The following is a 54,292-nucleotide window of genomic DNA, read 5'->3' as shown; positions in this document are numbered from 1 at the left end:
TAGATCTGGGGTTTTTCTGGTTTAATAAACTTTTTGGCGCCATGTAATCATGCTAACAAAGGAAACTAGTGGTAAAAGTTGTCCTGTTAAATGGTTGCATTTGCGACTTCACTTCTAACTGCGCCTGGCCTCGGTTTTAAAACGCGCGAATAGGCGCAGAAATCGGAATGTAAGGACCTTAAAGCAAAATGACCAAAGCCCGGTCATTTCACTTTAAGGCCGCTTACACTCCGGTTTCTAACCGCGCCTATTCGCGCTCTGCCTTTTTTTCTGCTACAATCGTTAAAGACATTTGGTGCATGAGGCACCGTAGACGTTGTGAGGAGGCGCCAGTTTGGCCATAGCCAAGGGTTCGAAAGTGAAACTTGATCCGGCACGGATTCCCGCGCATATTGCGATTATCATGGATGGTAACGGTCGGTGGGCAAAGCGGCGATTGTTGCCGCGGGTTGCCGGACACAAACAAGGCATGCAAAATGTTAAAACGATTACCAAGGCAGCAAGTCGTCTCGGGGTTAAAGTTTTGACTTTGTATGCTTTTTCAACTGAAAATTGGAAGCGCCCCGGTTCTGAGGTGAATTACCTCATGCGCTTACCGGTTGACTTTTTTAACGATTTTATGCCTGATTTAATCAAAGAAAATGTTAAAGTTGAAGTTATGGGTGAGTTAACCGACTTACCTGAGCCGACACGCAAGGCGAGTGAAAAAGCTATGGCGGATACGGCCAACAACACCGGCATGATTCTTAACTTTGCGCTGAATTATGGTGGTCGTGACGAACTGGTTCACGCTGCCCGGAAACTGGCAAGCGCGGTGCGTGATGGTCAATTAGATCCTGAAGATATTGATGATCAGCATTTTTCTGCTGCACTGATGACGGGGTTCCTTGGTGATTTAGCCGATCCGGATTTATTGATTCGTACAAGTGGTGAGTTACGGATTTCCAACTTTTTGCTCTGGCAGATCGCTTATAGTGAGCTGGTGTTTGTCGATGATTATTGGCCGGATTTCTCGCCTGCTGCATTGGAGGCGGCGATCGCAACTTACCAGGCTAGAGACCGGCGTTTTGGCGGTTTAAAAAAATAATCAACTAAATAAATGGTGATGGAGGATTTGTTATCATGAAACAACGGGTCATAACGGCTGTCGTTGCTTTGGCAATTTTTATTCCAATTCTAATTGCCGGTGGCGGTTGGATCGATACAGCCGGAGCAGTCTTAGCGCTAATTGCGTTATCAGAAGTGTATATCATGCGGAAGCGCATCATTCTTTCGCCAGATTTTCTGATTGCATCGCTTGGTATCTTGGCGGTGGTTTTGCCGAATAGCTTTTTCCGTTGGCTGCCTGCCTTTTTAGGGCGGATTGATCTGATTTACATTGCGGTTGCTTTGTTGCTTTGTATAACCGTGACAACCAAGAATCGCACGACGTTTGATGATATTGGTGTATCGGTGTTGTCATTCTTTTATATCGGTACAGGGTTTCATTATTTGATCAGTGTGCGCAACGATGCGGGGCTGGATACGTTGATGTTTGCGCTGCTGATTGTCTGGTTGACAGATACTGGTGCCTATATGATCGGTCGCAAACTTGGCCGCCATAAATTGTGGCCGGCGATCAGCCCAAACAAAACCATCGAAGGCAGTGTCGGTGGGGTTGTACTTGCATTAATAACGGCTGCGATTTACTTAATGTTCTTCCCGCAATATTATACTTTTTGGCCAATGATGGGGATTGCCTTGTGCCTGTCGGTTATCGGCCAAATCGGTGACCTAATCGAATCCGCTTTGAAGCGATTTTACGGGGTTAAGGATTCCGGTAAAATTCTTCCAGGGCACGGCGGTATTTTAGATCGGTTTGACAGTTTACTACTGGTATTGCCAATGCTGCATTTGTTTGGCATTGTCTGACCATTAAGGAGCACATATGACCACAATCATTGCCTTTATTGTTATCTTCTGCATTCTTGTGGTGGTTCACGAGTTTGGCCATTTTTATTTTGCCAAGCGCAGCGGAATATTAGTACGTGAGTTTTCGATTGGCATGGGGCCTAAGCTATGGGCCTCACATAAGAATAATACGACCTATACCTTGCGCTTGTTGCCACTGGGCGGATATGTACGTATGGCTGGCTGGCAGGATGAGGAAGATGAAATCAAGCCTGGGACCATGCTGAGTATTATCCTGAATGATGCCGGTACAGTGACGCGGATTAATGCCAGTGATAAAACAACGCTGGCAGGTGGCATGCCGGTACAAGTAAGCCGCGTAGACCTCGTTAAAGACTTGGTGATTGAAGGCTACCCTAATGGCGACGAAGAGAAACTGGAGCGTTGGTCGGTTGACCATGATGCCACGATTATTGAAGAAGATGGCACCGAAGTTCAAATTGCGCCAGAAGATGTCCAATTTCAAAATGCCCCGGTTTGGCGGCGTCTAATTGTTAACTTTGCCGGTCCGATGAATAATTTTATTCTTGCCATTTTGACCTTTATTATTTACGGGTTGATGTTTGGCGTGCAGGTCTTAAATACCAATCAAATCGGAACGGTACTGCCCGGTTATCCTGCTGCTCAAGCCGGGCTTAAGTCAAATGCCACAATTCAGGCGATTGATGGTGAAAAGATTCATTCTTTTACTGATCTTTCCAGCAAAGTCAGCAAACAGGCCGGTAAGTCGGTGACGTTTACAGTTAAAGAGCATGGCAAAACGCAAAATGTGGTCATCAAGCCTAACAAGGATGGCAAGATCGGTGTGGAAGCACTCATCGAAAAATCACCGGCACGGGCGTTTACGTATGGTTTCACCCAAACCTGGGATTTAGCTGTGCGCACTTGGGATGTCCTCAAATCCATGGTGACTGGCGGCTTTTCGCTTAATAAGTTAGCTGGGCCGGTCGGAATTTATACCATGACCAGTCAAAGTGCTAAAGGTGGATTGCAGGGATTGCTATTCTTTATGGGATACTTAAGTCTCGGCTTGGGAATCAGCAATTTGTTGCCAATCCCGGTTCTGGATGGTGGTAAAATTTTACTGAATCTCATTGAACTGATTCGGCGCAAACCGTTGAAGCCTGAAACAGAAGGTGTTGTCACCATGGTTGGCCTCGGGTTGATGGTACTCCTGATGCTCGCCGTGACGATTAATGATATTATGCGTTACTTTTAAATAATCTAGCTTTGGAGGCTGACATGAAACAATCACGGATGTTTATTCCTACAGAAAAAGAAGTACCCAGTTCAGCAGAGGCAAAGTCACATAAAATGATGTTGCGCTCTGGCTTTGTGCGTCAGGTGCAAGCCGGTGTTTATGCCTATTTACCACTAGCAGAACGCGTCTTGAGTCGAATCGAAGCGATCATTGACGATGAAATGACGAAGATCGATGCGGTTAAGATGAAGATGCCGGCGTTATTGCCAGCCGAGCTCTGGGAAGAATCCGGACGGTATGAAACTTACGGACCCAATTTATTTAAGTTGAAAAATCGTCAGGATCGTAAAATGATCTTGGGCCCTACTCATGAAGAAACCTTTACGGATCTGGTTCGCAATGAATTGAAATCTTACAAGCGGATGCCGTTAGTGTTGTATCAAATTCAGGATAAATTCCGTGATGAAGATCGGCCGCGCTATGGCGTTTTACGTGGGCGTGAGTTCATTATGCAGGATGCTTATTCATTTACCAGTAATGATCAGGATCTCGATACCATTTATCGGCAAATGGAACATGCTTACACCAATATTTTTGATCGTCTAGGCCTGCGTTATCGGACGATTATCGGTGATGGCGGCGCGATGGGCGGAAAAGACTCGAAAGAATTTTCCGCCATTGCGTCAATTGGTGAAGATACCATTGTCTATTCCGACAGTTCCGACTATGCCGCTAACTTAGAGATGGCCACGAGCATGGCGCTGCCGAAGCAAGGCGTTGAAGCCCAGGCGGAATTAACCCGGGTGGATACTAAAGATGCAAAAACGATCGCTGAAGTTGCTGCTTTGTTGAAGATTCCGGAACAAAAGTTAATTAAAGCCGTTTTATTTATGGCGGATGGTGCTCCGGTGCTGGCACTGGTGCGTGGTGATTATGAAATCAATGATACCAAGCTTAAGAACATCTTAGGCGCTGACTTCCTCGAAATGGCGACTCCTGAACAGGTTGAATCGGTCATGCACGCAGAAGTCGGTAATATCGGCCCGGTAAACGTCGATAAAGATGTACGGATTATTGCCGATAATAGTCTGAGCGGCTTGACGAATTTGGTGGCAGGTGCCAATAAAGCGCACACACATTTACTGAACGTGAACTTTGAGCGCGATGTGAATCCGGAAACTTTTGCCGATATTCGTTTTGTTAAGGAAGGCGAAGTGTCACCGGATGGCCAGGGTGTGCTTAAGTTTACGCGCGGGATCGAAATTGGCCATATTTTCAAACTCGGTACCCGGTATTCTGAAACTATGGGCGCTGATTTCCTTGATGAAAATGGCCGTAGTCAGCCGATTATCATGGGATCATATGGTATTGGTGTATCACGACTGCTTTCGGCAATTGCTGAACAGCAGGCAGACGATCACGGCTTGATTTGGCCGACCACGATCGCTCCTTTTGACATTCATCTGATTCCGGTTAATCTGAAGCGTGAGGAACAAAAGACGCTGACCGCTTCGATTGGAACGATGCTTGAAGATGCCGGCTATAGTGTGCTGGTGGATGACCGTAACGAACGGCCGGGTGTGAAATTTGCCGATTCCGATTTAATCGGGATTCCGTTGCGCGTGACGGTTGGTAAAAAAGCGGTTGATGAGATTGTTGAGCTTAAGTTACGTAAGACTGGCGAAACAATTGAAGTCAAGAAAGAAGAGTTGATCAGTTCGATCAAGATCCTCATGGCCCAGTTGCATAAACAAGAACAGGCAAAAGCATAATTGATAACTAAGGCGCTGGGGCAAAATTGCTAATCCCATCCTCTTTTTGGCGGCGAGTTTGTGGCCTGAAGAGTTGGCAGCATTTTGTCCCAGTTTCTGCCATCTAAGAGGGGTGCACGATTTGGCTTTATCCCAACATGAGATGTTTGAAAAATTAATGGATCAGCTCGATTTACCAGCAGATGTGCGACATGATCCATCACTGGCAGATGGGTCGGTTCAAGCAGTGACAATCCATGAGCAGTCACAACGCTATGACTTTACCTTGGCGTTTCCGACGATTTTGCCATTCCAGATTTTTAATACCATCGCCACGCAACTGCCAATTGCTTTCAAACAAATTGCGGCGACACGGTTGACCATTGCGGTTGCTCAGCCGACGATTACTGACGAACTATTGGCGCAATATTGGCCATATGTGGTGCAAAATTCAGAAATCGGTACTGGGATCGTTCGTGAACTGTGCGAAAAACAGGTACCGACGTTGGTGAATAATCGCGCGGTGATAACAGCTGAAAATGAACAGATTCGGCAATACCTGATTAATCAAGGATTAGGTAAGCTTGAAGCAACCTATCAGCAAGTCGGCTTTTCCGGATTACGGATGCAGGCCCAAGTAGACGAAGAGCAAGCGGCGCAGTCTTTGGCGGCATTTGAAGCGCAAAAAGCAGCGCAAACGGCGAAGATGGCCCAGGCAGCTGCTGAAGTGGTGAAGCGGCAAGCGGCTAAACAAAAACAGGAGCCCACGAATGGTCCGGTTCAAATGGGGCGGCAGTTAAAAATGAGTGATCCGCCGCAGCAAATGGTCACGATTACCCAAGAAGAACGTTCAGTAACCGTTGAAGGCTATGTGTTTGATGTCGAAGTACGGGAATTACGCTCGAAACGGCAATTACTGATTTTCAAAATCACCGATTACAGCTCCAGTTTTATTGCCAAGAAATTCAGCAATGGTGCTGACGATGAGGCGATGTTTGCGCGCATTAAAAAAGGCCAGTGGTTGCGGGTACGCGGCAGTGTGCAAGAGGACAACTATTCGCGCGAACTCACGATCAATGCACAAGATATTCAAACCGTTTCCCATCCTGATCCAACCGATGACGTTGAAGGCGAAAAACGGGTTGAGCTGCATCTGCATACAAACATGAGCCAGATGGATGCGACCAACTCAATTACCGATTTCGTGAACCGCGCTAAAGCATGGGGACACAAGGCGATCGCTGTAACCGATCATGCTGGGCTGCAAGCTTATCCAGAAGCCCACACCGCAGCTGCTAAAGCCGGTTTGAAAATGTTATACGGCGTTGAAATCAACCTAGTCGATGATGGAACGCCGGTTGCTTATCGAGCTGACGAGCCGCGCGTGTTGGCAGACGCGGAATATGTTGTTTTCGACGTGGAAACAACCGGTCTTTCAGCAGTTTACGATAAGGTCATCGAGTTAGCTGCCGTTAAAATGAAAGACGGTCAGGTGATTGATCAGTTTGAAGAAATGATCGATCCCGGTTTTCCGCTGTCAGAATTAACCATTAACCTCACGCATATCACCGACGACATGGTTCACGGTTCCAAGTCTGAAGAAGAAGTGTTTCGGCTTTTCCAGCAGTTCTGTGACGGTGCGATCATGGTCGGACATAATGTCACGTTTGACGTGGGCTTCTTGGATAATGGTTATGAGCGGCACGGGCTGGCTGATATTGACAATCCGGTCATTGATACGCTTGAGTTATCGCGCATGCTCCATCCCGAACGCAAAAATCACAAACTGGATACCTTGGCTAAGCAATACAAAGTTAGCCTAGAACACCATCACCGCGCCAACGCGGATGCTGAGGCGACCGGTTATTTGCTATACGCCTTGGAAAAAGAAGCTGCCAAGATGTACAACATGACCAAACTCAACCAATTAAATGATCGCGTGGGTGCCGGTGAGGCTTATAAGGCTGCCCGCCCGAGTCATGCGATTGTATTTGCCAAAACCCAAGCCGGCTTGAAGAATCTTTTCAAGTTGGTGTCCTTGTCAAATGTCAAATACTTCTATCGGGTGCCGCGAGTACCACGCAGTCAGTTGCAGAAGTTGCGTGAAGGTTTGCTCGTCGGTTCGGCTTGCTCAAGCGGCGAAGTTTTCACCGCCATGATGCAAAAAGGGGAGGCTGAAGCACGTGCCAAGGCAGCATTTTATGATTATCTCGAAATTCAACCGCCAGCCGTTTACCAGCCATTACTAGAAGCCGATCTTATTAAAGGCGAGTCGCATTTAAAAGATATTTTGCAAAAAATTGTCAAAATCGGCGACGAACTAGAGAAGCCGGTTGTCGTTACCGGTGACGTTCATTATCTGGATCAACACGATGCGATTTATCGAAAGATTCTCATTCACAGTCAAGGTGGGGCCAATCCGCTTAATCGTCATAGTCTGCCTGATGTTCATTTTCGCTCAACCCGGGAAATGCTGGATGATTTTAGTTGGTTAGGCGAAGAAAAGGCGCAGCAACTGGTCGTAACCAACTCGAATTTAATTGCCGACTGGATTGATGATAATATCACACCGGTTAAAGATAAGCTTTACACGCCGGAAGTGCCTGGGGTGGAAGAAAAGCTCAAACATGATGTGATGGCGACTGCCTATGAGCTTTACGGCAATCCGTTGCCAGAAATCGTCGCGCAACGCTTGGATAAAGAACTTAAAAGTATTATCGGGAATGGATTCTCAGTCATTTATAACATTGCGCAACGGCTGGTATTAAAGTCGAACAAAGACGGGTACTTGGTTGGTTCCCGAGGGTCGGTTGGTTCGAGTTTAGCTGCGACGATGGCCGAGATTACCGAGGTGAACCCATTGCCGCCACATTATCGGTGTCCGAAATGCCAGTACAGTGAATTCTTTACGCATGGCGAAGTCGGATCGGGCTTTGACCTTCCGGATAAGACCTGCCCGAAATGTGGAACCGAGCTGCATAAAGACGGCCATGACATTCCATTTGAGACGTTCTTAGGCTTCCACGGCGATAAGGTGCCGGATATTGACTTGAACTTTTCCGGTGACTATCAGCCTGTGGCGCATAACTATATCAAAGTGATGTTCGGCGAAGATCATAGTTTCCGTGCCGGGACAATTGGAACGGTGGCCGATAAAACCGCTTATGGTTATGTGAAAGCTTACGAGCGCGACACCGGTCAACAGTTGCGCGGTGCTGAAATTGATCGACTGGCACAAGGCGATACTGGCGTTAAACGTACCACTGGTCAGCATCCGGCGGGGATCTTGATTGTCCCGGCAGATATGGATATTTATGATTTCACACCGATTCAATACCCGGCGGATGACCAAAATGCTGCTTGGATGACCACCCACTTTGATTTCCATTCAATTCACGATAATATTTTGAAAATGGATGTACTGGGCCATGATGACCCAACGATGATTCGTATGTTGCAGGACTTGTCAGGGGTTGAGCCGAAATCAATTCCAACTGACGATCCCGGAGTCATGGCGCTTTTTTCCGGAACCGAGAGTTTAGGTGTGACGCCTGAACAAATCAATTCCAAAATGGGCACGCTTGGCATTCCCGAATTTGGGACCCGGTTTGTCCGCGGCATGCTTGAAGAAACCAAGCCAACGACCTTCAGCGAATTATTACAGATTTCCGGATTGTCTCACGGGACGGATGTGTGGTTAGGCAATGCGGAAGAGTTAATCAAGCAAGGCATTGTCACCTTGAAGGAAGTCATCGGTTGTCGTGATAACATCATGATGGACTTGATTCACTGGGGGATGGACGATTCCATGGCGTTTAATATCATGGAACACGTTCGTAAAGGCCGGGGTATCCCGGATGACTGGCAAAAAGCGATGCGCGAAAATGAAAATGTGCCGGATTGGTATATTGATTCCTGCCTGAAGATTAAATACATGTTCCCTAAAGCCCACGCAACGGCGTATATTCTGATGGCATTGCGGATCGCCTGGTTCAAGGTCCATTATCCGCTGGTGTATTACACTGCTTACTTTTCCGTGCGGGCCGAAGATTTTGATTTAGCTGCCATGAGTCACGGCAAAGAAGCCGTTAAAGCCGCAATGAAGGAGATTACGGACAAGGGCATGGATGCTTCCGCTAAAGAAAAGCAATTGTTAACTGTTTTGGAAATTGCTAACGAATGCCTGGAGCGTGGCTTTAAGATCAAAATGATTGATGTCACCAAGTCCGATTCCCATGATTTCCTGATTCAGGATGATCACACCATTCTAGCGCCATTCCGTGCGGTTCCCGGATTGGGCGATAACGTTGCCAAGCAGATTGTCGCTGCCCGTGAAGAAAAGCCATTCTTATCAAAAGAAGACCTAGCAAATCGCGGAAAGGTTTCTAAAACTTTGATTGATTACATGACGACCAACCATGTTTTAGATGATCTTCCAGATGAAAATCAATTATCACTTTTTGATGGCTTATTTTAATTCGGCCACATAAATGTTTTTGCTTGATGCTTATCGTGCAGAGATATTAAAATGGCCGGTAAGCCTATTACCACACTGACCTGCTTGTTTGCAAGTGGTGCCTATCTATGGTATTGTAACAATAGTAAAGTAAGGTTCTGGCGGTGAGTGAGCAGCGATGCTCACTCTTTTTATTGGCGAACGTCATTTCTGGCGTCCGTTTAGCGTGCCGTCAGAATCAATAGTCTTGAATGAACAATAAAGGAGGCGGTGGCTTGAGTACGCAATCGGTTGTTGAAACCGTGACCGCTTTGGTTAAACCGATTTTGGACGACCATCATTTTTACCTCACGGATGTCGAATTTGTGAAGGAAGGCGGCGGCTGGTATCTGCGGGTGTATATTGACAAGCCAGGCGGCATTACATTAGATGAATGTGTGCTGGTTAGCGAAGCGTTGTCCGAGCAATTGGACGCTATCAATCCGGATCCCATTCCGCAACAATATTTCCTTGAGGTCTCCAGTCCTGGAGCTGAACGGCCGTTAAAACGCGAGACCGATTATGAACAGGCAATCGGCGACTACATTCATGTCTCGTTATTTAAGAAGCTGGATGGTAAGAAAGTTTTCGAAGGTACTTTGAAAGATTTGAAGCCTGACCAGCTGACATTAACGGTCAAAGATAAAAGCCGCAAGTTCGATCAGGTCATTGACCGAAAATTGATCGCTTCTGCACGATTGGCGATCGAGTTTTAGTGGAGGTAAGAAAAGCATGTCAAAGGAAATGATCCAAGCACTTGATGCCCTTGAGCAAGAAAAGGGGGTTAAGAAAGAGGTTGTGATTGAAGCCTTGGAAGCCGCACTGGTTTCTGCTTATAAGCGTAATTACAATCAGGCCCAAAATGTCGATGTGGAATTTGATCCTAAACAAGGCGACATTCATGTTTATGCGGTCAAAGAAGTGACGGATGAAGTTTTTGATTCGCGTCTGGAAGTCAGTCTCAAAGACGCTTTAGCTATCAATAAAGCTTATGAAATCGGCGATCAAATCAAGTTTGAAGTGACGCCCAAAGACTTCGGCCGTATTGCTGCCCAGACCGCAAAACAAGTCATTATGCAACGAGTGCGTGAAGCTGAGCGCAGTATCGTTTATGATGAATACTCACAGTACGAAGATGAGATTCTTCAAGGTGTCGTTGAGCGTCGGGACAATCGGTTCATCTACGTCAACTTAGGCAAGATCGAAGCGGTATTAGGCCGTCAAGATCAGATGCCAAATGAAAAGTATGAAGCTCACGATCGCATTAAGGTTTATGTCACCAAAGTCGAAAATACCAGCAAAGGCCCGCAAGTGTTTGTGAGTCGGACCCATCCTGGTTTAGTAAAGCGCCTGTTTGAACAGGAAGTTCCGGAAATTTTCGATGGCACGGTGGAAATTGTCAACATTGCGCGTGAAGCCGGTGATCGGACGAAGATCGCGGTGCGGGCAACCAACGATGCGGTTGATGCTGTCGGTACAACAGTGGGTCCGCGGGGTGCACGGGTACAGGCAGTGGTCAATGAGCTTTCTGGCGAGAATATGGATGTGGTACAGTGGGAAGAAGATCCGGCTGATTACATCGCTAATGCCTTAAATCCGGCACAAGTGATCGCGGTTCAGTTTAATGATGAAGACAATGATCGTTCGGCGACAGTCATTGTTCCGGATTATCAACTGTCACTGGCAATTGGTAAAAAAGGCCAAAATGCGCGCCTTGCAGCGAAGTTGACCGGTTACAAGATCGACATCAAGCCGGAATCAGAAGTCGAATTCGTTGACGATGATGAATTATCCGAAGCAGAGGTTGAGGCAGCCGCAGCAGCAGATGACCAAGATAACGCCAGTCAAGCGCCCAGTGATGATGCTGGAGTTGATCAGGCAAACGATGAAGCCGATGAAACCCCTGTGACGCCAAGCACCCACGACCAGCCACAGGCATAAGGAGGCGAGCCATGAAAAAGCGTAAGATACCAATGCGCAAGGACTTGCTGAGCAACACGATGATGCCAAAAAAAGAACTTGTCCGAATCGTTAAGAACAAGGAAGATGTGGTCGCAATCGATCCCACCGGTAAAGCTGCAGGACGAGGCGCGTATGTAGCGCTTGATCCTGATGCGGTTAAACGGGCAAAAGGTAAAAAATTGATTGACGCCGCGTTTGGCATTACGATTGATCCGGCCTTTTATGATGACCTTTTTGCTTATGTAGATCATCAAAAGGCACGTCAAGAATTATTCGGCAAGTAACCATGCAAAAACAAGCCGTATTGAATTTATTGGGATTGGCCCGCCGCGCTAGTCGTCTCACCACTGGGGATCAGTTGGTGTTAAGTGCGATTCGCTCAGGCGAGGCAAAGCTGGTCTTTGTTGCCAGTGATGCAAGTGCCAATACCCGCAAGAAGTTTTCCGATAAAAGCAGCTACTATCAAGTTCCTTTGGTCACAATGTTTTCCAAAATGGACCTATCGCAAGCCATCGGCAGTGATCGCGCGATGATTGCCGTAACCGATGCAGGCTTCGCTAAGAAGATGCAAGAGCTGCTCACCTAAATTGCAGGGAGCGTGAAGAAATGGGCAAAAAACGCGTTTATGAATTTGCCAAAGAAATGCACGTTGATAATAAAGACGTGCTCGATATTGCCAAGAATTTGGGTATCGAAGTAAAAAACCATATGTCCTCGATCGATCAGGATCAGGAAGCTAAGATCAAAGGGGTGCTGGGCAAGTCTGCCGCAGCTAAGGCACCTGCAACATCAGCAGCGGCAAAACCAGCCAAATCAAAGGCGGCAACTGCAAAAGATCATGCTCAGAGCCAGTCCGAAAAGCCGGTCAAGCATGAAAACAAGCCTGCTAAGTCTAACAAAACTGCTGATGGAAAAATCATTTTAAGTAAGTCAACAATTTTACGTCCACGGGGCACTCAGACCGCGCATAAGGCTGGCAACCACAGCAATCAGCAGACTGCCAACGCTAATGCCGGTAACCGTAACAATAACCGCGGCAATAATAACAATCGTTCCGCCAATAACAATAGTAATCGCTCAAACGATCGTAATCGCCGGGATCGTAACCGGCGTTTTGACAATCAGCGTGTGACTGGCCCGATGCCGCGTGCTGGGCGTCCGACCGCTGCCAATGGTAATCCGCGTCCGGTAGCCGGAAATGGTGGCAAGTTTGTTAAACCGGAATCCGAGCGCCAGCAACCTAAGCGTCAACAGGCGGCTAAACCAGCTGCAGCGAGTAAACGTTCGGAATCTACTGAACAGCGCCCGCAAGCGACTCGTGCCCAACAACGTCCGCAAACCGAACAGAAACCAGCGCGGACTGAACAGCGCCAGCAGCGGCCACGAACCGAGCAGCCTGCTGCACAAACCAATCAACGCTTTACAAAACCGGCTGTGGCCAACACGACAGCTAAACCAGCCAGTGCCGGTAGCCAAGACAACCGTAATAGCCGGCGTGGCGGCGGGAACAACAATTTTGGCCGTGGCAACAGCTTTGGGAATCGTAACGGGTTTAACCGCAACAGCAACCGACGCAACAAGAAGAACAAACGTCGCCAGCAGAGCCAACCGAAAAAAGAGATGCCACAGCGTAAAGAGCGGCCATTACCGGAAGTTCTGAACTATGAAGTAGGGATGAACGCTCAGGAGCTGGGTAAGATTCTTCATCGCGAACCAGCAGAGTTAATTAAGAAACTCTTTATGTTAGGCGTCATGGTTAACCAAAACCAGAGTCTGGATAAAGATACGATCGAGCTTCTGGCAACGGATTATGGCATTGATGCTAAAGAAAAGGTTCACGAAGATATTTCCGATCTGGACAAAGTGTTCGAGGAAGAAAATAAGAATCAGGACAACTTGCAGCCACGGCCGCCAGTTGTCACCATCATGGGTCACGTTGACCATGGTAAAACCACTTTACTGGACAAGTTGCGGCATACGCATGTGACTGAAGGTGAAGCCGGTGGAATTACACAGCATATCGGGGCGTATCAGGTTAAATTGCGCGATCGTTTGATTACGTTCCTCGATACCCCTGGGCACGCCGCCTTTACCAACATGCGGGCGCGTGGTGCCGATATTACTGATATCGTTGTACTGGTAGTTGCTGCTGATGACGGCGTAATGCCACAAACCATTGAAGCGATTCACCATGCGCAGGCAGCTAAGGCTCCGATCATTGTTGCTGTCAACAAGATTGATAAGCCGGGTGCTAATCCGGAACACGTGATGGAACAGTTGACTGAATATGGTCTCATCCCTGAAGACTGGGGTGGCGACACTATTTTCGTTAAAATCTCGGCTAAGTTTGGCAAGAATATCGATGAATTATTGGAAATGATCTTGCTGGAAGCAGATGTGCTTGAATTGAAGGCCAACCCGGATCAACGTGCAGTCGGTACTGTTATTGAAGCACGTTTGGATAAGGGCAAAGGTCCGGTCGCAACGGTTCTGGTTCAACAAGGGACGCTGCATACGGGGGATCCGATTGTTGTCGGGAATACGTTTGGTCGGGTTCGGGCTATGACCAACGATCATGGCCGCCGCGTTAAGGATGCCTTACCATCCATGCCAGTCGAGATTACCGGGTTAAATGATGTGCCGCAATCTGCAGATAAGTTTGTCGTCTTTGCGGATGAACGGACAGCACGGGCAGCCGGTGAAGAGCGGGCAAAACGTGCTCAGGAAGAAGAACGTAAGAACACGACGCACGTTACGTTGGACAACCTCTTTGAAACGATGAAAGAAGGTCAACTTAAAGAAGTTGACGTCATCATCAAGGCCGATGTTCAAGGCTCTGTCGAAGCACTGGCAGGCAGCCTTAAGAAGATCGAAGTCAAAGGGGTTCGCGTGAATATTATTCATCAGGCAGTAGGGGCGATTAACGAAAGTGATGTTACCCTAGCTGCAGCAAGTAACGCGATCATTATCGGCTTTAATGTTCGTCCGACTGCAATGGCTAAAGCGCAAGCAGAACAAGACGATGTCGACATTCGTTTGCACAGTGTCATCTATAAGGCAATCGAAGAAGTTGAAGCTGCGATGAAGGGTATGTTGGAACCGACTTATGAAGAGAAGGTCATTGGAACCGTCACCGTGCGTGAAACGATTCCGGTCTCAAAAGTCGGGACGGTTGTCGGCGGCTATGTCGATTCCGGTTATATTACCCGTGATGCAGGTGTTCGCCTGATTCGTGATGGCATTGTTAAGTATGAAGGCAAGCTTGGTTCGTTACGCCGGTTTAAGGATGATGTCAAGCAGGTTCGTCAAGGGTTTGAGCTTGGTTTAACCATTGAGAACTACAATGACATTAAAGTTGGTGACGAAATCGAAGCCTTCACGATGGAAGAAGTGCCAGTTAAGTAGTTTTAGTGCGTTTGCCGGTTCATCAGCGGGCTGGCTCACGCTCAAAGGAGGTTAGTGCAGATGAAACATCGTATCGGTCGAGTTGAGACTCAGATCCAACGGGAAGTTGACGATATTTTGCTGAAAGATGTCAATGATCCGCGGGTTAAAGGCGTGACGATTACCGGAGTCAAACTGACCGGTGATCTGCAGCATGCCACCATTTTCTATAGCATTCTCGATGATGCGCCTGATAAAGTCGAAGCAGCGCAAACTGGTTTGGATAAAGCCAGTGGGTTGATTCGGCGTGAGGTTGGGCAGCGTATTCGGTTGTTTAAAGTACCGGAAATTGAGTTTGCTCAGGACAAATCCGTCCAATATGGTGCGCGGATTGATCAGTTGATTAATGAAGTACGCCGTAAGAATCTCGAATAGTAGTGTTAAAGAATCCCCGTCTCAAGTGATGGGGGTTCTTTTTTTTGACGAATTTAATCCGAAAATTTACCGCATTCTTTTTAAGAGGCTACTTTTTGCCAGCTTCCTTTCTTCTCAACACCTTTAGCTTTCCTGTTTAGAACGGTATAATGATAACCATTGAGAAAGGAAGGATTACGATCGCGTTTCTAGGTGACTTATACGGGCCATTTTTTTCCGCGCACAATTGGCAGTCAGCATTTTCGATTGGCGGGCTGATGACGATTTTCAGTTTAATTCTTCTGGAATGTATGTTGTCGGTTGATAATGCGGTGGTTCTAGCCGCGCAGACCGAGCAGCTTAAAGTAGAATCGGAACGTAAGAAAGCCTTAATGTACGGGATGGGTGGCGCGTACTTGTTTCGGTTCATCGCCATTGGACTCGGAACATACTTACTGCAGTTTTGGCCGATTAAAGCAGTCGGAGCTTTGTATCTTGTTTGGATGAGTGGCAGTTATTTTTATGCAGTGCGTCACCCTAAAAGCAATACGGCCACTCACAAGCACAAAACGCATGGTTTATGGGGAACCATTTTGCAAATTGAAAGTCTGGACATTGTGTTTTCAGTTGATTCGATTTTAGCTGCTTTAGCTGTATCGCCTAACCCGGTGATTGTCTTGATCGGAGGTTGCTTGGGTATTCTGGCGATGCGGATCGTTGCACAGGTGATTACCACTTTCATTGACCGAGTTCCGGAGCTGGAAACGGCGGCTTATGTGTTGGTTGGGTTAATTGCCATCAAACTTGGATTGAGCCTTCCCATGATCCATGTTGAAACTCCTGACTGGCTGTTTTCGGTTCTGGTAGTGGTGATCTTTATCTGGGCGGGGTGGCGGCATGCCGTTCACGCCAGGCATCATCACAGTATGTATACCAAACCGAAGTCGTGAAACTGATGGTTTGCGGCTAAGCGATCGTCACGCACGGGTGTCTCTTAATTTTAAAATTTGAAAGGAGCCGGGTTCATGAACGGCATTCTTCCGTTATATAAACCAGTCGGCATGACCAGCGCGGATGCTGTCTATCATGCGCGCAAGATTCTGCACATCAAAAAAATCGGGCATTCCGGCACGCTTGATCCAAGTGTTGATGGGGTGTTGCCACTGGCGATTGGTGCGGCAACCAAAGCAGTCCCACAATTGATGGCCAGTGGAAAGGTCTATACCGGCGAAATTACACTCGGCTTTGCGACAACAACCGAAGATCTTGACGGCGATGTGGTAACGCGCACACCTTTAGCTAACCCGTTTACGCAAGCAGAACTTGACCAAGCATTGAGGCAATGGACAGGCGAAATCACCCAGATACCGCCAATGTTTTCGGCAGTCAAAGTTAATGGCAAACGGTTGTACGAATATGCCCGAGCAGGGGTAACCGTTGACCGGCCAAAACGACAAGTAACGGTTAAGCAATTCAAACGAACCAGTGAGCCAGTATTCGATTCGGAAAAAGGAACGCAGCGATTTAAATTTGAGGCTGCGGTTTCAAAAGGGACCTACATTCGTACTTTAGCCGTTGATGTTGGCCGCACGCTGGGAGTCGCTGCCGTGATGAGTCAGTTGACGCGGATTAAAAGTGGCGGCTTTACCCTCGCACAGGCAGTGAGTCTTGCGGATCTGGAACAACACGCAAAAATCGGGACACTGTCTGCTGTTATTCAACCGATTGACATCGCATTTGCGGCGTTACCGCAAGTAGATTTGACGCCGGAGCAATACGAAGATGTGACGCATGGTCGGTTTTTAACGCTTAAATTGCAAGCCCCACGGATTCGGCTGCATTATGCAGGGGTTTTAAAAGCGATTTATCGCTTGGATCATCAACAGTATCGACCCGATATTATGTTTTTAACGAATGAAAAGAATGAGTGATATTTGAATGAAAGTCATTGATATTCAACCGCCACTGCAGGCATCAGCGGCACCACCGCAGCCCATTGTCCTAACATTGGGCTTCTTTGACGGGGTCCATCGTGGCCATCAAGCGGTGATTCAAGCGGGTAAACAAGTTGCCCTTGAAAAAAAACTGCCACTTGCTGTGATGACATTTGACATGCATCCGGCGATCGTGTACCGTGGCGTTGCCAAAACGGCGATTCGGTATTTATCGACACGCGAAGAAAAAATTGCCTTAATGCAGCAATTTGGCGTGGATCTATTGTATTTTGTCCACTTTACACCAGCATTTGCTGCTTTATCGCCGCAAGCATTTGTTGATGATTATTTGGTCGGGCTAAAAGCGGCTGCGGTTGTGGCCGGTTTTGACTATACGTATGGCAAACGCGCTGTGGCCAATATGGCATTATTGCCGGAATATGCGCGCGGTCGCTTTGAAGTCGTCAGTGTCCCTAAGCTGGCTGAGGACGGCAAGAAGATCAGTTCGACCCGTATTCGAGATGCCTTAGACCGTGGTGACATTGACACAGCCAACGAGTTACTGGGCTATGTCTATCTGACAACTGGCAAAGTGGTTCATGGTGAAGCACGCGGCCGTTTACTTGGCTTCCCGACGATCAATTTAGCCACTTTGGGGCAACAACGGCTTCCGGGTATTGGCATCTATGCCGTGACCGTCAAAGTTGATGATACTTGGTACTTAGGAATGGCTTCAATTGGCCGCAATGTCACATTTGGAGATGATCGGGCGGTAACGCTTGAAATTAACCTGCTTGATTTTAACCAGATGATCTATGGTAAAACGGTTCAAGTCCGTTGGTACCACTACTTACGCGGTGAGGTCAAGTTTGCCGGTGCCGATGCTTTGATTGCGCAGTTAAAGACAGATGAACAAACCGTTCGCCAATATTTTCGGGTGAGGAAGGATTAACATGGCAGGCGCATATATCCACATACCGTTTTGCGAGCATATTTGTTACTATTGCGATTTTAATAAGGTGTTTATTGAAGGTCAGCCGGTCGATGATTATGTCGCCATGTTGCTCAAAGAAATGCGCATGGTGATGGCAGAGCATCCAGAAGAAAAAATTGAAACGGTTTATGTTGGCGGTGGCACCCCAACAACGCTGACACCGCAACAGCTTGCCGTTTTGTGCCAAGGTATTCGCGATATTCTTCATTTTGATCACGGTGAATTTACCTTTGAAGCCAATCCCAATGACTTACTGACCACCGACAAGTTACAGGTCTTATACGACTTTGGGGTTAACCGGCTGTCGATTGGCGTGCAGTCGTTTAATGATGATGTCTTGAAGCGCATTGGTCGGATTCACCGAGCGAAGGATGTTTATACGGCGATCGGCAATGCTAGAAAAGTCGGGTTTGACAACTTGTCGATTGATTTGATTTTCCGCCTGCCAGATCAAAGCCGCGATGACTTTTTGAACAGCCTTCAAAAAGCTTTGGCATTGGACTTGCCACATTACTCGACCTATTCATTGATCCTGGAGCGCAAGACGATTTTTTATAATCTGATGCGTCAAGGGAAGCTGCGGTTGCCGACGCAAGACGTTGAAGCTGATATGTACCAAGATGCCATTGATTTAATGGAAGCTCACGGACGGCATCAATATGAAATTAGTAATTTTGCCAAAACAGGGTACCAATGTCGCCACAATCTACTTTATTGGCAAAATGATAAATATTTTGGCTTCGGGGCAGGCGCATTTGGCTATCTTGGTCGTGACCGGTATCATAATTATGGGCCGATCAAACAGTATCTGGCACCGTTGCATGCCGACCATTTACCGGTTCTGGCCCATCATTTAGTACCGGTTTCTGAGCAAATTGAGGAAGAAATGTTCCTTGGCTTACGCACCATGGCAGGCGTCAATGAAGATCGTTTTTATAGCCGCTATCATATGACGGTCGATGCAGTTTATGGCGAGACGGTTCCGGAGCTGGAAAGCCAAGGGTTAATCGAGCGCCAAAATGGTTATATTCGACTGACGAATCGCGGTAAGTTTTTGGGAAATGAGGTTTTCCAACAATTCCTACTTGATGAGCCACTGGTCTAATGATGAATCATGCTTCGGATATGACCAAAAATCTAACCGTAGTTGGCTGTTTGATGCAACATTTTAGCAATCCTACCTTGACTTTGCTAACGGCGCTTGGTATATTATTCAGTGTATTAGCACTCGTGTAAAACGAGTGCTAAAGGTGAGGTGAGAAAATGTTGACGAAACGGCAATTGCTCGTCTTAAAAGAAATCATCCGCCTGTTTACTGAAAGTGGGCAGCCGGTCGGTTCCAAGACGTTAATGCAGGAACTGCCGGTTCATGTCAGTTCCGCCACGATCCGCAATGATATGGCATCGCTGGAAGACGCCGGTTTGATCACCAAGACTCATAGCAGTTCCGGTCGAGTACCCTCGACTCAAGGCTATCGCTACTATCTTGATCATCTGGTCGAGCCAGTGCGTGTTTCCCACCGTGAACTAGCCACGATCAAGCAAGCATTCGGTCAACGCTACAATAAGATGGATGAAATTGTGGCGCAAAGTGCGCAGATTTTATCCAATCTGACCAGTTACACGGCGATCAGCTTAGGGCCAGAAGTGAATAACATTAAATTGACCGGATTTCGCCTTGTACCGTTGGGCAATCACCAGGTTATGGCGATTTTAGTGACGAACAACGGCAATGTTGAAAATCAGGTTTTCACCGTTCCTGAAAGCATCTCATCTGACGAGCTGGAAAAGGCGATTCGCATTGTCAATGATCAGCTGGTCGGTTTGCCGCTTATTCAAGTTGCTCAGCGGCTAAAGACTGATGTTCCGTCGATGCTGATGCAGTATCTGACCAGTCCTGAAGGCTTCCTGGATATCTTCGGTAATGTCTTAAAGTCCGCCGCTTCAGAGCGTTTCTATGTGGGTGGCCGCTTAAATTTAATGGACTATCTCGGCGACTCGGATATTCACGAGTTGAAAAAGATTATGTCCTTGATTGATGCTGATCATGGTGATCTTACTGAACTGCTTGGCGGACCGGTTCGCCAAACGCCGGTTACGGTTCGTCTAGGCCCGGAGTTAAAGCCAATTGATCTGGCCAATCTCAGCTTGATTACCGCCAGTTATGATGTCGGTGACCACGGCACGGGAATGATTGCCCTATTAGGGCCAACCCAGATGCCGTATTCCAAGATGATCGGACTGTTGGATGTTTTCCGAGAGGAGCTGGCTAAACGGTTGACGGACTATTACGCCAACTTTGATCAATGATAGATGATAACAAGCATCTGTTAACGTGAACCAATTGCGCGAATAGATGTGGTTAAAAGGGAGGATACCATGGCAGAACAAAAAGCAAAGCAGACTGCTGCAGATACCGCCAAAGACGCCAAGCACGCTGCTGACACGCCAGAGACTTCGCTAAAAGAAGAAATTCTGCAGGAAAGCATTGCTGATCTTAATGAGCAATTGAAAACCAGCAAGCATGATGGTGAACAACTGAAGCAAGAGCGTGATGCATTCGAAGACAAGTATTTGCGCGCAGCTGCAGAGATTCAAAACATGAATGCGCGGTTCGAAAAAGAGCAGCAAAAAATGTTGAAATATGACGGCCAGAAGTTAGCCAAGGCGATTTTGCCGGTAGTTGACAATCTAGAGCGTGCGCTTGCAACCGAAGCCAAAGATGACAGTGCGGCCTCACTCAAAAAAGGTGTGCAGATGGTTTACGATCATCTGGAACGCGCCTTGAAGGAAAATGGCATCACTGCGATTGATGGTGCTGGCGACAAGTTTGATCCGAATACCCAACAGGCAGTACAAACCGTGGCGGCGGACGACAAACATCCCGCTGACACGGTCGCGCAGGTGTTACAAAAAGGGTATTATCTCAAGGATCGGGTTCTGCGCCCTGCTATGGTCGTTGTCGCTAAATAATTAATCTGAAATAAAGAAGGTATAAAAATATGAGTAAAGTTATTGGTATTGACTTAGGAACCACCAACTCTGCAGTTGCGGTTTTGGAAGGCAATCAGCCAAAAATCATCACCAACCCGGAAGGCAATCGCACCACGCCATCTGTTGTCGCATTTAAAGATGGTGAAATCCAAGTTGGTGAAGTGGCAAAACGCCAGGCGATCACTAATCCGGATACCATCGTGTCAATTAAGCGTCACATGGGCGAAGCTAACTATAAAGTTAAGGTTGGCGATAAAGAATACACCCCGCAAGAAATTTCAGCGATGATTCTACAGTACATCAAGAAATTTTCTGAAGACTATCTGGGCGAACCGGTTAAAGATGCGGTTATCACAGTTCCGGCTTACTTTAACGACAGTCAGCGTCAGGCAACCAAGGATGCCGGTAAGATCGCTGGTTTGAATGTTCAACGGATTATCAACGAACCAACCGCGTCAGCCTTGGCTTATGGTCTGGATAAAGGCGACAAAGACGAAAAGATTTTGGTTTACGACCTTGGCGGCGGGACATTTGATGTTTCCATCCTGCAGTTAGGTGATGGTGTCTTCGAAGTGCTGTCAACCAATGGCGATACTCATTTAGGCGGGGATGATTTTGATAACAAGATCATCGACTGGCTTGTTTCCGAATTCAAAAAGGATAACAACATTGACCTGTCTAAAGACAAAATGGCAATGCAACGCCTGAAGGATGCAGCCGAAAAAGCTAAGAAGGATCTTTCCGGTGTGACCCAGACGCAAATCAGCTTGCCATTTATTTCTGCCGGCCCCAACGGCCCATTGCACTTGGAACGCACTTTAACCCGTGCACAATTTGACGAAATGACCGCCGACTTGGTTGCTAAGACCAAGGTGCCAGTTGAAAATGCGCTGAAAGATGCTAAATTGACGAATGCAGATATTGACAAAGTAATCTTAAATGGTGGTTCAACACGGATCCCTGCTGTTCAACAAGCAGTTAAGGAATGGACTGGCAAAGATCCGGACCACAGCATCAACCCAGACGAAGCGGTTGCGCTAGGTGCTGCCGTTCAGGGTGGTGTCATTTCCGGTGACGTGAAGGATGTTGTTTTGCTGGATGTTACGCCGCTGTCATTAGGGATTGAAACCATGGGCGGTGTCTTCACCAAGCTGATCGACCGCAACACCACCATTCCAACTTCTAAGAGTCAGGTATTCTCAACTGCTGCGGACAATCAACCAGCTGTCGATATTCACGTGCTTCAAGGTGAACGTCCAATGGCGGCAGATGACAAGACACTTGGCCGCTTTGAATTGACCGACATTCCGCCAGCACCACGTGGCGTTCCGCAAATCGAAGTCAAGTTTGACATTGATAAGAACGGGATCGTTCAGGTATCGGCAAAGGACCTTGGTACTGGCAAGTCACAAAACATCACGATCAAGAGTTCCAGCGGCTTGTCTGACGAAGAAATCGAGCGCATGAAGAAGGAAGCTGAAGAAAATGCTGAAGCCGACGAGAAGCGCAAAGAAGAAGTCGATTTGAAGAACGATGTCGACCAATTACTCTTCCAGACAGATAAGACCCTGAAAGATGTTGACGGCAAGGTTCCGGAAGAGGATGTCAAGAAAGTCAAGGATGCGCAAGAAGCACTGAAGAAAGCGCAACAGGAAAACAATCTTGATGACATGAAGCAAAAGCGGGACGACTTGAACAAGCTGGTTCAGGATATGACCGTTAAGTTGTATGAAAATGCCCAAAAGAATCAACAAGCCCAGGGTGGCGCAACGAGTGGCGCAGCCCAAGGTACGGCTGATGACAAGAAGTCGGATGATGACACCATTAATGGTGACTACAAGGATGTTTCCGACGACGATAAGAAATAAGGCATCAGTTCATTAGCAAAAAGCCGAAGCCGCGGCGCGGTTTTGGCTTTTTGTTTGAATTATGCTATGCTAAGTTGGCATTTTCAGTCACGATCTGAATCGAGGAGGAACTATGGCGGATCAGAAAGATTATTATGAGACGCTCGGTGTGAGCCGGGATGCCGATGATGATACAATTCGTAAAGCGTTTCGCAAGCTTTCCAAAAAATATCATCCCGATCTTAATCACGCACCCGGTGCCGAGCAAAAGTTTAAGGAAGTCAACGAAGCCTATCAGGTCCTGTCTGATCCCCAAAAGCGTGCCGCATATGACCAATATGGGTCTGCTGATGGTCCGCAGGGATTCGGCAATGGTGGTCAAGCCGGCGGGTTTAGTGACTTCGGTGGCGGTCAAGGCGGTTTCGGCGGCTTTGACGACATTTTCAGTCAATTCTTTGGCGGCGCTGGCGGTGGTGCACAGGCGAACCCTTCTGCACCGCGGCAAGGAGCCGACTTACAGTATCGGATGGATTTGACTTTTGAAGAAGCGATTTTTGGAAAAGATACCAAGATTTCCTATGATCGTGAAGCTGTTTGTCATACTTGTCATGGTAGTGGTGCCAAACCGGGAACCAGTCCGGTAACCTGCCACAAGTGTCATGGTAGCGGTTATATTCAGGTACAACGCAATACGGCATTTGGCGCAATGATGACCCGCCAAGTTTGTGATGTCTGCGGTGGAACCGGTAAAGAAATTAAAGAAAAGTGCCCAACCTGCCATGGTACCGGTCACGAACAGGAACGGCATACGATTGATGTTAAAGTTCCGGCCGGTGTTGAAGACGGTCAGCAAATGCGCTTGCAACAAGCTGGTGAAGCAGGAACCAATGGCGGACCATATGGGGACTTATACATCGTTTTCCGAGTCGCGCCAAGCAAGAAGTATCAACGTGATGGCGCCGAGATCTACCTGACGATTCCGTTAAGTTTTGCTCAGGCAGCTTTGGGTGATGAAATCAAAGTTGACACGGTTCACGGACCGGTTGAGTTAAAAATTCCAGCCGGCACGCAAAGTCAAACCAAATTCAGACTCCGCGGTAAAGGTGCTCCACGGCTGCGCGGTAACGGTACCGGTGATGAAATTGTGACCGTTGAGATTCAAACACCTAAGCACTTAAACGAAAAGCAAAAAGCTGCTCTGATGCAATTTGCAGCAGCTAGTGGTGAAGATGTCACACCACACAATGGGACGCTGTTTGACCGTGTTAAAGAAGCGTTTAAAGGCGGTAAGTAGGTTACACGCCTAGTCACTATCAATTGCACAAAACTGGTCCAAATATCGAAAAATCGGTCTTAGAAGTTAAGGCCGATTTTTTTAATGTGGTGAGCACTTTTGACGTATCAGCGTCTAGGTGAACCTTATAATGATGCCAACTTAAGCAGCCAGGCTTGCAAGTGTATGAGGCCTTAACCGCTTGATTCGTTAAATACCAGCTTCTACCCGTGTCCGATACGCTCTGCTATAATAAGAACCAAACGATCGCTTAGAAAGTAGGCACTATTTATATGAATCATGAAGAAATGCTGGAACGGCAAAAGCATATCCGCAATTTTTCAATTATTGCCCATATTGATCATGGCAAATCCACGCTTGCGGATCGCATTCTGGAGTTGACAGACACCATTGCCAAGCGGGATATGCAGGCGCAAGTTCTGGACGATATGGCACTTGAGCGGGAACGCGGGATTACGATTAAGCTCAATGCGGTCGAACTGCACTATAAAGCCAATAATGGCGAAACGTATATTTTCCATTTGATTGATACGCCGGGGCATGTCGATTTTAGTTATGAAGTTAGTCGCAGTCTTGCTGCCTGTGAAGGGGCCTTGCTTGTGGTGGATGCCACGCAAGGTGTTGAAGCTCAGACGCTTGCTAATGTGTACTTGGCGATTGATGACGACCTTGAAATCATTCCGGTGATCAATAAGGTTGACTTGCCTAGTGCCCAGCCTGATGTTGTTAAAGAAGAGATTGAAGAGATGATCGGCTTAGACGCTTCTGACGCCATTTTGGCCAGTGGTAAAACCGGCTTGGGAGTTCCTGAAATTCTTGAGCGCATCGTCTCAGACATTCCGGCTCCTTCTGGCGATGTTAACGCGCCGTTGCAAGCGTTGATCTTTGATTCCGTTTATGATGATTATCGCGGTGTTGTCCTTGATGTTCGGGTTAAAGAAGGACAAGTTAAGGTCGGCGATACGATCCAGCTGATGAGCAATGGCAAGCAGTTTCAGGTTACTGAAGTCGGCGTGATGTCACCTAAAGCAGTGAAACGCGATTTTCTAATGGTCGGGGATGTCGGTTATATCACGGCCTCAATTAAGACGATTCAGGATACGCGCGTGGGGGACACGGTGACGCTGGCAGACCGCCCGGCAGCAGCCCCGCTGAAAGGGTATCGTAAAATCACGCCAATGGTCTATTCAGGCCTGTTTCCAGTAGATAACGCGAAATTCAATGACTTGCGCGAGGCATTGGAAAAGTTGCAACTCAACGATGCTGCGCTTGAATTTGAGCCGGAAACGTCCCAGGCACTCGGGTTTGGGTTCCGTTGTGGGTTCTTGGGCCTCTTGCATATGGATGTGGTTCAGGAACGGCTGGAACGCGATTACGGTCTCGATTTGATCATGACCGCACCGAGCGTGGACTATCAGGTAGCGTTAACAGATGGTTCGGAAAAAACGATCGACAACCCGGCTGAAATGCCCGATGCAAGTGAGATTAAAGAGATCCGCGAACCTTATGTGAAAGCATCGATCATGGTACCTAACGATTATGTCGGACCGGTCATGGAGCTGTCACAACGTAAACGGGGCGAATTTGTGACAATGGATTATTTAGATAAGTATCGCGTGAATGTCATCTACGAATTGCCATTGTCCGAAATTATTTACGATTTCTTTGATGATCTAAAAAGCAGTACCAAAGGCTATGCAAGTCTTGATTATGAGATCATCGGGTATCGGCAAAGTGATCTGGTTAAAATGGACATTTTACTGAATGGTGATCCAGTTGATGCATTAAGCACCATTGTTCATAAAGATTTCGCCTTTGAACGCGGCAAAGCGATTGTTGCGCGCCTGAAAACCACCATTCCGCGGCAGCAGTTTGAAATCCCGATCCAGGCTGCTATCGGGAATAAAATTATCGCTCGTAGTACGGTTAAAGCTTATCGTAAAAACGTCTTGGCCAAATGTTACGGTGGCGATATCACCCGGAAGCGCAAGTTACTCGAGAAGCAAAAAGCGGGTAAGAAGCGGATGAAGGCGGTTGGGTCTGTCGAGGTTCCACAAGAGGCGTTTATGAGCATTCTTAAAATGAACGACGAAGAAAGTCGCGGTAAATAGCGCTCTCGAGAAGTTTTGACTGGTGAAATTTTAATCATTAGCGATTTCTTGCCAACATTTTGCCAACATGAGCTTTAAATGTAGGCAGTTTTACATCTAATAAATTGTTATTTTATGGTGAATATTCCACTTGTGGTTACAAAACAGGCACGCAAGAGGCAAAATAGTCAGCCTACTGGGTGCCTGTTTTTGATTTACTGATTTTATCAGTCTTTGCGATGCTCCTGAACCATGTCCTTTGCTTTGTGGGCGAGTTGGCGTTCAGGCTTAAACAGTTGATACGCGCCATAAGAGACCAGCCCGCCGATTGCGGTGAGACCAAAAACGAGGACATAGATGGTGGCATCTAGTGTCGGATGCGGAATGTCTTCGAGTTTTCCGGTTACTTTCTTTTCAGCTAATGTTGTTCGTTGTTTGAGCCGCATACTTGTCACCTCGTTTGAACAACCGGATAAACGGTATGAAATTCTTCGATAACGACCATCGAGGATTCGGGATCGAATTGAAGGCCATTTGCCTGATATTCACGGCGGAAGAAGGCTTCATGGGCGCGGCGCCAACTTGCTAACGACTGGGAGCCTTCACCTTCGCGTTTGGCAATGACAGCATCGACTTTTTCAAATGGCGTGATAAAGACATTATCCGTGAAAGTCAGCGCCACTGGTCGATCATGACGATCAAGGATAATGTTGTAGACGCCGGCTATCGGTAATGGGTCCTGCTCGATGGTATAAAGCTCAAACCCACTTGAAGTCGCAGTTTTCTTGCCCGCTTTAACCAGGTCAGCAAGTTCATCTGCCAGTTCAGGGCTGCCAAGTTGATAGGCATCCTCGTAAGTGACAGCGGGTAAATCCAATGCCGCTTTCGCCGTCGCAAAAAAATCGTCAAGTACTTGTTGGTCAGCCATGGCTTCCACGTCCTTTCTTTATCATCATTATCACATAATTAGCACGTATCTGCATGGTTGTCACACTAAAAAAATCAACCTGGCTTGGTTAGGTGCTTTTTGGAGGCAATTGATGTCATGGACACAAAGACTGCTGCTAGCAAACAAGCAAACTAAAATAAAAAATCGACACTGGTAAACAGCGCCGATTTTTTAGAATTTGCTTTAGAAAACCTGTTCATCGACTTTGCGCATGACAATCTTTGGAACAGTCAAGCCAAGTTCATTTGCTAAGGTCTTCATTGCTTCTTCACGGGTTTTGATTTTATCCATATCCCAGATGATGTTGGCAATGCGGCCATTTTCATAATCAAAAGGTTCCTCGTAGAAATAGTCATCGTCTTTGTCTTGGTGCAGCTTAGCGGAAACCTTTTTTGACAATGCCCGCGTATAATCGCGATCGATCATTTCCGGAACGTCTTTTTCGGTTACGTAGCCGACCTGTTCAATTTTTTTGGCGGCCTTATCGACAGCCTCATCGGAAACTGTAATCTTCTTGCCCGCCTTTTCATTGAATTGGTCTTGAGATTTTGCCATGGTACTTCCTCCTTAAGTCGTTATCGCGAAAAAGAGCTAGTCCACCATGACCGGTCACAGTCAAGCGGACTAAGATCACACGGTAACGCTTTGTCTAATAACGGCAATACAGCACTAACTGCTTGCCTGTTTGAAGTCGCTGACTGGAGTTGGGCTTGTTAACAACTTAATTATATCACGCTTTTGATGACCTGAACGGGTTGGTTAGCGGAAACGGCCGCCCCTTTTGCTAAGTTGACGAAAACTTGGCGCAAGCGGTTAATTCAAACGGGTTTGTTTGGTATACTGAATCGGTTAGAAAGGAACGAAAACATATGACGCAGTATCGATGGCAACTTGCAGAACAACCAGATCCGGCAACGACACAACAATTGAGCCAGACATTGGCAGTCCCGCCGTTTTTGGCGACTTTGTTGTGGCAACGTGGCATCAAAGACAAGGCAGAGTATGAAGCCTTTGTGCACCCGGACATTAGTCGGTTGCACGATCCGTTTGCCTTACACGATATGGATAAAGCGGTTGCCAGGATTTTGGAAGCAATTGAGCAAAATCAAAAAATTACGATTTATGGTGACTATGACGTTGATGGCTTAACCAGCAGCTCGATCATGTTGGAGACCCTGCAAAGCCTAGGTGCCGAGCCTGATGTTTTTATTCCGGATCGGTTTACTGACGGCTATGGACCCAATGCGGAAGTTTACGCCTACTTGCAAAAAACCGGCACGCAATTGGTCATTACAGTCGATAACGGGGTTGCCGGTGCAGATGTCATTGATCCCGCCCAAGCAGCTGGCATGGACGTTGTGGTTACGGATCACCATGAGTTGCCTGAAACACTTCCGCATGCCGTAGCGGTCGTCCATCCCCGCCATCCTGAGGGGCACTATCCGTTTGGCGATCTTTCGGGTGCAGGTGTTGCTTTCAAAGTGGCAACGGCCTTACTTGGCGAGCCGCCGCTAGAGAGCATTGATCTGGCAGCATTAGGCACGATTGCCGATTTGGTTAAGCTAACCGATGAGAATCGGATCATCGCCCAGTTAGGATTGAAAATGATCCAAACGCAACCGCGCGTCGGACTCGCCGCCATTTTAAAAGAAGCCGGCGTGGCACCGGACACAGTCAATGAAACCACGGTTGGCTTTGTGATTGGTCCGCGGCTGAATGCTTTGGGACGAATGGGTGATGCGAATCCCGGGGTGACATTGTTGACTACCTTTGAAGAGGATGTCGCTGCCGACTTGGCCCAACAAGTCGGCAAGTTAAATCAGGAGCGGCAAGGGTTGGTCAGCAAAATTGCGCAAGAGGCTCTCACCATGGCCCAGACGCCGGAAAATCAAGCGGCTAAAACGCTGCTGCTTGCCAGTAAGGGATGGCATGAAGGAGTTGTTGGGATCGTTGCCAGTAAAGTGGTGGAGGCTACCGGTAAACCAACCTTGATTATGAACATTGCCGATGATGGCGACACGGCAAAAGGTTCTGGCCGTTCGATTGCAGCGTATCACTTGTTTAACGCACTGGAACCGGCTGAGGACAAAATGGTTCATTTTGGCGGGCATCATATGGCAGTTGGGTTAACGGCTAAAACCGCTGAACTATCAGCCATCCATGCGCAAATGGAAGCAGCCGCTGCCACCATGCTCAAGACCGTGCCTAAGCCAGCGCTTCCGATTGCTGCGCGTCTGGAAGTTGGCGACTTAACGCTAGAGCATTATCAATTAATTCGCCAGCTAGCCCCATTTGGACAAGGTAATCCGGAACCGACTTTTTCCGTGCGTCCCCAAGTGGTTCAGAATGTGAAGCCGATCGGTAAGGAAAATGCCCATCTTAGATTTCAAATTGATCAAGGCGTCAATGTCATCGGGTTTGGTTTTGGGTCTGCAGCGGCAACATTAGCTGAGGCTCAAGCTATTAAATTAGCCGTTCAACTGGATCAGAACACCTGGCAAGGAAATACCAGCTTACAACTCATGCTGAAGGATTATGCGGTCAAGCAGCCTCAAGTCGTTGACTGGCGGATGCCGACAGTTGATGGGAGCCAATTCAAGGCGCAACGGAATTACGTCTTCTTTGATGCAAAGGTCAAACAACAATTCGAACATCAATTTTCGTTTGGTGGGCCGACCATGCTAGCTGAGCAAGTCACAACGTCACTGGCTGATGCGGTTTTGGTTGACTTGCCTAAAGATCGTGGCCAGTTGGTGACGGTTATGCAGCACATTCAACTGCCGGTGACGGTCATGTTTTATGGTGCACCCAGTCGGTTAGTGGCAATGCCGACGCGAAGTGAATTTGGTGCTGTTCTGCATTTTCTAAAAGCACATCCCGGCTTTGACAAGCATCATATTCCGGCGATTGCCAAGGCCGTCCATTTGACTGTCCATCAAGTGATCTTGGTGATTCAGGTGTTTTTCGAGCTTGATTTTGTTACAATAGAGGGTGCTTTTATTTCTCCCGTCACGGCACCGGCTAAAAAGCCATTGCAAACCGCCAAAGCTTATGTTGCGCGCGAGGCATTTTTAACGCTTGCACGCCAACTGCAAACCATGCCGCGGGTTCAGCTTGAAACGATGTTGGTGACAGAGCATTCAGACAGTGAGGTAGGATCATGACCATCAATTTTAAAGATTACATCGCCAGTGTGAAAGATTTTCCGGAACCGGGGATTATTTTCCGCGATATTTCGCCTTTGATGGCTGACGGTAAAGCTTATGCGGCTGCGACAGACGAAATTGCCGCCTATGCCCAAGACAAAGGGGTCGAAATGATTGTCGGCCCGGAAGCCCGCGGATTTATTGTTGGTTGTCCTGTGGCGTATAAGCTGGGAATCGGCTTTGCACCGGCACGTAAAAAAGGCAAATTACCGCGGCCAACCGTTAAAGCCAGCTATGATCTTGAATACGGTGAGGCCACACTTTACTTACACAAGGACGCCATTAAACCGAGACAACGGGTACTGGTATGCGATGACTTACTGGCAACTGGCGGCACGATTGCAGCAACAATCCGTCTAGTCGAGCAATTAGGCGGTGTCGTAGTCGGGACAGCCTTTTTGATCGAGCTCAGTGATTTGCATGGGCGCGACAAGATCAAAGATTATGATATGTTCACGTTAATGTCTTACACCGGCGCATGATGGTGGCATTTTCGCGAGCCTTGTTCTAGACTTTTAAGTGAAAGCGTCTGAATGGAAATTTCGTAAGGAGGGATCGCAATGGCTAAACATCATAAGACAGATAAAACCTTGGTCGAAAAAATGTTGGACAAAGCGGGTATTGCCTATGTGCCTTATGAATTTCCGACTGAAGAAGTTGGCGATGTGGCGCAGTTGACGGTTGATCATCTTGATGTTCCGGAACACCAGATTTATAAAACCCTGGTACTAACGGGGAACAAGACGGGACCGGTGATTGGCGTTGTGCCGTTAGATCGGCATGTTGATTATAAAAAGCTGAGTAAGGTTTCCGGTAATCGCAAAGTCGGCATGGTACCGCTGAAAGATCTCATGAAAACGACAGGGTACGAACACGGCGCCAACACACCTATTGGCATTCATGAGCGCCACAAGTATCCGATTTACATCAGTCAAGAAGCCGAAAGTCAGTCGTCAATCATTGTGTCAGCCGGTAAAATCGGTCGTTCTGTTGGCGTTGATCCCAAGGTTTTAGCAAAGTTTGTTGATGCCGAGTTTGCGGATATTGCCACGCAGGACTGAAGAAAGGAGTCGCATATGTTTGCAGCAAATCATAGTCGATTCGCGACTTTTGGCGTTATTTCAAACCTGCCGGGCGAGATCATCGACAGTATTTGGCTCATCATTGATCGCAACTTACAAGGCGTTGTTCCGCTAAATAATCTGTTGCGTTTTGATCTTCAGAACCATCAAGGCAAATTGACGATTCATTTCAGCGAAGAAGGCGCACAAACCGAGATGTCCGTGGATTTGCCGTTTCCATATGATCCCAGTTTTCCGGATACGGTTATGGCCTACGATGATGGGGAGAGTCAGACGATTCTTTTGCCTGAAGAAGGGCATCGTGAATCTTAACTTCAATTGGCGGGCGACACTCGTCAAGCAAAACAGAAAGTCAGCATCGGACCGTGGTTGTTCGGTGCTGTTTTTATGCGGTAGTGGTAGTCATGATGGCACCTGCGAGGTTGTTATAGACGTGAAGGCAGTCAAATGATCGGACTGTTTTAGAAGGAGCCAAGGTAGATGGATATTAGCAATCAATTATATACCGTGCTGAATTCGGAGCAACATTCTCCAGTCGTGATTAGTTTGCCTCACAGCGGAACGTGGATACCGGTGGCGATGAAAAAAGCATTGTTGCCAAATGCCGTTTTAGCCAACACGGATTGGTTTTTACCGGAATTATATGACTTTTTGCCTGCTGCCGGATTTACGACTTTAATCAATCATGTTAACCGGTATGTCGCTGATCCAAATCGGGCGGTGACTTATGATCCGCAGCATGACTATCGCTCGGCAACCGTTTATCAGCGTAACACGTTTGATCATAACCTGTATGCACAGCCGCTGACGATTCCCCAAATACAGGCGCGGGTTTGCTCATATTATCGGCCTTATCGTCAAATGTTGACGACCTTGCTGAACCAGAAAAAATCTGAATTTAGGTATGCGTATTTAGTTGATTTACACAGCTTTGCCCAATACCCTTATTATCCGAACGTGAAGCCCAAGACGATTGTTCTCGGCAATGATCATGATCGGACATCTAGCAAAAGGTTTCGCTTGGCGTTAGCGGATCAGTTCATGACGTATGGTTGGACGGTTGAAGACAATTTTCCTTTTCGTGGCGGTGACATTACCCGCTATTATGGTCATCAGCAAGGTGTCACCGCGATCCAGATTGAGTTGCGGTATGACCAATATATTGCCCACCGATCTTTTGGCGAAGAAGTGCTGACAACGTATCAGTCAGAGGTGTTCAAGCAGGCACAGCAGAAATTGCAGTTTTTGACGGCGTTTTTAGGTCGCTTGCGCTGAGCCACGGCATGGTACATTCGGCATTTTAAGCGGATTGAGTCGCAGTTATTAAGCATCACCAAAAGGAAATCTTCTGTGAACGGGTCAAAATAATAGCTGCCAATTTAATGATTATGCGATACTCTACTTGCGATTGTACTAGAAACATTTTCAAAACGAGTGGGGGAAAGCTTCATGAACTTTTTTGGGAAGAAACAAGAAAGTCCTTCAGGGGATGAAGTGATTGCGGATGGGACGAATGACCTTAGATTCGATGACGCTAAAAGCGATTATCTTTATCTGGATTTGTTGCCAGAAGAAATGCCGGATGAACAATGGGCTAAGATCAAAGTGATGATGAACTTCTTCAAAACTAACCATCACAGTCCCGCTGTTATAACCGGTGATCTTGAACTTGATGCCACGGCACGATTCTTGAATTACCGCGACAAGAAGCAGCTATTTTTGGCGCCGACGTCCTATCATAACTTTTATGATGAACTGCATCATCGTGGAAGTGGTATCAGTCCCCAAGCCAACTTGGCAAGTCAGCTACAAGCACACTTAACGGCCAAAACAGTTCCTGGCAGCAAGAACACCCGATATATGGATGCCGAGAATCAAGTTGTGCTAAAAATCGAGCGTGATAGGAAAAAGCGGGTTCGGCAAATCAGCTATTTTAAAGATGGTCGGTTAACGCGCGAAGATCAGTACGATGATCATGAGCGCTTATTCGTATCGGACTATTATGCGCAAATGCCCAATCTGCAACGCATGACCTTGACTGAACCGCTTTTTCAAACAACGAGCATTCAGGGACTGATCCTAAATCGAAGCGGTGTCGCCGTTGTTAACGGATTACCGTTGACGCAACAATATTGGTTAAACAATTCTGCGGGCGAACCAATTAAACTATTTACAGACATGAATGAGATCTTAGTTTGGTGGCTGGTTAACAATTTTGTGCATACCGACCGCAAACTTTACGTCGATGTTTCAAGTGAGATCTTTCCTGCCTTAGTGCAACTACCTGAAATGCAATCTCACCTTATACCGATTGTCCATGATGGCGCAGATGCAGAAGCGTTGCAGACAATGAGTACCAGCGTGTTCTTAATAAGCCAACAATTTTCAAGTGTTGCTAAGCAGTTGCGACAATCGCGAGACGTTAAGGTTATTGAAAGCTGGTATCAATTCATGAGTTAAGCATCATTAATTAACAGAAAAGCAGTACCGTGATGCATGACATATTGGTTAGCGTTTTAAGAAAAATGATCGATTTGATAATTGGCATAAGCCTGAATCCCGTAAGTTAAGGATTCAGGCTTTTTGTTCGTTATTAGTTTACCTCTTCCTTGGCTATCACAAAGTTGAATTTATATTTAATGAAAATTTTACAGCAAGAGAGTCTTTAATAAGTAGAAGGAGTTAATCGGTTGATTATAAAGGCGGAAATAAACCTGAAACTATTATATTAGAACATTATAGATGCTAAAAAAGTTTAAGACTGGTGAACTTTAATTGTACTCGATTTATTATAAACTATTTTAGAAAAAATGATATAATGGTTATTTTAATACCCTATTAGTACGAAGCCAAAAGCTAATGTTACCGTTTTAAAGACCGGTATAAAGGGGTTATCATTATTTAGAAAATAATTTAATAAAAGTGTGGGCTTGTTATAACAATCGTCATGATATATATTTAGAATCAATTCGAGGACCATTTTAATGCCTATCATAAAATTGGTACTTCGAGTTAATAATATCACTTTTAATCATAAGGGGGATGACAAGGGAATAACGAGCTTATAACATTTGTCGGCATAGTACTGCTAATCCGGCAAAAAAGTTTTTGCGACAGTTGATGCTATCAGCACCCAGCATCAAAAAATGATGAGCAAAGTATCGTTAGTTTATTTTTTCTCTTTAAATGGGGTGAACACATGGGAAAGTTCATTAAGAAAAAACCATCGACTAAAACGGCTAATTTCAAGATGTATAAAGCTGGGAAACACTGGCTTTTCACCTTTAGCACCTTAACGTTTCTTGCCGGTGGTGCCGGATTTGTCTTTTCCGGGAATCAGGCCGTTCATGCCGATTCAAATGACAATCAACGGGTGATTGATGCTGCCAGTGCACAAACGGCAGCGTCGATTCATACTGCTCCAACAGCACCTAGTACAGCTTCAAGTTCAGCAACTACCGCAACTCCGGCCACTGACGCCGCAACGGTTACTAATGCTACGCCGGCTATTGCGACCACAACAACACAGCCAAAGGTAGAAAAGCAACCGCAGACACAACAAGCCGTTGCGTCCGCGGAAATACCGGTTGCCAAGACTGAAGCGAGCAGTTCTGGCACAAACTCAGTCGTTTCGTCTGCAGCGCCATCAAGTGCGGCGCCAGTTGCTAAGGCAGCGGTTCAGTCCAGCAATGCGACTACTTCGGCAGCTGCCGGTATTACCGTTGCAGCAAGCAGTTCCACTAGTAGTGCCACTTCAACTGCTGTAACTCAAGCTGCTGCACCTGCAAGTTCCGAAACCGAAAACAACAATACCAAAAACGTGGTTGTATCAAAAACACTTGCTGCGATGCCAGTGGTGGATGATGCGGGAACACCTAGCACCGTTGTTTTTACGAAAACAAATCCTCGCGGTACAGCTACAGTTACGTCGCCCAATGTTTCCATTTTTGCTGGAGATACTTCCATTGATAAAGTTGTCGATTCAAACTTTACCGCATTTGGTAATGGTAGTTTGGCAACCTTTACACTTGCACCTAATTGGGTCATTACGGGTAGTACCGCGGCAAATAATATTGACTATACGCATCCACTTAATCCTTTTGCCTCTGATGGTCTTTTAGGACCTTTCTTGACCTTCCAAAACAGTGCCGGGACGGTCGGCGATATGCTCGCCAGTCAAGTTGGCAGACCCAATGATGCGAATGTTCCAATCTGGATCGCAGGCTCTTCGTATAAAACACCAGGCGTTTACGCTGTCCAATACAGTATTAATACAAATCAGACAAAACCCTTAGTTGGACCTTTCAATGGGACACTATTTTCGTATTTCCTGGTAACGGTAAAGTCCGCGCTCAATCCTGATTCCGATGCTGCTATTGCTGCCAGTGCGGCTGTTACTGCCAGTGGCGCATTAACAAAGGCAAATTCCGCAAGCAGTATCGCCAGCTCGGCAAGTGGTGCTGCTAATGGTGCCAGTGATCAAGTTGCCAGTCTTGCCACAGCAAACCCTGACAACCAATCACTTGCAGATCTTTCAAAAACTGCATCTAGTGCAGCGGCAGTAGCCTCAAGTTATGCGGTTGCTGCAAGCTCAGATGCTGCCTTTGCCAAACAGGCAGTCGCGACTGTCAATGCCGCCAACGCAACTGCGTCTTCAGCAGCGGCCGCCGCCAAAGCTGCCAGCGCTGCAGGAAAAACCGATGAAGCAACCTCACTTGCCAAGCAGGCTGCTGATGCTGCTGCAACTGCCAGTCAACAAGCACCGATTGCAAACTCCGCCGCTGATAAAGCACTATCTGAAGCAAACGCTGCCTCTTCAGCAGCAGAGGACGCTTTAAATGCGGCAAAATCAGCGGCAACGATTGCTGGCTCAACCAGTAGCACTGCAGCTGCAAAAAGCAATGCCAGTCTGGCTGCGGACACAGGAAGCAAAGCGTATGATAAAGCCAACCTTGCATCGACGGTTGCCAACAGCGCCAGTGCCATAGCAAGTGCTGCAAATGATACCGCAACTTCTGCCAAAGCCGTGGTTGACAAAGCTGCAAGTGCCTATCCAACAAACGAATCGCTTGCAAAACTTTCTGCAACCGCTTCGACTGCAACATCGATGACCGCTAGTTACGCTGCATCTGCTTTTGCTAGCAACTCACAAGCAAGTGACTTAGCAGGTAAAGTAAAATCGGCAAATGATACGGTCATTTCAGCAGTTGCGCAAACTAATAGCGCTCTGGCCGCGAAGAACTTACCAGATGCCACTTCCTACGCTACTATCGCTTCTAGTGCTGCATCATTGGCAAGTCAACTAGCAGACCAAACGAGTACTGCAGCATCCAATGCATTAGCATCAGCACTTGCAGCTAGTGAAAATGCCAAAATTGTCACCTCGGCAGCAAGTGAAGCAGCCAAACTCTCCGCAAGTTTAGGCACGACTACCGGCAGCACTGCAGCTGACAGTAAAAACGCCAGCCTAGCTTATACAGCAGCAACGTCGGCTTCGGCTGAAGCAAATAATGCTAGTGCAATAGCCAAAACAGCTAGCACGACTGCAAGCTCAGCCAATGTTGCGGCTACCGGTTTTGCATCTTCATTCCCTGATAATGCTTCTCTTGCTAGTTTGGCAGTTAAAGTAGGACAGGCAGCTAGCTTAACTTCAAGCTTTGCTACGTCTGCCAGCGCTTTTGCAAGCCAGGCTAGCGATCTTGCTACTCGAGTAAGTGATGCAAATTCCCAAGCACAGGAAGCAGCGAATAAAGTAACTAGCGCTGCCAATGCCGGTGATACCGCTGGCGTTGCTTTGTACTCGGGGCAAGCATCAACAGCAGCTTCGAACGCGACAGATTTGGCAAACCAGACAAAATCAGCTGCTAGTTCAGCAATGTCCTATGCATTGCAGGCAAAATCTCAGGCAGCCATTGCCTCTGACGCAGCAACTGTTGCTGCAGGGATTGCTGGCAACTTGAAGTCTGCCGCAGCAGGTGATGCGGGAGTGGGTAGTACCGTTGCCCGGTCAGCATCGGTTGTCGCAAGCACTGCATCAACTGTTGCTAACAATGCCAGCACCATTGCAAGTAATGCCAGTGCCGTAGCCCTTTCTGCTAAAAATCTAACTTCTAGTGCTGCAAGTAGTTTCCCACAAGACAGCTCGTTGGCGGCTTTATCGACAACGGCTTCTAGCGCACAAGCTGTTGCTTCGGATTACGCTGCAAAAGCCAGTTCGGCCGCTTTTGCCGCAAGTAGTTACGCAGGCCAAACAAGTTCTGCCAATGAAGGTGCCAAACGTGCTGCCTCTTTAGCAAATGAAGCATTAGCAGCAGGGCAAAATGATGCAGCTGCAAAGTTTGGTAGTCAGGCAAAAGATGCCGGAAGTCTGGCTAGTTCGCTAGCAGACAATGCCAATGCGGCAGCAAGTCTTGCGCAAAGCGAGGCCTTACAAGCTAAGTCCGCAGCTGACGAAGCTTCCAAAGCCGCACTTTCAGCACAAGGTCGGGTTGCAACGTTGACGTCAGACACGACTAAAGAAACAAGTGCCGCCAGTGACAAGGCAAGCGCAGCAAGTGTGGCGGCAAAATCTGCTTCAACTGTTGCTAATAATGCAAGCACCGTTGCAAGTACCGCCATCAGTGTGGCTAGTTCAGCAAACAATGTAACCGCTTCGTTAACCGCCACCTATCCTAAAGATCCGTCATTGACCAGCCTTTCTGCAGTGGCTTCAAGTGCAAATAGCACAACCGCTGGATTTGCCAAAAGTGCAGCAGCTGATGCCGCTGCCGCAAGCAGTTTGGCTCAAAAAGTAGTCGCGGCAAACAAAGCGGCGAGCTTGGCAGCTTCACAGGCGAACAGTGCCATTGCCGGTGGTGATTTACAAGCCGCATCGAGCTTTAAAGCACAAGCTGTGACTGCTGCGTCTAGTGCAGCTGATCTTGCCAGTCAAGCAAACGGTTTGGCTAATCAGGCTTCGACAGAGGCAGATCAGGCTAATTCGACTGCTGCGATTGCTTCACAAGCTGCAAGTAGTGCGATTGAATTAGCCGGGAGTCTTGCTAAAGCCACATCCGATACAGCCGAAAAAGCTTCTAGTGTTGCCACTTCAGCCTCTGTTGTTGCAAGCGCTGCATCAATCACGGCTAATTCGGCTAAGTCAATTGCAGTCGCTGCGTCAAATAAAGCAAAGTCTGCTGGTGACGTTGCGGCTAGTGTTGCAACACGCTTCCCGAAGGATCAGTCAGTTGCCTCTCTAGCGACAGCAGCTGGCAATGCGGTTAGCTTGGCTTCCAGTTATGCGGCAGGCGCAATTGAAGATGCCTCATTGGCAAGTAGTTATGCCACTGCCGCTTCACAAGCAAATGGCGTTGCAAGTGAAACTGCATCCCTTGCAAATAGTGCCTATGTGAATGGCAATATTTCGGAAGCTTCGTCATATGCAGCAAGTGCTTCAAAGGCCGCTACAGAGGCTTCTTCTGCCGCTGACAAAGGTAAAAATGCGGCTACCAAAGCATTGAGTGAGGCATACGCAGCCAGTTCTGCGGCCAATGACGCTGCAAGCATTGCAGTTGCAGCTAGCACCGCGGCTTCGAGTCTTGCTTCATCCATTACCAGCGGCAATACTGCGGCTAGTGATAAAGCGAGTGCAGCCAGCGATGCAGCGCGGTCGGCGTCGGTCGTGGCAAGTACAGCCTCTGTTAAGGCAAACTCGGCCAATGCTATCGCCAGCACTGCAAGTAGTGTCGCAGCATCCGGCTATCAAGATGCTTCAAACATTGCAACGCGTTATCCTGGCAATCCTTCACTAACCAGTCTTGCCACTGTGGCATCTTCTGCAAATAGTGAAACTGCTGACTTAGCTAAATCAGCAAGCTCGGATGCATCTGCTGCAAGTAGTTATGCAGCGATTGCCAGTGCAGCGAACAGTAAAGCTGCTTCTGCGGCTTCAAGAGCTAATACTGCGCTTGATGTTGGCGACCTTTCCAATGCCTCAAGTTTAGCGGACCAAGCATCGATTGCAGGCGTGACAGCTTCTTCGGCGGCTGACAAGGCAAACTCGGCTGCAGATCAAGCACTAAACGAAGCAAACTTGGCAAGTGAAAAAGCAAAAGTTGCCGTTAGTGCTGCTGCCACGGCGCGTGATGTCGCTTCTAAAGCTGATGCCAGTGCAACTGCTTATACTGCCAGCTCTGCAACCGCGATTGCGAACAATGCAAGCGCAATCGCCAGCAATGCAAGTAGTGTTGCTGATTCTGCTTATCAAGAAGCCTCGGCTAAAGCAAGTAACTATCCGTCAAACAACTCATTAGCATCACTGGCCAAAGCTGCTTCAGACGCTAATAGTGTTGCCGCGAGTTATGCTTTGACGGCTAGCGCTGATGCATCTGCGGCAAGTAGCTTTGCCGATCAAGTCAGTTCAGCAAATGCCACTGCCAAAACAGCCGCTGCTCAGGCAACGGCAGCCAGTCAACGTGGTGATCATACGGCTGCCCAAAACCTGAATAATCAGGCATCTGCTGCAGCTGACATTGCTTCAGAATACGCGGACAAGGCAAATGATGCCGCCGGTAAAGCATTAAGTGAAGCAAACAAAGCAGACTCCGCAGCCAGCCAAGCCGTAAGCGCAAATAATCGTGCAAAACAGATTGCGGATACGGTTTCCGCAGCCAATGATCAAGCTTCATCTAAAGCTAGTCAGGCCAGCGAAAGTGCTTTATCTGCTTCTGTCGTAGCTCAAGAAGCTTCCGCCACTGCAAATAATGCCAGCGCTATTGCCAGTGCTGCTTCTGACACGGCTAAGTCTGAAAATGCAATTGCTTCAAGTGCTGCCAGCCGGTTCCCTGGCAATGATTCTCTGGCCAGCCTTGCAAAGACTGCCAATGATGCAACGATTCAAGCATCAAGCTATGCCACTCAAGCCTCAGCTGCTGCCGGCTCTGCTGTCAGTCTGGCGAAGGTAACAAGTAGTGCCAATCTTGCTGCCAGCAAAGCTGCTTCCCAAGCTAACAGCGCTATTGTAGCTGGCAATATGTCTCAAGCTTCGACCTTTGCAAATCAGGCTTCAAACTTTGCCAAAATTGCTAGCTCAGCCGCCGATGCTGCAAGTAGTACAGCTGATGACGCCATGAGCGCTGCACTACAGGCTAAGGGTCAAGCAGCTATCGCCTCAAGCGTTGCAGATGATTCAAAACGTTTGGCGGGCAACATCGCAACACAAGGTGATCGACTTGTCAGTGATGCGACCAAAGCCGCTGATCGGGCAAAAGCAAGCGGCGATATCGCTGAATCAGCTGCAGTCAAATATCCAAGTGACACAGCCATTACGAGTGCAAATAATGTCGCTAAGCAAGCAGCTGACGAGGCTTCAGACAGTGCAGAGAGTGCTAAGTCGGCTGCACAAAGCGGTGACATTCCGGCTGCATCAAGTGCCGCTGCCGAAGCTAAGAGTCATGCTAGTCAGGCAAGTATTGCAGCTGACTTGGCATCAAGCTTAGCTGTGGTTCATGACAAAGACGCTAAGAGCTATGCTGCCAGTGCCGTAAAATCAGCTAGTTTAGCTAGTTCCAGTGCCGATGTTGCAACGGCAGTGGGCAGTCAATATCCTGATGATCCGACAATTTCTCGTGCCAGTTCCGTAGCCCAACAAGCTGCAAAAGATGCATCGCTTGCAGCAGATACGGCAAAAGACGCTGCCGCTCGCGGTGATGACGCAATCGCCTCAAGTGCCGCTGATATTGCCAAATCTGCCGCTGATCAAGCGGAAGCTGCTGCCAAAACAGCACTTAAAACAGCAGATAGTATCGCAGCCGCAAAGAAAGCGGCGGCAACTAGTTTTGCTGGTGATGCTGCACAAGCGGCTAGTCAGGCAAGCTCAAGTGCAGATGTTGCTACTTCTGCGGCAACCAAATATCCGGATGAGCCAGAAATTCAAACTGCAACAGATAGTGCATCTGCAGCAGCGGCTAAAGCTTCAAGTGCTGCAGATGCAGCCAGAAGTGCAGCTCGAACCGGTGATGATATTGCTGCTTCTGTTGCTGCTTCTAATGCTAAAACCGCAGCTACCGAAGCCAGCACAGCGGCTGCTAAGGCAAGCGCTGCTGCAAAAGCAAAAAGCACGGCTGCAAGCAGTTATGCCAATGAAGCAACTAAGGCTGCCAGTCAAGCGGGCTCCAGTGCTAATGTAGCTGGAAAAGCAGCAACGAAGTACCCGAATGACTCATCAATTGGGGCGGTAACTGAATTGGCTAAGTCTGCGGCAGATACGGCTTCGAGTGCAGCTACAGATGCTCAGCGTGCCACCCAAGTCGGCGATGATGTGACAGCTTCACAAGCTGCAGATACCGCCAAGAGTGCCGCGATAGTTGCCAGTCAGGCTGCTTCACAAGCAAGTGACGCGGCTAAAGCAAAAGCAACAGCTGCGTCAAGTTTTGCCGATGACGCTGTCAAGGCCGCTGGTCAGGCGGGCTCCAGCGCTGATGGTGCCGTATCTGTTGCTACTAAGTATCCTAATGATCCAAACATCAAAGCCAATACGGATGTTGCTACGTCTGCAGCCGATATTGCCAAGAGTGCTGCAACTGACGCTAAGAGTGCTGCACAAGGCGGCGATGATGCCAAAGCGTCTTCTGCCGCAGCAACAGCTAAGAGCGCAGCAATTGTTGCCAGCACCGCTGCTGCCAAAACAAGCGATGCAGCCAAGGCAAAAAATGTCGCAGCATCAAACTATGCTACTGATGCTGCTCAATCTGCAAGTTTAGCAAACTCAAGCGCTCAGTTAGCTGAAAGTGCTGGGGCAAACTATCCTGAAGATGCTGGCATTGTAGCAGCAACCAGTCTTTCAAGATCTGCTGCTTCAACGGCAACAAGCGCCTCCAATGATGCCAAGTATGCGGCGTTAGACGGTCAAGATGACGCGGCGAAGTCTGCAGCAGAAATAGCAAAGTCAGCTGCAACCGTTGCTAGCGATGCTGCCGCAAAAGTGATTGCAGCAGCAAAAGCTAAGGGTGAAGCAGCCTCGAGTTATGCCAGTGCAGCTGATCAGTCAGCCAAGCAAGCCAGCTCCAGTGCCGATCAAGCGAGTTCTGCGGCAACGAAGTATCCGGAAGATCCGGCAATCAAGAGTTCAGCTGACCTAGCGAAGTCTGCTGCTGATGACGCGGCTAAGTCTGCGGCAGCAGCCAAGGATGCGGCGAAGTCAGGTGACGATTCACGGGCAGCCAGTGCCGCTGCCGGTGCGAAGAGTTCTGCCGATTTAGCAAGCTCTGCCGCAACGAAAGCGGCCGGAGATGCGAAGGCTAAGGATGATGCTAAAGCCCAAGCTGACGCCAAAGCTAAGGGTGAAGCAGCCTCGAGTTATGCCAGTGCAGCTGATCAGTCAGCCAAGCAAGCCAGCTCCAGTGCCGATCAAGCGGGTTCTGCCGCAACGAAGTATCCAGAAGATCCTGCAATCAAGAGCTCAGCTGACCTAGCGAAGTCTGCTGCTGATGACGCGGCTAAGTCTGCGGCAGCAGCCAAGGATGCAGCGAAGTCAGGTGATGATTCACGGGCAGCCAGTGCCGCTGCCGGTGCAAAGAGCTCAGCCGATTTGGCAAGTTCTGCTGCAGCGAAAGCAGCTGGTGATGCGAAGGCTAAGGATGATGCTAAAGCCCAAGCTGACGCCAAAGCTAAAGGTGAAGCAGCCTCAAGCTATGCTACTGCAGCTGATCAGTCAGCCAAGCAAGCCAGCTCCAGTGCCGATCAAGCGGGTTCTGCCGCAACGAAGTATCCAGAAGATCCTGCAATCAAGAGCGCGGCTGACCTAGCGAAGTCCGCTGCTGATGACGCGGCCAAATCCGCGGCAGCAGCCAAGGATGTAGCTAAGTCAGGTGACGATTCACGGGCAGCCAGTGCCGCTGCCGGTGCTAAGAGCTCAGCCGATCTGGCAAGTTCTGCTGCAGCAAAGGCAGCTGGAGATGCGAAGGCTAAAGATGATGCCAAAGCCCAAGCTGAAGCAAAAGCTAAAGGCGATGCTGCATCAAGTTATGCCAGTGCAGCTGACCAGTCAGCCAAGCAAGCCAGCTCCAGTGCCGATCAAGCAAGTTCTGCCGCAACGAAGTATCCAGAAGATCCTGCAATCAAGAGCGCGGCAGATCTAGCGAAGTCCGCTGCTGATGACGCTGCCAAGTCTGCCGCAGCAGCTAAGGATGCAGCGAAGTCGGGTGACGACTCACGGGCGTCCAGTGCCGCTGCCGGTGCGAAGAGTTCTGCAGATTTGGCAAAATCAGCTGCTGATAAAGCTAAAACAGCTGCTGCAGCGCACACGCCAGGTTCCGATGCTGCGCCTAAACCAACTCAAAGCGATTTTGCAAGCACGGCTCATGCCGCAACGACCGCAGCCGACTTAGCTGCTTCAGTTGCAGCTAAAGCGGCCAGTGAAACGGCAAGTTTTGCTGATGGTAAACCTAAGAATTCTTCGTTAGCTTACTTGAAGTCCGACGCGATTAACGCGGCGAAAATTGCTGCCAGTGCGGCTAAAGACGCTGCTTCCTTCGCGGCACTCAGTAAAGCTGCGCAAGAGCTTGCACACGATTATGTTGATCCGAATAAAGCAGCTCAAGCACTTTCCTACGCTGCACAATATGCTTCATCAGCGACTGCGGCGGCGGATAAGGCCAAGAGTGCTGCTACCCGGGCACAAACTGATCGTGATCTTGCCGAACAGATTGCCAGTCACGATGTGGATACCAAGGGTGTTAAAGATGTTGACGGAACGTCTAAAAATCCAAAAAGCCAAGACGTAGGACATTCTGAACTAGGTGCAAACTCAGGCAGCCAGGACAACACCGTTCATACAGTTGCTACTGACACCAGCGTTGGGGATAAAACCAATCCTGGTACAACTGCTGACATCATCGCTAAAAACGGAAGTGGGCAAACTAAAGATGGAAGTGGACACACACTTCCGCAAACTGGTGAAACTGAAGAAGCTGCCTTGCTTGCACTAGCAGGTATTGTACTGATGGGGACACTAGCAGCCATGGGCAAAAAGAAGCATCGCGAAGATTAATTAACTGAAAGGAAGCCATTAATATGAAGACTAATCAACATCCAACCCGTGCAGCGCCTTAGGGTGTTGCTAAGAAAACTTTTGCCAACTTGATCGTTAACAAAGAGGAGCGCTGGAAAATGCTCCAGTCAAAAAATTGTCGAACGGTTTTTGATTTGGAAATATTGCGCAAAGTAACAAGTTTGATCTTTGCTACAGGAGCATCGTCAATTCACCAATTCTAGAGACAACCGGCTAAAAGCGATTTTCTGGGTGATACGCGTTTGGCTAATACAACTAAAGATTAATCGAGTCATTTTTAGGAATTCGTGAAGGTGACATCAAGATGATGCAGATGTAGATGAAAAAGGGGTGTTTTAATTTGAAAAGCAATCAAGGAAGTGGGCCTGATAATACCAATCGGATTCAGATGAGGCGCACACATTTCCGCTCTTGGAAAAAAGGAAAACGGTGGCTCTTTGCATCATCGCTTATTGTCACGGTCATCGGTGCCGGTGCCTTAGAATCGGGCAAAACTGTTAAGGCTGATTCAGTCACACCGGAAACGATTCGAGTGGCAGCCGCGATTGATCAAGTGGGAACGCATGAACAAAAGCCGGCTGCTCAACAAGAACCAGCACATGCTCAGGTGAGTCAAGCGCCGGTAAGTAAGCCGGTGGTGGCAGCTAGTTCGGCGGCAACACCAGCTGCCTCACAAGCAGCGCAACCACAATCCATCGCGTCAGTGGCTGGCGTTCAATCGGTTGCCAGCCGTGAACCAACTCAGATATACCAGACAGTCACTACATCCAGTGCTGTATCGTCACCTTCCTCAGCCACCACGTATGCACCAACCGTTACGCCTGCTAGCGCTTCGGTCACGACTTCAAAAGAAACGAACCAGAACAGCAAGCAGTCGCTACAGACTCAAGATATTCAGGTTCAGGCAAAAGAACACTTTGATCCAGCTGTTGCTTTGCTTGGTGGAACTGATAGTAAAGGTAATGTGCTGAGTCCTGATGATATTAATCTTGTTGGGACGGTTAATACCGGTATCCCGGGCACCTATTATTTACGATACGAATACACTGACCCTTACACGCAGGAAAAGCTTGGCAAGAATGTCCGCGTTATCGTGAAGCCAAACACGTTAGCTCAGCCTCTAGAAAATCAAGTTAACCAGACCTCAGCATCGAGCCTGGCTGCGACCCCGCTTGAATTGAGTGATGCCGCATCTTCAGCTCCTTCACTGGCTTTGGACGCTGCTGCGTTATCCAGTGCTAAATCGGCCTTGACGTCATTTGCTAAAACTGATCAAGGCAGGATTGCGTTAAGCGAAGCAGCAAATAAAATTACATCAGGTGTTAATTTCCTGAGTGCCGCAACTTCACTTAGCAACGATCCCAAAGTAAAAGCGTTTCAGGCGCAACTTTCCGAAGCTGTTGCCACGTCCGATGTTGCCTTGCAAAAATCGCTGGTCGCGTCTTTTAATGCCACAGCTGAAGGTAGTGCATTGGCATCATTGGCGAGTTTTGAAGCTTCGGTTGCTAGTGATCCGGCACTTCAATCAATGATGTCATCGCTATCGTCAACTGCAGAGGCAAAATCCGCTGCCGATGCTAGTGCAACTTCATCATTCATGGCAACTGCTTATGGCAAACGACTCTTGGCTGATGCATCATCTGCTGCTTTTGCAGGTTCGTTGGCAAGCGCGGCTGCGGTTTCATCGTTTGCCCAAACCGAAGATGGTAAGCAAATGATTGCTGCTTTGTCCTCGTATGCAACAAATTCCGAATTTGCTGCCTTTAATACGGCACTATCCTCTGCTGTTGCCGCTTCAAACACAAGTCTTGCGCAGTCTTTGGCCACATCCTTTTTCGCCACTTCGCTTGGATCGGCCTTTGCTCAGGATATGGCACGCTTTGAAGCAACAAATTCCTATAAAGCCATGCAATCAGCAATCTCAGTGGCTCAAGACAGTGTGGCTAAACAGTTAAGGTCAACGTTAATCGCTTCCGCACAATCAGTGGTTAAAGCGGACACTGGGTTTAGCTTAACCGGGGTTTTAGGTGGCATTACCAACTTTATATGGAACGCGGTTTCGTGGTTAGCTACCAATATTAATCCAATTCGTTTAATTCCTAATTTAACCGGACTTGGGCAAGTGGGTGAATTGATTGAATCCGTGATCGGCGGAACTGTTGGTAGTGCGTTTTATGGAACCGTCACAACGGCGGTAGGTGGCTTTGCGGCATGGTTTATTGCTGGCGTTCCGGCAACGGTTCTAGATTCAATTGTCGGGATTATCCCGATCGTTGGTTGGATTGCTAACGGTGGTAACGCTGCTGAACTTGGTTGGGTTGGTGGGATTACCGGTTGGCTAACCGGGATTGTCGGCTCAACAGTTGGTGCTTATTACGGTGCGACCATGGCGCCAGGCCTTTCTAAAGATGGAAAAGTTGACGCCGTTGTCAGTGGGGTTGCATTAGGGTCAACCATTGGCGGTCTTATCGGGCACACGCTCTCAAACTGGCTGATTTCTTACACCATCGGCATGATCGTCTTCGGTATTGCCGGCGTTATCGTTGTTGCGGCCGGGTTCCTCGGACTGGGGCCCATTGTCAACCCGTTGGAATTTATCCTCCTTGGTTGGGTGACGCCGCTGACTGACACGATTGCCAGCTTGATTGGTTCGCCAATCGGTGCTGCAATCGGTGGGATTATCGGCGGTATTGCAGGTTGGTTGCTCCAGTTAGTAGGCGTGAAACTTAACTTACCTGACGCTGCCGGTGTCCTCAAAGGGGTTGCACAATTACCGGGTATTTCCGACTTGATTGGGACCATTGCTAAGATCTCTTCAAAAGCAGGAAAACTGGTCACCAAAAATCTTGTCATTCGGGCTAAACAATCCTTTGATCCTAGCGAGGCATTAGTCAGTGCCACGGACGGCGATGGTAAGGCCGTCGATATTTCTGATCTTTCTATCGACGGAAGCGTGACCGTCTCGATTCCGGGAACTTATATCCTGAAGTACTACTTCACCAATGCCGCTAATAATAATGAAATTGTTGAACAACAAGTATACGTCACCGTGACGAGGTAAAAAATATGCATGCAAAAATTGAACTCAAAAATCTGACCCTGAAGAAAAATGAAAGTTTCCAGCCAGAAGCACTTCTTGTTGAGGCAACTGATTCTTCAGGTCATCAGGTTCCGTTAGAAAATTTCCGCATGTCAGGCGAAGTAAAGCCTTGGATTCCAGGCGTTTATCCAATTATCATCAGCTTTACTGATCCTGAATCCAACCAGCAAATTGAAAACAAAGCATTGGTCACTGTTATTCAATAAGGCTGGTCAGTCGTTTTTTCTGAAGACTAAAAGAGGTCAATTTTCAAAGTTGATTGGCCTCTTTTCTACATAAAATTGTCCCAATGGTTCTTTCAAAAACGATTGGACTCAAGACACTGAAGTTTGGAGGGTATGGATGATGAGGCAGAAACAATTGCAGTCCGCGTTGTTGGACCGCCATGGCAAATTCAAGACAGCTAAAGTTCGCGGAAAATGGATGAAGGCATCGGAGGTTGTTTTGTCTTTTTCTGTTTTGGTCGCATTTAGCTCACTACATCCTGTGACTGCCTCCACAACGGCTAATGAAGAGCAGCCAGCAACCCATACAGTCACAAGTTCAGCTGCATCGGATCGTGCTTCTCCCGACATCACTTCAGTAGCTTCCGGCAGCAAAGATTCATCACCACCGGTTAATAGCTTCGAAGCTAACGGCGCCCAGCAAAAAACGGTTCAGCCCTTGGAAACCATGAAGACGGCGACTGCGAATAACCCAGAGCCGGAAGCCAAGGAACCGGTGTCAGGTGATCAAAATGAAAAGCACGATTTAACTGCGGCTGACCCAAATACGAATCAGTCGCCCAGTATCGCAACAGCACCCGTTACCATCGCCCAAAAATCTTCTTGGACACCGGAAAAAAATTTTCTGAATGCCAATGACTCGAACGGACAGGCAGTACCAATCGATGCTATTCAAGTCATCGGAACCGTTCATCCAGCGATCGTAGGTACCTATTTCGTTCAGTATGCTTTTACTGATGCCCCAACCGGAAAAGATGTGGCGCAATTTTCTTCTGTCAACGTGACCAATCAAGCTAGTGCAATTGATGAACGGCAGATAGGCGGGGACGTCTTGCCGCCAACACCTTCAGAAACAGTGGCTGCAATCAAGACAAAAGACACTTTGTTAGCTAAAAAATCATCATGGACACCTGACATCAATTTTGTGAGTGCTACTAATAGTGATGGTGCGCCGGTTCAGCTCGAAGATATTTCGGTAACAGGTACGGTTAATCCGGCTTATGAAGGAACTTATTTCATCCGTTTTAGTTTTATGGATCCAAAACTGAAACAGCTGATTGCAAACATGGCGAGGGTAACAGTTGTCAGTAGTCTGACCTCGAAACCGAATCCGGGTGCTTCGGAGATGTTGAAGGTGAAAAATCTATCATCTTTTTTTCCTTCAACATCCAATTATCCAAGCGTTAAAAATGAGTATCTGCTAGATGATCCGAACTTCAAACCGGATGAGGCTGAGATTGTCAGCTACTTTCATCAATATGTCAATGAATTGCGGGCTTTGAACGGACAGTCGGCGTTGACAATTTCGGAACGCGATACAAGTCGGGCACAACAACGCGTGCGGGCGATTGTTGAAGATTTTAATCATGAAGCCGTTAGTCACGCAACGGAGAACATCGGTACGAACACTGGCATTACGGATCATATGCGGTCTAATCAGGAGATCGCATATTACATGGTGATGGCCTGGTATGACGAGACCGATAACCCGGAGCCGCTTGGTAACGGACATTATGGGCATCGGGCGAATTTAATTTATGGCGGGCCGTCAATGGGCGTGAGTTTTTACCGTCCCCCTGCAGGTAGCGCTGAGTTTAGCGATTATTATGCCTTTGAAGCGCCTATTTACACCGACTTAGGCCTTTACCTTAAAGCAAAAGCAATGGCCAACTCGTTAACGAATCCTACCAGTATACCGCTACCTAATATTTCTTTTGTGTATGTCAATGCATCTTTGCTAGCCGAACTCCGCAGCTATCTGAATGCATCACCTTTGGGACAACTTGATGCGACTGCGAAAAGTAATGCGAAACCCAGCTTATCAATAGCATAGTCGCAGAACGTTCCTGTAAGATTAAGGTATAATGATGCCCGCAGTTCTAGAGATTTTAACGATGATAGTAATCAAATACAGGTTCTTTTGATAATTCTCACGAAAAATTGATCGAGTTAAGTATATGCGTGAGAGGATTCTTATTCGACTTATGATCTACAGAGGAGGACAACATGGGAATTTTTAATCGAAAAGAGCAATCGGAGACGCCGGATGTGCTCAACTCATTAAATGAACGCCTGAGCGAAAACCAGCAACGGCAGAAACTGGGCGGGGGAAATCAGGAACTCCAGCAGGAAAATACCGGCGATCAGCAAAAAGACGAGCCTACAACGGGCAAAACCTTGTCGCCAGAACAGCTTGAGCAACTCAACAGCGCAGCCTCTTTAGCCACTGAAATTCTGAAACCGGCAACCGGCAGCGGCCGTACTTGGTCCATGAACATCTCTGGCGGGACTGAATTAAATTTTGCCAATGATCAACTGACTGTTTATGTCAAAGATGAACCAGCTTCAACAGCGCAACTGCAACCAGCCACCCCATCTAAAGCCATCGCAAGCCAGCCACAAGCAGCCGCTATGCCAGCCCAACCAGAGCCGGCCGAGCCTGCTGCCGAGAAAGCTGATAAAAAATCATTAGCAGATCCCAAAACGGTTGTGACTGATAATACGGATGCAGCAACAGCCAGTCAAGCTGAATCGGCAACACAAACACAAGCTGCGGCAGGGGCAAGTGTATCCCAGCTTCAGGCAAAGGCACCAGCCACAGATGACGATGCCAACACAGCTTCACAAATGAATGTGCCGACAGACAACACTAACTTAACCCGCGGGCCTTATTACGAAGCGCAGAAACAAAATAGTACCTTAATTACGCAAATAGCCGTCCTTCAAAAAATGAACACCCGCCTGGCTTCTCAAATCGAACAATGGCAAACTTATCGCACAAAAACGACGGCTTATTTGAAAGACCTTTCTGCTAAATATAAAGCTGTCCTGGCCGAACATGAAAAAGATCAGCAGGTTGTCAGCGAATTTTCGACCTTGCATCAGCAGCATGAAGAACTCAAGGCTCAAAATGAATTGTTACAGACGCAAGTTGCCGATTTGTCCAGTCATCTGGAAGCAGCGGTGTCCGAGCGTGATAAAGCCCAAGCGGCGAAAGAAGCGTTGCAAAACGAGTTAAGTAAACAAATCGTTGCCACTCAAATTGCCGAAACGGATCTTAAGCATGCTCAGGCCGATTTAGCTGCGGCAAAGCAAACCCAGCAGGAGCTGCAAACGGCATTGTCTGATTCTGAAGCTAAGGTGGCGCGGCTATCAGAATTATCTGCTAGTCAGCCAGTTGCCGCCGATGCTGAAACCCAAAAGAACGTGGCCGCACTGGATCAAGCCGGGGTGTTCCCGTCAGAAGATGCGCCGGTTTTTGAAAGTGATTTTCCAGAGGCATAAGGGACGTATCTTGGACTCAAGGTACGACCATTAAGAAATGGGGGACTATTGGTGAACTATTTTGTGAATGAAAACATTTTTTCAATGAACTCAGGAACCGAGTTTTCAGCAGCGCAACGATTACGACTTTTCAAAGATCATGATGTACCTGCTAAAATTTTGACGCGCAACTATAATCCTTTGTTAATTGACGATTTAAAACGCATTAAATTAACCCAGTCAGATGTTTTGAACATGTATGATTATTTTCAGGAAGCGACTTTTGTAGAACCGCGTGATATTGATATTCGCTATACCGAAGTAATTGATAAGTTTGATTATCATATCGTCGGGGTTGATGCTAATGAATCCCAGATTGTCCATCATGGCAAAGTCGTAGGCAAGGCGTTGGTAGCGCCAGCGACAGTCGGTTTGGTGGGTTCATTGGAATATTACAATGACATGAACGCAACCGTGGCTAAAGATGTTTGGGATCGGCGTGGCTTTAAATCGTCAACGCAGTATTTTCATCCTGATGGCCAGCTTGGACCACAGATTTTTTATAGTCCAGAAGGTGCTCCTAAGCTTGAGATTATCCGGATGAATGTGAATGGGACGCTCATGAATACCATGTATCAGCTGCTTGATTATAAAGGCCGGGCATGGCGGTTCAATTCGGAAAGTGAGCTCTTTGTTTTCTTCATGAATGAAGTCGTGGCTGCCGAGCCAAGTGTGTTAATAAATGACCGCCCATCGTTGATTAATGAGGTGGCCGCAGTGACGGGCGCTAACGCTAAGTGGCAATACCTGCACAGCGTTCATACCCACAATCCGGAACAAGTCGGTGGTTCAAGAAACTATGTCGATTATCTGAAGCCGCTGTTTGCCACGCACGCCAATGATTTTGACGGGATTATGGTGGCCACTGACGAGCAAAAGCAAGAGATTGAAAAGTTTTTCCACTTTAAACATGTCATGGTGGTGCCTGACAGTTTTGCAGAAGCACATGATTTAGTGTCGATTGAAAGTCGTGATCGCAATAAAATTGTCTATCTCGGCCGCATCTCACCGGAAAAAGAGCCACAAGAAGCCATTAAAATATTTGCCAAAGCACGTAAAAAGCTTCCGGATTTGCATCTGGATTTTTATGGTTACGTCTCTGACGAAGCAACAAATGAAAGCATGGTTGCGTATAGTAAGGAACTTGGTGTCGATACCGCGATCCATTATCATGGTTATCAATCAGAAGACGAACTCGCTAAAGCGCTTGGAACCGCCGCCGCGATGTTGAGTGTCTCATCATCTGAGGCGTTTGGCATGAATATTCTTCAGGCATTGAGCTATGGCGTACCGGTCATCGGATACAACGTAAAATATGGGCCTAAACTGTTGGTTGAAAATGGTGTCAATGGTTACCTGGTACCAACAGGTGAAAGTAAAGCTGCTGCCGACAGTCTGGTGAAATTGTTGACGAGCACGGAAGCAGGACGCACGTGGCCGGAAATGGTTCAAGCAGCTTATCAACAATCACAAACATTTAGTGCCGATGCTGCCTGGAAACAATGGGAAGCGCAACTTAGCACCGTCCCAAATCTTTTTCTTCGCTTAGATAGGAGTGCCGAACGATGATATTTTTTATTAATTCCAGTTTTAATCAAAGCAACTCGGGAATTGAACATGCCCAGTTGAAACGGGCTGGGTTGTTTCGTGATCACGGTGAACCGTTCAAAATGATTTTTCGTGAGTGGAACCCACGACTGCACGATTATTTACAGGCAAACGGTGTCAGCGATGACGAAACTTTAGGGATGTTTGACTATTTCCAAGCTGCTGAAGAAGTGCCAACCAAGATTTTGCATGCCGAGGATATTGACTTTGGCTTGGATCAGCTTAGTTACCAAAAAGAACCGGAACAATTTCGCTATCTTGTGCTGCGTGGTCAACAATTTGTGGCAAGAATTAATTATTATCGTGATGATCCAACTGAACGGGTCAGTTCGGTTGAGCAATTCGATGCTTTCGGCAATCTGTACCGGGTTGATTTTTACGATTTTCGCGGTTTCTTGTCCTTGTCGCAATGGTATACACCTGATAATAAAGTCGGCACGGAGGTCTGGTATAAGGTTGACGGGCGGCCGGTGCTTGAAACCTTTAACAAGTATGATGCCAAACAGACTTTTACTAAAACCGGCTGGCGGCTGACCGAAGACAATGGAGCGGTGTATCTCTTTTCGGATATCGACGAGTTGACAGTTCATTTTTATAATCGTTTGAATGAGCAATATTGGAACAATAAACGCGCCAATATCTTTATTGTTGATCGATCGCATCTTGGTGACTGGCAACTGCTGCACTTGAGGCGTCCGGCTTATACTGTCTTGCATTTACACAATTCACATGCAGGTGACGCGCAAGATCCGATGCACTCGGTCATGAATAATTTTTATGAGTATGGCTTGATTCACGCTAATGATTATGATGCGATTATTTCCGCCACAGAAAAGCAAACAAGGGACGTGCGCACGCGCTTTCAACCCAAGAGCAAGCTCTTCACAATTCCGGTTGGTGTCATTCCGGATGAACAGTTTGCACGTCCAAAAATTGCTATGGCGGACCGGCAGCAAGGTAAAGTGATTGTCACGGCCCGGGTTGCACCGGAAAAGCGAATTGATCATATTATCGAAGCGATTGGCATTGCTAAAAAAGAGGTTCCTAATATCTCATTAGATGTTTATGGGTACGTCGATCACCGCGACAATGATGAGGCAATGACCAAGATCAATGCCGCCATTGAGAAGTATCAGCTGCAAGACGTGATTAAACTGCATGATTATGTAAAGGATGTTGGCGCGGTGCAACGCGAAGGACAAGTGTATGCGCTGGCGTCGGTGATGGAAGGCTTTAACTTGTCGTTGATGGAAGCGATCAGCAATGGGCTCGTTGGCGTCACTTATGATGTGAACTATGGCCCTAATGAGCTAATTGTTGATGGTGAAAATGGCTATGTTGTGCCATTTGATGATATCAAGGCCATGGCGGCTAAGTTTGTCGACTTATTCAAGCATCCTGATAAGCTGCAGCAGATGTCAGATCGCTCTTATGAACTGTC

General features: G+C 47.7%; 36 protein-coding genes. 33 read left to right on the top strand and 3 right to left on the bottom strand.

The window, feature by feature from the left end; genetic code table 11:
• Positions 1 to 334 precede the first annotated feature (334 nt).
• The 20 genes from ACWP87_RS10110 to lepA all read left to right on the top strand — a co-directional run bounded on the left by ACWP87_RS10110 (position 335) and on the right by lepA (position 26,331).
• Positions 335 to 1,087 carry an isoprenyl transferase gene (locus ACWP87_RS10110; protein WP_005684322.1) on the top strand — a complete coding sequence of 251 codons (753 nt, stop codon included), beginning with the start codon at positions 335 to 337 and terminating at the stop codon, positions 1,085 to 1,087.
• 35 nt (positions 1,088 to 1,122) lie between these two features.
• Positions 1,123 to 1,911, top strand: coding sequence for a phosphatidate cytidylyltransferase (locus ACWP87_RS10105; protein ID WP_005711688.1), 789 nt, complete (start codon positions 1,123 to 1,125; stop codon positions 1,909 to 1,911).
• A 16-nt stretch (positions 1,912 to 1,927) separates the two neighbouring features.
• Positions 1,928 to 3,169, top strand: a complete 1,242-nt coding sequence (gene rseP, locus ACWP87_RS10100) for an RIP metalloprotease RseP (RefSeq protein ID WP_005684320.1) — start codon at positions 1,928 to 1,930, stop codon at positions 3,167 to 3,169.
• Between the two features lie 23 nt (positions 3,170 to 3,192).
• On the top strand, positions 3,193 to 4,923 hold the full coding sequence (locus ACWP87_RS10095; protein WP_005684319.1) for a proline--tRNA ligase: 1,731 nt from the start codon (positions 3,193 to 3,195) through the stop codon (positions 4,921 to 4,923).
• Between the two features lie 121 nt (positions 4,924 to 5,044).
• Entirely contained in the window at positions 5,045 to 9,379 is a 4,335-nt protein-coding gene (locus ACWP87_RS10090) for a PolC-type DNA polymerase III (protein ID WP_014569707.1), read from the top strand.
• 254 nt (positions 9,380 to 9,633) lie between these two features.
• Positions 9,634 to 10,113 carry a ribosome maturation factor RimP gene (gene rimP, locus ACWP87_RS10085; RefSeq protein WP_005684317.1) on the top strand — a complete coding sequence of 160 codons (480 nt, stop codon included), beginning with the start codon at positions 9,634 to 9,636 and terminating at the stop codon, positions 10,111 to 10,113.
• 16 nt (positions 10,114 to 10,129) lie between these two features.
• Positions 10,130 to 11,338, top strand: a complete 1,209-nt coding sequence (gene nusA / locus ACWP87_RS10080) for a transcription termination factor NusA (protein WP_005684315.1) — start codon at positions 10,130 to 10,132, stop codon at positions 11,336 to 11,338.
• An 11-nt stretch (positions 11,339 to 11,349) separates the two neighbouring features.
• Entirely contained in the window at positions 11,350 to 11,643 is a 294-nt protein-coding gene (rnpM, locus tag ACWP87_RS10075) for an RNase P modulator RnpM (protein ID WP_005684314.1), read from the top strand.
• Between the two features lie 2 nt (positions 11,644 to 11,645).
• Positions 11,646 to 11,945: a YlxQ-related RNA-binding protein gene (locus ACWP87_RS10070; RefSeq protein WP_005684313.1), complete on the top strand. Its 300-nt coding sequence runs from the start codon at positions 11,646 to 11,648 to the stop codon at positions 11,943 to 11,945.
• A gap of 20 nt (positions 11,946 to 11,965) precedes the next feature.
• Positions 11,966 to 14,764, top strand: a complete 2,799-nt coding sequence (gene infB, locus ACWP87_RS10065; protein WP_005684312.1) for a translation initiation factor IF-2 — start codon at positions 11,966 to 11,968, stop codon at positions 14,762 to 14,764.
• Between the two features lie 60 nt (positions 14,765 to 14,824).
• Positions 14,825 to 15,178, top strand: a complete 354-nt coding sequence (gene rbfA / locus ACWP87_RS10060) for a 30S ribosome-binding factor RbfA (RefSeq protein WP_003565780.1) — start codon at positions 14,825 to 14,827, stop codon at positions 15,176 to 15,178.
• 149 nt (positions 15,179 to 15,327) lie between these two features.
• Positions 15,328 to 16,107 (top strand): DUF475 domain-containing protein, encoded by a 780-nt coding sequence (locus ACWP87_RS10055; RefSeq protein ID WP_005684303.1) that lies wholly within the window; start codon positions 15,328 to 15,330, stop codon positions 16,105 to 16,107.
• Positions 16,108 to 16,182: 75 nt separating this feature from the next.
• Positions 16,183 to 17,088 (top strand): tRNA pseudouridine(55) synthase TruB, encoded by a 906-nt coding sequence (gene truB / locus ACWP87_RS10050; protein WP_014569705.1) that lies wholly within the window; start codon positions 16,183 to 16,185, stop codon positions 17,086 to 17,088.
• A 7-nt stretch (positions 17,089 to 17,095) separates the two neighbouring features.
• Positions 17,096 to 18,043: a riboflavin biosynthesis protein RibF gene (ribF, locus tag ACWP87_RS10045; protein WP_005684300.1), complete on the top strand. Its 948-nt coding sequence runs from the start codon at positions 17,096 to 17,098 to the stop codon at positions 18,041 to 18,043.
• A 1-nt stretch (position 18,044) separates the two neighbouring features.
• Complete coding sequence (hemW, locus tag ACWP87_RS10040) at positions 18,045 to 19,190, top strand: radical SAM family heme chaperone HemW (protein ID WP_005684298.1); 1,146 nt, start codon at positions 18,045 to 18,047, stop codon at positions 19,188 to 19,190.
• Positions 19,191 to 19,348: 158 nt separating this feature from the next.
• Positions 19,349 to 20,395: a heat-inducible transcriptional repressor HrcA gene (hrcA, locus tag ACWP87_RS10035; RefSeq protein WP_005684297.1), complete on the top strand. Its 1,047-nt coding sequence runs from the start codon at positions 19,349 to 19,351 to the stop codon at positions 20,393 to 20,395.
• Between the two features lie 69 nt (positions 20,396 to 20,464).
• Positions 20,465 to 21,058, top strand: coding sequence for a nucleotide exchange factor GrpE (gene grpE / locus ACWP87_RS10030; RefSeq protein ID WP_005684296.1), 594 nt, complete (start codon positions 20,465 to 20,467; stop codon positions 21,056 to 21,058).
• A 29-nt stretch (positions 21,059 to 21,087) separates the two neighbouring features.
• Entirely contained in the window at positions 21,088 to 22,947 is a 1,860-nt protein-coding gene (dnaK, locus tag ACWP87_RS10025; protein ID WP_005684295.1) for a molecular chaperone DnaK, read from the top strand.
• A 112-nt stretch (positions 22,948 to 23,059) separates the two neighbouring features.
• On the top strand, positions 23,060 to 24,220 hold the full coding sequence (dnaJ, locus tag ACWP87_RS10020) for a molecular chaperone DnaJ (RefSeq protein ID WP_005684294.1): 1,161 nt from the start codon (positions 23,060 to 23,062) through the stop codon (positions 24,218 to 24,220).
• Positions 24,221 to 24,492: 272 nt separating this feature from the next.
• Positions 24,493 to 26,331, top strand: a complete 1,839-nt coding sequence (lepA, locus tag ACWP87_RS10015; RefSeq protein WP_005684293.1) for a translation elongation factor 4 — start codon at positions 24,493 to 24,495, stop codon at positions 26,329 to 26,331.
• A gap of 206 nt (positions 26,332 to 26,537) precedes the next feature.
• On the opposite strand, the gene ACWP87_RS10010 is transcribed toward lepA, so the two are convergent.
• From ACWP87_RS10010 to ACWP87_RS10000, 3 genes are all read right to left on the bottom strand, one after another.
• A complete protein-coding gene (locus ACWP87_RS10010; protein WP_005684291.1) occupies positions 26,538 to 26,756 on the bottom strand; it encodes a hypothetical protein in 219 nt (72 codons plus the stop codon).
• A gap of 5 nt (positions 26,757 to 26,761) precedes the next feature.
• Positions 26,762 to 27,238 carry an ASCH domain-containing protein gene (locus ACWP87_RS10005; RefSeq protein WP_014569704.1) on the bottom strand — a complete coding sequence of 159 codons (477 nt, stop codon included), beginning with the start codon at positions 27,236 to 27,238 and terminating at the stop codon, positions 26,762 to 26,764.
• Between the two features lie 204 nt (positions 27,239 to 27,442).
• Positions 27,443 to 27,814 carry a hypothetical protein gene (locus ACWP87_RS10000; protein WP_005684289.1) on the bottom strand — a complete coding sequence of 124 codons (372 nt, stop codon included), beginning with the start codon at positions 27,812 to 27,814 and terminating at the stop codon, positions 27,443 to 27,445.
• A 314-nt stretch (positions 27,815 to 28,128) separates the two neighbouring features.
• On the opposite strand from ACWP87_RS10000, the gene recJ reads away from it, so the two are divergent.
• The 13 genes from recJ to ACWP87_RS09935 all read left to right on the top strand — a co-directional run.
• Complete coding sequence (gene recJ, locus ACWP87_RS09995) at positions 28,129 to 30,423, top strand: single-stranded-DNA-specific exonuclease RecJ (RefSeq protein ID WP_005684288.1); 2,295 nt, start codon at positions 28,129 to 28,131, stop codon at positions 30,421 to 30,423.
• On the top strand, positions 30,420 to 30,947 hold the full coding sequence (locus ACWP87_RS09990) for an adenine phosphoribosyltransferase (RefSeq protein WP_005684287.1): 528 nt from the start codon (positions 30,420 to 30,422) through the stop codon (positions 30,945 to 30,947). Before recJ ends, ACWP87_RS09990 begins: the two co-directional genes overlap by 4 nt.
• 78 nt (positions 30,948 to 31,025) lie before the next feature.
• Positions 31,026 to 31,526, top strand: a complete 501-nt coding sequence (ybaK, locus tag ACWP87_RS09985) for a Cys-tRNA(Pro) deacylase (RefSeq protein ID WP_005684286.1) — start codon at positions 31,026 to 31,028, stop codon at positions 31,524 to 31,526.
• A 15-nt stretch (positions 31,527 to 31,541) separates the two neighbouring features.
• Positions 31,542 to 31,859, top strand: coding sequence for a DUF960 domain-containing protein (locus tag ACWP87_RS09980; protein ID WP_005684285.1), 318 nt, complete (start codon positions 31,542 to 31,544; stop codon positions 31,857 to 31,859).
• A 168-nt stretch (positions 31,860 to 32,027) separates the two neighbouring features.
• On the top strand, positions 32,028 to 32,822 hold the full coding sequence (locus ACWP87_RS09975; RefSeq protein ID WP_005684282.1) for an N-formylglutamate amidohydrolase: 795 nt from the start codon (positions 32,028 to 32,030) through the stop codon (positions 32,820 to 32,822).
• Positions 32,823 to 32,996: 174 nt separating this feature from the next.
• Positions 32,997 to 34,007 (top strand): hypothetical protein, encoded by a 1,011-nt coding sequence (locus tag ACWP87_RS09970; protein ID WP_005684281.1) that lies wholly within the window; start codon positions 32,997 to 32,999, stop codon positions 34,005 to 34,007.
• A gap of 739 nt (positions 34,008 to 34,746) precedes the next feature.
• On the top strand, positions 34,747 to 44,574 hold the full coding sequence (gene spcB / locus ACWP87_RS09965; RefSeq protein WP_014569703.1) for a Ser-Ala-175 repeat glycoprotein adhesin SpcB: 9,828 nt from the start codon (positions 34,747 to 34,749) through the stop codon (positions 44,572 to 44,574).
• 340 nt (positions 44,575 to 44,914) lie between these two features.
• Positions 44,915 to 47,656, top strand: coding sequence for a KxYKxGKxW signal peptide domain-containing protein (locus ACWP87_RS09960; protein ID WP_014569702.1), 2,742 nt, complete (start codon positions 44,915 to 44,917; stop codon positions 47,654 to 47,656).
• A gap of 5 nt (positions 47,657 to 47,661) precedes the next feature.
• Entirely contained in the window at positions 47,662 to 47,901 is a 240-nt protein-coding gene (locus tag ACWP87_RS09955) for a bacterial Ig-like domain-containing protein (RefSeq protein ID WP_005684278.1), read from the top strand.
• Between the two features lie 136 nt (positions 47,902 to 48,037).
• Positions 48,038 to 49,753 carry a surface-docked cell-binding protein SpcA gene (gene spcA, locus ACWP87_RS09950; protein WP_014569701.1) on the top strand — a complete coding sequence of 572 codons (1,716 nt, stop codon included), beginning with the start codon at positions 48,038 to 48,040 and terminating at the stop codon, positions 49,751 to 49,753.
• Between the two features lie 173 nt (positions 49,754 to 49,926).
• Positions 49,927 to 51,204, top strand: a complete 1,278-nt coding sequence (locus ACWP87_RS09945) for a hypothetical protein (protein WP_014569700.1) — start codon at positions 49,927 to 49,929, stop codon at positions 51,202 to 51,204.
• 51 nt (positions 51,205 to 51,255) lie between these two features.
• The gene (locus ACWP87_RS09940) at positions 51,256 to 52,812 is read left to right on the top strand and encodes a glycosyltransferase (protein WP_014569699.1); all 1,557 of its coding nucleotides are present in this window, start codon (positions 51,256 to 51,258) and stop codon (positions 52,810 to 52,812) included.
• On the top strand, positions 52,809 to 54,292 hold a 1,484-nt coding region (locus ACWP87_RS09935), incomplete at its 3' end, for a glycosyltransferase family 4 protein (RefSeq protein WP_031547279.1). The genes ACWP87_RS09940 and ACWP87_RS09935, both read left to right, overlap by 4 nt.

It is taken from the genome of Lacticaseibacillus sp. 22 (genome assembly GCF_055413445.1).
This window is presented reverse-complemented; position numbering and strand designations above follow the sequence as displayed.

What these genes read in the sequence shown, in the direction of transcription:
- ACWP87_RS09945 (WP_014569700.1), top strand. Translation starts at nt 49,927, where the DNA reads ATGGGAATTTTTAATCGAAAAGAGCAATCGGAGACGCCGGATGTGCTC.
- nusA (WP_005684315.1), top strand. Translation starts at nt 10,130, where the DNA reads ATGTCAAAGGAAATGATCCAAGCACTTGATGCCCTTGAGCAAGAAAAG.
- recJ (WP_005684288.1), top strand. Translation starts at nt 28,129, where the DNA reads ATGACGCAGTATCGATGGCAACTTGCAGAACAACCAGATCCGGCAACG.
- ACWP87_RS09970 (WP_005684281.1), top strand. Translation starts at nt 32,997, where the DNA reads ATGAACTTTTTTGGGAAGAAACAAGAAAGTCCTTCAGGGGATGAAGTG.
- lepA (WP_005684293.1), top strand. Translation starts at nt 24,493, where the DNA reads ATGAATCATGAAGAAATGCTGGAACGGCAAAAGCATATCCGCAATTTT.
- truB (WP_014569705.1), top strand. Translation starts at nt 16,183, where the DNA reads ATGAACGGCATTCTTCCGTTATATAAACCAGTCGGCATGACCAGCGCG.
- hrcA (WP_005684297.1), top strand. Translation starts at nt 19,349, where the DNA reads ATGTTGACGAAACGGCAATTGCTCGTCTTAAAAGAAATCATCCGCCTG.
- ribF (WP_005684300.1), top strand. Translation starts at nt 17,096, where the DNA reads ATGAAAGTCATTGATATTCAACCGCCACTGCAGGCATCAGCGGCACCA.
- ybaK (WP_005684286.1), top strand. Translation starts at nt 31,026, where the DNA reads ATGGCTAAACATCATAAGACAGATAAAACCTTGGTCGAAAAAATGTTG.
- hemW (WP_005684298.1), top strand. Translation starts at nt 18,045, where the DNA reads ATGGCAGGCGCATATATCCACATACCGTTTTGCGAGCATATTTGTTAC.
- ACWP87_RS10105 (WP_005711688.1), top strand. Translation starts at nt 1,123, where the DNA reads ATGAAACAACGGGTCATAACGGCTGTCGTTGCTTTGGCAATTTTTATT.
- ACWP87_RS10005 (WP_014569704.1), bottom strand. Translation starts at nt 27,238, where the DNA reads ATGGCTGACCAACAAGTACTTGACGATTTTTTTGCGACGGCGAAAGCG.
- ACWP87_RS09955 (WP_005684278.1), top strand. Translation starts at nt 47,662, where the DNA reads ATGCATGCAAAAATTGAACTCAAAAATCTGACCCTGAAGAAAAATGAA.
- ACWP87_RS09980 (WP_005684285.1), top strand. Translation starts at nt 31,542, where the DNA reads ATGTTTGCAGCAAATCATAGTCGATTCGCGACTTTTGGCGTTATTTCA.
- ACWP87_RS10010 (WP_005684291.1), bottom strand. Translation starts at nt 26,756, where the DNA reads ATGCGGCTCAAACAACGAACAACATTAGCTGAAAAGAAAGTAACCGGA.
- grpE (WP_005684296.1), top strand. Translation starts at nt 20,465, where the DNA reads ATGGCAGAACAAAAAGCAAAGCAGACTGCTGCAGATACCGCCAAAGAC.
- dnaJ (WP_005684294.1), top strand. Translation starts at nt 23,060, where the DNA reads ATGGCGGATCAGAAAGATTATTATGAGACGCTCGGTGTGAGCCGGGAT.
- ACWP87_RS10070 (WP_005684313.1), top strand. Translation starts at nt 11,646, where the DNA reads ATGCAAAAACAAGCCGTATTGAATTTATTGGGATTGGCCCGCCGCGCT.
- ACWP87_RS09960 (WP_014569702.1), top strand. Translation starts at nt 44,915, where the DNA reads ATGAAAAAGGGGTGTTTTAATTTGAAAAGCAATCAAGGAAGTGGGCCT.
- ACWP87_RS10055 (WP_005684303.1), top strand. Translation starts at nt 15,328, where the DNA reads ATGATAACCATTGAGAAAGGAAGGATTACGATCGCGTTTCTAGGTGAC.
- spcA (WP_014569701.1), top strand. Translation starts at nt 48,038, where the DNA reads ATGATGAGGCAGAAACAATTGCAGTCCGCGTTGTTGGACCGCCATGGC.
- ACWP87_RS09975 (WP_005684282.1), top strand. Translation starts at nt 32,028, where the DNA reads ATGGATATTAGCAATCAATTATATACCGTGCTGAATTCGGAGCAACAT.
- infB (WP_005684312.1), top strand. Translation starts at nt 11,966, where the DNA reads ATGGGCAAAAAACGCGTTTATGAATTTGCCAAAGAAATGCACGTTGAT.
- ACWP87_RS10000 (WP_005684289.1), bottom strand. Translation starts at nt 27,814, where the DNA reads ATGGCAAAATCTCAAGACCAATTCAATGAAAAGGCGGGCAAGAAGATT.
- rbfA (WP_003565780.1), top strand. Translation starts at nt 14,825, where the DNA reads ATGAAACATCGTATCGGTCGAGTTGAGACTCAGATCCAACGGGAAGTT.
- ACWP87_RS10095 (WP_005684319.1), top strand. Translation starts at nt 3,193, where the DNA reads ATGAAACAATCACGGATGTTTATTCCTACAGAAAAAGAAGTACCCAGT.
- rnpM (WP_005684314.1), top strand. Translation starts at nt 11,350, where the DNA reads ATGAAAAAGCGTAAGATACCAATGCGCAAGGACTTGCTGAGCAACACG.
- dnaK (WP_005684295.1), top strand. Translation starts at nt 21,088, where the DNA reads ATGAGTAAAGTTATTGGTATTGACTTAGGAACCACCAACTCTGCAGTT.
- spcB (WP_014569703.1), top strand. Translation starts at nt 34,747, where the DNA reads ATGGGAAAGTTCATTAAGAAAAAACCATCGACTAAAACGGCTAATTTC.
- ACWP87_RS09990 (WP_005684287.1), top strand. Translation starts at nt 30,420, where the DNA reads ATGACCATCAATTTTAAAGATTACATCGCCAGTGTGAAAGATTTTCCG.
- rseP (WP_005684320.1), top strand. Translation starts at nt 1,928, where the DNA reads ATGACCACAATCATTGCCTTTATTGTTATCTTCTGCATTCTTGTGGTG.